Consider the following 55489-nt stretch of genomic DNA (forward strand, 5'->3'; position numbering starts at 1 on the left):
CTACTTCGACGACCCAACCCGCCTGGGACACCTCCCCGAGGGCGGATTCGGTTTCCTGCGTTCCGGCCTGCTCGACACCCACACCGGCGCCTACGGGCGGGAGGGCCGGGCCGTGCGCCTGGCCGCCGACACCGGTCACGACCGCGTCTACGCGCTCCAGGAGAACAGCGCGCTGGTCGTCGACCACCCGGGAACGCCCCGCGAGACCATGACCGTCCTCGGTCCGAACGGCGTGGGCGTCCTCGACCTGCGCGACGCCCGCGCCCGCGTGACACCCGCCGGATGGAACCTGACGGGAACCAGGTACACCCACCTCTCCGACGGCGACCGCTACGACGCGCGCCTCTGGAGTGTCCGGCCCGCCCCCGCGAAGCGCCGCCTGCTCCCGTCGGGCACGGCCCCCGTACCCGACGGCACCGACGTCTTCCACTCGGTGGACAACCCCGCCGGCGTCCCGTACTCGTTCCTGGACACCGCCCGCGCCCTCGCCGCCCACCGCGTCCAACGGACCGCGACCGCCTCCACCTTCGAGAGCGGCCCCCGCTTCACCGTCACCTTCGCCAGGCGGCCCGGTTTCTCCGCCTGGACGAGCGACGGCACCAGCGCGCAGACCCTGATCGGCCTGCGCATCGACATCACCGCGGGCTGACCCCGCAGCACGGCGGACAGGGCCGGTCGCTCCCCCCGGGGGGCGGCCGGCCCCCGCCGGCCCGTGCGCGCACTAGGCTCGGTGCCGGCGCAACCCAAGATCGGAAAGGACCCGTCATGGCCTCCGGCACGCTCGCCGACGACATCCGCCTCAAGCTGGGCACCCTCAGCCCGGCCGAACGGAAGGTCGCCCGGGTGCTTCTGGCCGCCTACCCCGCCGCCGGCTTCGAGACCGTCGCCACCCTCGCCGAACGGGCCGCCGTCAGCGCCCCCACGGTTCTGCGCTTCGTCGCCCGCCTCGGCTACCACGGCTTCCCCGAGTTCCAGGCGGCCCTGCGCGCCGAACTCGACCAGCGCAACGCCTCACCCCTGTCGCTGTACGAGGAGACCGACGACCCCGGCGGCGACGACTCGGCCGCGAGTCTCATGGCCCGGGCAGGGAAGGTGTTCTCCACCGCGGTGACGCAGACCCTGGCGGAGACCCCGCCGCACGACCTCCAGCGCGCCGTCGCGCTGCTGTCCGACCGCAAACGCCGCATCACCCTGGCCGGCGGACGCTTCACCCACTTCTTCGCCCAGTACCTCGGCCTCCACCTGATGCAACTGCGCGAGGACGTCCACTTCCTGCCCGACCGCGACGTCGAACGCACCGCCGTCCTCTCCCGCCTCGCCCGCCGCGACGTGCTCGTCGTCTTCGACCACCGCCGCTACGAGGAGGACAAGACGGCGTTCGCCCAGCTCGCCGAGGAACGCGGTGGAAAGGTGATCGTCTTCACCGACACCTGGCTCTCCCCCACCAGCGCCCACGCCGAGGTGGTCCTCCCGAGCCAGGTCACCAGCCTCTCCCCCTACGACAGCCTCGTGCCCACCCTCGCCGTCGTCGAGACGGTGATCGCCGGCCTCGTGACGGCCCTCGGCGACGAAGGACACCTCCACATGCAGCACAACGAGGACGTCGCCCGCCGTGTCGGCCTGCTCTGACCGGCACGCCCGGCGGCCCGCCCCCGCCCCACCGGCGGGGCCGGCGGCGGACCCCGAGGCGGGCAGCGCGATCAGCCGCGAGCCCCCGTCGTCAGCAGGGTGACCGTTCCCGTGGCGGCGCACTGCCCGCCCGACGCCACGACGAATTGTGCGGCACCCCGTTCCGCCGCCACGTCGACGACCGCTCCCCGACTCGGCACAGGGCCGTGCAGCCGGACGGCGAGACCGACCACGGCCGCGGCCGTCACCCCCCGGTACAGCAGCGCCGCCTGCCGTCCGGCCTCCAGCACGGCCAGCAGCGGCAGCACGTCGGGACGCCCGGGAAGCAGCACGGGGTGACCGGGGTCGCGGGGGACGATCACCAGGCGGCCCTGCGGGGCACGGGCGAGCAGGACGTCGGCTTCGACCGCTGCCCCCACCGCGGCCGGCGGAGGGGGCAGCAGCCCCGCCGGAAGCGGGTCGCCCGGTGCCGGGCCGGGGCGGGGAGGGCGGCCCACGTCCATGGTGCAGGTCCCGAACCGTGTCCGCGCGTGGAGGAACTCGGCCGTCAGGCGGTATCCGGCGAGGCTGCCGCCCCGCAGCTGGAGATCGCTGACGGTGACGCGCACGGCCACGTCGGTGGCACCGTCGCGCTCGACCGGCTGGGTCCGCGGGTCCAGGCCGAGGCACACCGCGAGGGGGCGGAGGGGGACAGCGGCCTCGGGCAGGTGCCGCAGGCGCACGGCGGCAGCGAGCTGGCGGGTCGACTCGGCCATGATGACCGGGTGGTGCGTCACGGCGAGTCGGCGCTCGTTGAGCGCGTGCCATCGCGGCCACTGACAGCGCGCTTCGAAGAACCGGCTGCCGCCCCGGCGCAGTGACGCGACCAGCAGTGCGGACATGGAGTCCACGCCGGCCTCGGCGCACGTCGGCGGATCACCGGGCGGCGGCTGTGCCGCGGAGCCGGGATCCCCCTGCCCGTTCGGCGGATCCGAAGCCGGCGTCGGCTGCGTCGTCACCGTGCTGCGCATCAGCGTCTCCTCGGCCGGAACGGGGCGGGACGCCGCCGGCGTCGCCGAACGGTCGGCGCCGAGCGGCCACCCGTACTTCGTGCCCGGACGGTCCGGCGGATGCGGACGCCGCCGGCGGACCACGGGCGCACCCCCTGTCCCTGCCCCGGCCGTCCCGCGTGATCGTCGCGGGACGGCCCCCGTATCCGCCGTCCCGGCCCGCGTGTCGGCGACGTGCAGGCCCTCCCCGCTCTCGCCGAGCCTGCGTTCCCGACTCATGCGGTCAGCAGTCGGGCGAGCCACGCGGTGCGGGTTCGGCGGGCGGTGGCCGAGATGCGCGCCTGTGGGTACAGGGCGTCGAAGCCGTGGAAGCCGCCCGCCCAGACGTGGAGTTCGGCCTGTCCGCCGGCCGCCCAGATGCGGGCGGCGTAGTCGGTGTCCTCGTCGCGGAATACCTCGGCGGAGCCGGTGTCGACATAGGTGGTCGGCAGGCCGGAGAGGTCGTCGGCGAGCGCGGGCGAGACGTACGCGGGCACCTCGTCGTCGGTGAGGTCGCCGAGGACGGCACGCCAGCCGAACTCGTTCATCTCGCGGGTCCAGACACCGGGCCCCTCGGCGTACTGACGGCTGGAGGTGCTGGTGTTGCGGTGGTCGAGCATGGGGCAGATCAGCATCTGCGCGGCGATCGCGGGGGTGCCGAGGTCGCGGGCCAGCAGGGTGACGCCGGCGGCGAGGCCGCCGCCCGCGCTGGCGCCGGCGACGACGATCCGGGCGGGGTCTATGCCCAGTTCCTCCGCGTGTTCGGCGACCCAGAGCAGGCCCTGGTAGCAGTCGTCGACCAGGGCGGTGCCGGTGGCCTCGGGCGCGAGCCGGTAGTCCACCGAGACCACGACCGCACCGAACTCGTCGAGCCACTCCAGGGGGATGTCGATCTGCGCGAAGCGGTCGCCCATGACCATTCCGCCGCCGTGCATCCAGTAGACGCACGGCGCGGCGCCGCTGTTGCCACCGGTGTTCGCGGGGCTGAACACCGACAGGGGGATCGGGACACCGTCCTCGGCCTGCACGGTGACCTCACGCCGGTCGACCTGCCGGTGGGCGAGCAGGGAGTCGACGGGTGCCGAGGGGAACCGGCGCAGTTGCGCGAGTGTTTCCGCGTCGAGCCGGGACATGAGGGGCGTGTCGGCGAGGAGTTCGCGCAATTCGGGGTCGAGGGCGGGTCGGGCCGTGGTCATGGTCATGGTCGCGGGCCTTTCACGGGTCTGGGGCGGACGGCCGGACGGGGACGGGGTACGTCTCGGCGGCCGTCGGGAAGCTGCGGGCGGGCGGGGATCGTTCCGGCGGTCAGAAGGCGGCCCTGCCGCGGACCGGGACGTGGTCGGTGTACTCGGCCTCCTTGGCCAGCAGTCCGTCGATCCGCGCCACGATGGCCTGTGCGGCCTCGCCGGCGAAGATCCGGTGGTGTTCCTCCTCGCTGGTCCAGCCCTCGGCGACGTGGACGACGTCGGGGTCGGACGCGGAACGGGAGACGAGGTACACGACGCAGTGTTCGCTGTCGCCGGGGCTGCCCTCGTTCAGGCCGGTCAGCAGCAGGTCGACCAGTCGATCGCCCATTCCGGGCCTGGCGGTCAGGGTGGCGCTGAAGCCGTACTCGGCAATCATGGGGACCTTCTTCTGCCTCGATGGATTCGGGTGATCCCATTCAATCGGCCTGACCTGCACAAACGTTAGACAGATGCTCGCCGGCACTTGCACGATCCTCTCGGCTTTGGGAGTCCGGAGGCCGCATGGTGCTGCAATGGACGCATGCACCTCGATGAGCTCCGCACCCTGCTGGCCCGGCATGCCCGCCCCGACTGGACCACCGCGATCGACGGCGTCCTCATCTCGAAGGTCGACCGGCCGGATCCGCCGGCACCCTCGATGTCCGGGACGGTGCTCGCCGTCATCGCCCAGGGCGCCAAACGCCTCGCGCTGGGCGACCGCGTCTACGAGTACGGCGCCGGTCAGTACCTGGTCGCATCCGTCGATCTGCCCGTCACCGGGCAGTTCACCCGGGCCCGCCCCGAGCAGCCGGCCCTGGGCTTCGGTCTCACGCTGGAACCGTCCGCCGTCGCCGAACTGCTGCTGCAGGCCGGTCCCGGCGACACTCCCCGCCCCGGCGGGGGCACTCCGTCGGGGATCGCGGTCAGCGACGCTCCGGCCGCGCTGCTCGACGCGGTGGTGCGCCTGCTGCGCCTGCTCGACGAACCCCGCGACCGGGCCGTACTGGCCCCGCTGGTCAAACGCGAGATCCTGTGGCGGCTGATCACCGGCGAGCAGGGCGCGGCCGTGCGCCAGCTCGGTCTCGCCGACAGCGGTCTCAGCCATGTCTCCCGGGCCGTGCGCTGGATCCGCGAGCACTACGCGCAGCCCTTCCGGGTCGAAGACGTGGCACGCCTGTCCGGAATGAGCGTCTCCGCCTTCTACCGCAACTTCCAGGCGGTGACCGCGATGAGCCCCATCCAGTTCCAGAAACAGATCCGGCTCCAGGAGGCGCGGCTGCTGCTGGCCACCCACCCGGGTGACGTCACCGGGGTCGGGCACCGCGTCGGCTACGACAACCCCTCGCAGTTCAGCCGCGAGTACCGCCGCCAGTTCGGCGCACCCCCGAGCCGGGACGCGGCCCGCATGCGCGACACCGCACGCACCCCTGCGAACGTCCTGCCCTGAGCGAGGCCGAGCCCGACCTGACCGAGCCCGGGGCCTCCTCAGGCCGCCACGGCGGGCAGCCTTCCGGCGCCGACGGCGTCGACGAGTGCCTGGTGGTCCCGTTCGTTCTGGTCGGCGTAGCGCTCGGCGAACGTCACCAGGGCCCGGCCGAAGGAGTCGCCGCCGCCCAGATACGCGGCGATGGCGATGCGGTCACCGGACCTGGCGTGCGCGCGGGCGAGCGTCGCGCCGCACAGGGCGCCGAACGTCCGCATCCCCCGCGGCACCATGTCCTCGGCCACGGCGACCCCCTTCCAGTCCCGCAACTGCCGTACGTAGAAGTCCCGCTGACGGCCGTCGATCCCCTCGACCCGCTCCCAGCCCAGGAAGATGTCGCTGGTGGCCTGCATCAGCCGCTGCCCGGAGACGACCCGCTCCCCCTGCGTCGGAAACCCGGTGTCCCCGACGTGGGGTGCCAGCACCGATTCGTCGGCCTCCTTGGCCTGGAGGAACAGCGGGTCCTCGTCGTCCCGCCCCAGCAGCAGCACGATCCAGCACCGGGTGCCCACACTGCCGACCCCGACGACCTTGCGCGCCGTGTCGGCCACCCGGTACTGCTCCAGCAGGAACCGCCGGTCCGACGGCAGGGTCCTGCCGTAACGCTCGATCAGGCGGCCGATCTGCTCCTCCAGCCGGCCGCGGTGGTCGTCCTGCAGCAGGTCCTCGAGCGGGGTGACGAGCGGAGGATCGGGGGTGACACGGCGCCTGCCGTCGACGACACGCGTGAGCGTGGCGAAAGCCTGGAGGGTGTCGCGCGAACGGGCCTTGGCCACGGCCTGCCCCCAGCGTTCGCGGCCCCGCGCGGACAGGTCCGCGCCGAACCGGGCCCGTACCCAGTCCACGTCGAACCGGGCGTACCACGCGGCCAGGTTGCCGATCCCGGCGAAGGACCGCATGCTCTCGCGGTAGGACCGCACGGTGGCCCGTACGATCGCGGCCCGCTCCTTGGTGCTGAAGCCGTTCGAGCGGCCGGCGATGGCAAGGCTGGCGGCCAGGCGCTTGACGTCCCATTCCCAGGGGCCCGGCAACGTCTCGTCGAAGTCGTTGATGTCGAACATCAGGCGGCGCTCGGGCGACGCCAGCAGCCGGAAGTTCAGCATGTGCGCGTCGCCGCACAGTTGGGTCCGGATCCCCGTCGTCGGCGTGCCCGCGAGGTCCGAGGCCATGATGGCGGCGGCCCCCCCGGTAGAACCGGAACGGGGACTCGGACATCCTTCCGTAGCGGACGGGCACGAGGTCGGGCAGCCGCGTGGCCGACTGCCGCCCGATGATCTCCAACAGGTCGGGCCGTTTCCGTTCGGGCTCGAACTCCGCGTGGCCGGAGCGGGGTACGGTGGCCCGCGCCGTCCTGCCGAGCGCGGCTCGCTCCTGCGGGGTGCGGTGCACCGCGTGTGCGTCCAGGTGGCTCTCGGTCGTGGCAGTGACTCCAGTGCGAGGTCGCCTCCGGGCAGGGCGGTTGCGAGGCGCTCTGCCGCGCGGGGGAACGGCCGGTCCCGGCAAACCGCCGGGACGGGTTCTCGGAGCGGACTCCGCGCCCACCGTGCCGAGGGATCGGCGCCGCGCGGCACGGCCGGCTCACGGGGCTCTCGCACTCAACGTATCCCCGGCGGGGGAACCCGGCGGGGGAACGCGGCGAGCCGGGTCACAGGGCGGCGGCCCGGCCCGCGGACCCGGTGGACGGGCCGGCGTGGTCGTCGTCCAGGAACTCGCGGATCGCGAAGCCCACCAGCGTGATCACCGCCGTCCACACCACGACCGCCGTGGTCGGGTAGCTCCAGGTGAACAGGACGACGGCCGCGATCACCAGGATGGCCACCCCGATCCAGCGCTTGAAACGGTGGACGAACCGCCCGACCGCACCGAGACGCAGCCCCGCCGAGGTCGCCGTGCCGCGCAGGGCTCCGATGCTCCTGCGGCAGCCGGTCCGGGCGAGGACGGCGATCCGGGACGGCCCGGCCAGGAAGGCGCCCGCGGCGGTGAAGAGGGCGACCGCGGCGAGCGCCCGCACGCCGGCCCGCAGGAATCTGACCAGCGCGTCGTACACGGACCCCGCGGCGGCCTGGGACACACCGGGTGGCAGACGGTCGAGGTAGACGTCCCGGGTCACGGTGAGGGCGATGCCGAGAACCAGCATGGCCACGAACACCGCCAGCCCGGTCCCGATCAGCGCGTGCCGGCGGTTGAACGCCACGTACACCCCGGCGGCGGCGACCAGCAGGGCGATGAGGGGCAGCCAGCTGCCGAGGATCTCCAGCACGCGCACATAGGCCCTGACCTCGCCGATGTCCTGCGAAGCGAACACCACGAAGTCGGTGTGGACGTCCGGGATCTTCGCGGCGGGCGAGAAGCCGGCGTCGACCAGCTGGTCCTTGACCTCGGCGACGATCGGCCCCAGGTCGACGACGACCTGGTCGTTCTTGAGCTCGACCGGTCCGTCGGCCTGTCCTGTCAGGGCTTTGTCGAGTGCCGAGTGCGCCCTGCGGTTGGCGTTCACCCAGACGGTCTCGAAGGCGCTGCTGGTGACCACCCGCTCCACGGTGCTGCCGACCAGCTGTTCGAGCCCGTTCTCGATCGGGCCGTCCAGATCGCCCAGCAGCTGGGCCACCCGCGGCGGGACCCCCTGCTGCCCGGCCGCGTCCGTGAGCTGTTCGACCAGCGCGTCCACGTCGACCTGCGCCAGCACCACGTCGGTGACCCGGTCGGTGACCGCCTTCTGCACATCGGGATCGCTCGCCAGCGGCCCGACGGTGGCGACGTAACGGTCCGTGTCCTGCACGATGCTGTTCGCCCACACCGTCACGACGGACAGCAGCGCCAGCAGGGCCGCGACGAGGATCAGCAGGGCCGAGCCGAAGGAGCGCAGCGGATGGTGCCGGTGGGGCCCCGCGGGCCCGGCGGCTTCCAGTGCCCTGACCCGGCGGCGCAGCTCGCCGAGCTCACCGTGCTCCCCTGCCGAGAGCCGTTCGCCACCGTTGTCGCTCATGGTCACCAGCAGATCCGTCCGTCACCGAGCGTGCGACCTGGGCGAACCAGGCGGGTGAACGGCGTACCGAGGTGCGGGGCCGGTCGGGTGCTGCTGCAATGGGGGCGGGGGCGGGCGACGCGGGGGGAGTGAGCCGCACACCTCGGAGATGACGCCATGAGCGACGATTTCGAAGAAGTGGGACCCATCGACTACGTGGTCGTCGAGTTCCCCGGGAACCGCATGACCGGCGAGGGTTTCCCTCTCCTGGTCGACCTGGTGGACCGCGGCATCATCCGGATCCTGGACCTGACGTTCGTCAGGAAGGACGACGACGGATCCGTGACCGGGATGGAGATCGCCGACCTCACCGGCGACGGCGAACTCGACCTGGCCGTCTTCGAGGGCGCGTCCTCGGGGCTACTGGGCCAGGACGACATCGAGGAGGCGGCCACCGCGCTGGAACCCGGCTGTTCCGCCGGCATCCTGGTCTACGAGAACGTGTGGGCCGCGCCCTTCGCCGCCGCCCTGCGCCGCGGCGGAGCCAGGTTGGTCGCCTCCGGGCGCGTCCCCGTCCAGGCCCTCGTCGCCGCCCTCGACGAGACCGAAGCCGCTCACTGACCGGCGACCGAGGTCCCTGACGCAGAAGGGAACCAGTCATGCCAGGACTCATCCGCGGGGTCGCCCGCACCGCCGTCGTCGCCGGAACGGCGACCGCCGTGTCGAACCGTGTGACACGACGTCAGCAGGGGCGCTGGGCGACACAGCAGGGATACGGGACGACGCCCCAGCAGCAGGCCCACGCCGAACCGTCGGCGGAACCGCCGGCGACCGACATGACGAGCAAGATCGAACAGTTGAAGCAGCTCGGCGACCTCAAGGCCCAGGGGGTGCTCACGGAGAGCGAGTTCGAGGAGCAGAAGCGCAGGCTCCTGGCGTCGTGAGGCGGACCTCGCACTCGGTGCCCTCGCAGCAGCGCGGCGTGACGCGTGGTCGTGGACCCTCCAGCCGGTCGGTGCACCGGGTGCGAAAGCCGGGGCTCACCGGCACGAAGCCGCCCCGGCGGCCGGCCCTCCTCCCTCCCGCCTGCGGGCCGCCGCCGGGAGGGTGAGCCTTCCGTCGCGGACTTCGGCGATCCGGTCGGCGGAGGCGAGGTGGGCGGGGTCGTGGGTGACCAGGACGGTGGCGGTGGCCCGCTGGTGGGTGAGGCGGGTGATCAGGTCGATGACGGCGGCGCCGCGTTCGTGGTCGAGGGCGCTGGTGGGTTCGTCGACCAGCAGGACGGTGGGGTCGTTCATGAGGGCGCGGGCGATGTTGACGCGTTGGCGCTGGCCGCCGGAGAGCTGGTGGGGGCGTCGACGGGCCTGGTCGGCCAGGCCGACCGCGTCCAGGAGTTCCATGGCCCGGTCCCGGACGGTGCGGGGCTTGCGGCCGTCGATCCGGGCGACGACCTGGAGTTGTTCGACGGCGGTGAGCGAGGCGATCAGGTGGGGCTGCTGGAAGACGATGCCGATCCTGCGGCGGCGCAGGTGGGCGAGTTCGCCGCGGCTCAGGCCGGTGGTGGGGGTGCCGTCGATGGTGACGGTGCCGGCGTCGGGCGTGATGAGGGTGGCGGCGACGGCCAGGAGGCTGGACTTGCCGGAGCCGGAAGGGCCGACCACGGCGGTCAGGCTGCCCCGGGGGACCTCCAGGCCGACCCGGTCGAGAGCGGTCAGCCGGGTGTCGCCGTCGGCGTAGGTGAGGGTGATGTCGGTCAGGTCGAGGCTCATCGGGCGCTCCCCAGGGCGGTCAGCGGGTCGACGGAGGTGATGCGCTGGACGGACAGCGCGGCCCCGAGCGCGCCGAGGAGGATCATCACGGCGGCCGGGAGGAGGACGGTGGCGGGGCTGAGGAGGAACGGCACGGCCGATCCGGCGACCAGAGCACCCAGTGCGGCGGCGAGGCCGGTGCCGAGCAGGGTGCCGCCTGCGAGCAGGACGACGGCCTGGCCGAGGGCGTCCTTGAGGAGGCCGGCGGTCGAGGCGCCCAGGGCCTTGAGGACGGCGACGTCGCCGCTGCGCTGGATCGTCCACACGGTGAAGAAGGCGCCGATGACGAGGGCGGAGATGGCGAACAGGAAGCCGCGCATCAGCTGCAGGGAACCGTTCTCGGAGGGGTAGGAGCCGATCGCGGACAGTGAGTCGTCGAGGGAGACGGTCCTGGTGCCGGCCTGCTCGTCCGTGGCCGCCACATCGGCCCGGGAGTCGGTGCTCAGGGCGATGACGGTGGCGGTCGGGCCGGCACCGTCTCCGGTGGGCGGCGCGGTCCGCCGCCAGGTGTCCAGGCTGGTCCAGATCACCGGGGTGTGGCTGAAGTGGGCGTCGCCCTGCACGGCGGCCACCCTCAGCTCCCGGCCGGCCAGGGTGAGCGGTTCGCCGGCCTCGACGCCGAGGTCGTCGGCGGCCGCGGTGGACAGCACCACCGACTCGTCGTCGATCCTGCCGCTCGCCGGGGCGAGGCGGGAGCCGCGCTCGACGCCGAATGCGGAAACCCCGGTGCTCCTGTCTCCGGCGGTGGCCTTGGTGAGGGTGATCCCCAACAGTTCGGCGCTCTCGACTCCGGGCGCCTCGGACCACTGCCGCCACTGCTGCTCGGTGACGGTGGAGTCGGAGTACGACAGGTCCTGCCCGCCGGCGGGAGCCCGGAAGGCGATCCTGTCCGCGGGCAGGGACGTGATCGCGGAGGTGTTCTGCCGGCCCAGACCGGCGGTCAGCCCGGACAGCAGTCCGACCAGCAGGGTGATCAGTACGATGACGGTCCCCATCAGGGCGAAGCGCCCCTTGGCGAACTTGAGGTCTCTCCAGGCGACGAACACGGCCTTTGTCGGTCCTTTCCCACGGCGGAAGCGGTACGTCTCCACCGTCGCAGTCGGCTCCCTGCGCGCGCGTCCGGCGCAGGACCCCACTTCACGGGCCGGAAGACGGCATGCGGTTTGTACCTTTCGATGGAGGCCCCCGGAAGCTCGTCTTCGTAGCCTGGGAGGCACTGTGAACATCGCTGCCCCCACCCCCACCCCCACCCCGACCACCCGGGCGCTGGCCTGGTGCCTGCACCTGCTGATCGTCTGCCTGCTCGCCCTGGCCGCCGGCCGGGCCCTCACCGCCGGCCGGCCTCATGCCGGGGTGATCGTCGTCGCGGCCGCGGCATGCGGCCTGGTGTACGCCGCCGGACCGCTCCTGCCCCGCGTCCGCTCCTCCCGGCCCGCCGCCGCCTGGTGGCTGGCCACCGTGGGCACGGTGTGGCTGGTACTGCTGGCCCTGTCCCCCGACGCCGTGTGGGTGGCGTTCCCGCTGTACTTCCTCCAGCTTCACCTGCTGCCGCGCCGCGCCGGGCTCGCCGCCGTGGCCGCCACCGCGGCGGCGGCCGTCACCGGCTTCGCCGCCCATCAGCGCTCCTTCAGCCCCGCCACGGCCATCGGTCCCGCGCTCGGCGCCGCCGTCGCCGTCGCGGTGGTGTGGGGGTACCAGGCCCTGTACCGGGAGAGCGAACAGCGCAGGCGCCTGATCGAGGAGCTCACCGCCACCCGCGCCGACCTGGCCCGCGTCCAGCACACCGCCGGGGTGCTGGCCGAACGCGAACGCCTGGCCCGCGAGATCCACGACACCCTCGCGCAGGGCTTCTCCAGCATCCAGCTCCTGCTCCGCGCCGCCGAACGGGCTCTCCCCCACGCACCGGAGAACGCGGCCCACTACGTCGACCAGGCACGGCAGGCGGCCGTCGACAACCTCGCCGAGGCCCGCCGCTTCGTCGCCGCCCTCAGCCCGCCCGCCCTGGAGAGCGCCACCCTGGCCGGCGCCCTGGAACGCCTGTGCGCCACCACCGGCACCCGGCACCGGCTCACCGCACGCTTCCACCTCACCGGCACCCCGGTACCGCTTGCGACCGCGCACGAGGTCGCGCTGCTGCGCATCGCCCAGTCCGCCCTGGCGAACACCGTCCGGCACGCCGAGGCCACCGCCGTCGACGTCACGCTCGGCTACGCCGACGACGAGACCGTCCTTGACGTCGTCGACGACGGACGCGGCTTCGACCCCGCCCCTCCGCCCGAACCCGACCCCGAGGGTGGCGGGTTCGGCCTGGCCGCCATGCGCGCCCGCGCCCAGGCACTCGGAGGCACGCTCACCGTCGACTCCGCCCCCGGCCACGGCACCGCCCTGGCCGCCCGGTTGCCCCTCGTCCCACCTTCCGAACCCGAGGCCCGTCCGTGACCGACCACCCCATCCGCCTGCTCGTGGCCGACGACCACCCCGTGGTCCGGGCCGGGCTGCGCGCCGTACTGCAGACCGAGGACGGCATCGACGTGGTGGCCGAGGCCGCCACCGCCGAGGAGGCCGTCGCGCGCGCCGCCCGGGGCGACATCGACGTGGTCCTCATGGACCTCCAGTTCGGCAGGGGAATGAACGGCGCCGAGGCCACCGCCCGGATCACCGCCTTGGCGGACGGCCCCCGCGTACTGATCGTCACCACCTACGACACCGACGCCGACACCCTCCCCGCGATCGAGGCCGGTGCCACCGGCTACCTCCTCAAGGACGCCCCGCCCGAGGACCTGGCCGCCGCCGTGCGCACCGCCGCGGCGGGACGCACCATCCTGGCGCCCAGCGTTGCGGACCGGCTGATGCACCGGCTGCGTGCCCCCGGCACCGCCTTGACCCGGCGCGAGACGGAAGTCCTCACCCTGGTCGCCGGGGGCCTGTCCAACCAGGCCATCGGCGCCCGCCTCCACCTGACCGAAGGAACCGTCAAGTCCCACCTGGCCCGTGTCTACGCCAAGCTCGACGTCGACTCCCGCACCGCCGCCGTCGCCGTCGCCACGGAACTCGGTCTGATCCGCCGTTGACGGGGCACTCGCCCCGGCCCTCCGCCTGTCAGTGGCCGGCCGCGGTCGTCTGGCGGGCGGCCGGGGGCGCGTCGCGTCGGCCGTCGGTGCCGAGCGCGTGCAGGATCTCCTCCACGCTCTGTCTGGCGTCGCCGAAGAGCATGCCGCTGTTCTCGCGGAAGAAGAGGGGGTTCTGCACGCCCGCGTAGCCGGAGGCCATGGAGCGCTTGAAGACGATGACCTGCTCGGCCTCCCAGACCCGCAGCACCGGCATGCCGGCGATCGGGCTGCTCGGGTCGTCGGTGGCGGCGGGATTGACGGTGTCGTTGGCGCCGATCACCAGGACGACCGAGGTCTCGGTGAAGTCGTCGTTGATCTCGTCCATCTCCAGGACGATGTCGTACGGCACCTTCGCCTCGGCCAGCAGCACGTTCATGTGACCGGGCAGGCGCCCGGCGACGGGGTGGACGCCGAAGCGGACCTCGACACCCTGCTCGCGCAGCCGCCGCGTCAGTTCCGCGACCGGGTGCTGGGCCTGCGCGACGGCCATGCCGTATCCGGGCGTGATGATCACCGATCGGGCCTGGGCCAGCATCTGGGCCGCCTCCACGGCCCGCACCTCGCGGTGCTCGCCGTGATCCTGCTCGCCGCCGGACGGCGCCTCGATGCCGAAGCCACCCGCGATGACGGAGAGGAACGACCGGTTCATCGCCTTGCACATGATGTACGACAGGTAGGCACCGGAGGAGCCCACCAGTGCGCCCGTGACGATGAGCAGGTTGTTGTCGAGCAGGAAGCCGGCCGCGGCCGCCGCCCAGCCCGAGTAGCTGTTCAGCATGGAGACGACGACCGGCATGTCGCCGCCGCCGATCGAGGCGACCAGGTGCCAGCCGAGCGCCAGCGCCAGTACGGTCACCGCGATCATCAGGGGCAGGTTCGGGCTGATCGTGAACCAGACGGTCAGCCCGACGAACGCCATGAGCGCGCCGATGTTCAGCGCGTTCTTGCCCGGCAGCATCAGGGGAGCGGACCTGATGCGCGCCGACAGCTTCAGGAACGCGACGATCGAGCCGGTGAACGTGACCGCGCCGATGAAGACCCCGATGAGCACCTCGGCGTGGTGGATGCCCAGCAGGTCGGCACCGACACGGGTCTGCGCCGCGCCGTGGGACTCCACTTCCAGGTAGCTGTTCCAGCCCACCAGCACCGCGGCCAGGCCGACGAAGCTGTGAAGGACGGCGATCAGTTCGGGCATCTGTGTCATCTCGACGCGGCGGGCCCGCCACAGGCCGGTCGCCGCGCCGAGTGCCATCGCCAGCACGATCAGCGCGACCGCTCCGGCGGTGATGCTCTGCGCCGCCACGACCACGGTGGCGACCAGGGCGAGGGCCATCCCGGCGATGCCGTAGACGACGCCGGCGCGGGAGGTGCGGTGCTGGGACAGGCCGGCCAGGCTGAGGATGAACAGCAGGGCGGCGACCAGGTCGGCAGCGTGTGAAGCCGTCAGGGAGGTCATCTCGGCTCAGCCTTTCGAGAACATGGACAGCATGCGGCGGGTGACGGCGAAACCTCCGAAGATGTTGACGCTCGTCAGCAGGATCGCCACGAAGGACAGTGTGGTGACGATCCGGCTCTCGTGCCCGATCTGCAGCAGGGCGCCGATCACGACGATCCCGGAGATCGCGTTGGTCACCGACATCAGCGGGGTGTGCAGCGCATGGTGCACCTTGCCGATGACGTAGTAGCCGATGACCACCGCCAGCGCGAACACGGTGAAATTGCCGGCGAGTTGCGCGGGAGCGAAGGCCACCAGCAGGAACAGCGCGAGCATCCCGAGCCCGATCAGGCCGAAGCGCCGCGCGGGCGTCAGTCTCGGCTGCTTCGGTTCGGGCGCTTCGGGTGCGGCCGCGGGCTGCGCGGCGGGCGCGGCCGAGACCGCGACGGGCGGCGGCGGCCAGGTGACGTCACCGGCGCGCACCACGGTCACCGCCCGCTGCACGACGTCGTCGAAGTCGATCGACAACTGCCCGTCCTTGCCGGGGGTGAGCAGCTTCATCAGGTTCACCAGGTTGGTGCCGAACATCTGCGAAGCCTGGGCCGGGAGCCGGGAGGCCAGGTCGGTGTAGCCGATGATGGTGACGCCGTTGTCGGTCACCACCGTCCGCCCCGGCACGGTGCCCTCGACGTTGCCGCCCATCGCGGCGGCCATGTCGACGATGACGCTGCCCGGCTTCATGACGGCCACGTCCTCGGCCGTCAGCAGGCGCGGTGCCGGCCGGCCGGGGATCAGCGCGGTGGTGATCACGATGTCCACGTCCTTGGCCTGCTCGTGGTAGAGCTCGGCGGCGGCGCGGTCGTAGTCGGCGGAGGTCGCCTTGGCGTAGCCGTCGGTGCTCGCCTCCTGGGCGGCTTCCACCTGCAGGTACTCGCCGCCCAGCGACTTCACCTGGTCCGTGACCTCCGGCCGCGGGTCGGTGGCGCGCACGATCGCGCCGAGGCTGGAGGCGGCGCCGATCGCCGCGAGTCCGGCCACGCCTGCGCCGGCCACCAGCACCTTCGCCGGCGGCACCTTGCCCGCCGCGGTGACCTGGCCGGTGAAGAACCGTCCGAAGACGTGCGCGGCCTCGACGACCGCGCGGTAGCCGGCGATGTTGGCCATCGAGGACAGCACGTCCATCGACTGGGCCCGCGAGATGCGCGGCACCGCGTCCAGCGCCAGGGCGGTCACCCCGGCGTCGGCGAGCGCCTGGAGCAGCTCGGGGTTCTGCGCCGGGCTCAGCAGGGCGACCACGGTGGTGCCTCTTCGCAACCGGCGGATCTCCGTCTCGGAGGGGGCGTTCACCTTGAGGACGACATCCGCGTCCCAGGCCCCGCCGATCCCCGCGCCGGCGTCGGCGTACGCCTGGTCGCCGAAGCCGGAGGCCTCACCGGCCCCGGACTCGACGACGACCTCGTAGCCGAGGCCCAGCAGCAGTCGCACCGTTGCCGGGGTCGCCGCGATCCGCGTCTCCCCGGAGACGGACTCGGCGACTACGCCGATACGCCGGGGAGGATGCTGTGAGCGTTCTTGAGCAGACATGTCCTGTATCTCTCGTCAGAAGAGGGTGCGGAAGGGAAATCTGCGCTCGGGACGGTTGGGAACGTCCTCCCCCGTGATCGCTGGAACCTACCCGTCAGACGGGTACGGGCCAACGCGAACGGACGGTGACGTGCTTCACCTTGCGCCGACGGCCGAGGACGGACGGAGCGGGACGCGACCCCGCGGGGACCGGCGGAGACCCCGACGGCAGCACGATCGCCGGCCGCGCGGGCGCCGCGCTCCGTGTACACAGCGACCGGCGTGCCGGGGCGTACTCCCCGTCAGTGCAGCCTGGCGGCCAGGTTCTCCACCGCGGAGTGCAGTTCGCGACAGGTGCGGGCCTCGGTGCCGTGCCGGACCGCCGCCCGCTCGGGACGGCGGTCGGCTTGCGCGCAGAACGCGGCGTACGTGTCCGGGAGGGAGCTCACGGCTCCGGTGATGACCGACAGACCGGGCTCCGGCATCGGATCCCTCTCGTTCCTTCCTTGTGGTGGCGCGCAGTCCGAGCCGGGAAGGATCCCGCCGCAGAGAAGCCCTTCGAGGAAGCCGGGCCACTGCCCCGGGGCGGGGCCGGCCGTCCGGGCGGGCAGCCGGGGCCGGCTCCTCCCCCGCGGCAGCGGTGGCCGACGTGTCGTGCTGTACCTGTCGGTGGCGTCTCTCAGGCCGCGGTGGAGGGCTCCCGCGCCTCCGGGGCGATCCCTCCCGCCCCGTCCTTCCCCGTTCCCGGCGCGGACCGGCGGATCTGCGGCAGCATGACCATCACGGCGGCGCTCGCCACGGTCCACACCACGCCGAACCACAGCAGCGGCGCCGTCCCGACCCGGTCCGCGACCGGAGCCGCCCACCAGTAGCCCACGGTCATGGAGAGCACGGTCGCCACACCGTCGTACGCGCTGACGCGGGACATCGCGTCGGAGGGCACATCTGCCTGGAGGCTGCTCGTCCAGAGGATGTGCAGCAGCGCGAATCCGGCGCCGGACAGCAGCGAGCCCGCGACCAGTACGTACACGGGCGCGCGCAGGGCGAGGAGGCCGGCGAAGGCGCCCAGGCCGAACGTGCAGAAGACGGAGGCGAGCAGCGGCCTTCGGAAGCGCAGCCGCATTCCGGCGAATCCGCCCAGGAGGGAACCGACGCCTTGCGCGGCCATGACGGTGCCCCACTGGGCGGCGCCGTTCTCCTTGCCGCCGACGAAGGTGATGCCCAGCACCATCACGGGTCCCAGGACGAAAGTGGACGCCAGCGACGTGTAGGCGAGCAGGGACCACAGCCAGGTGCGGGAGCTGAACTCGCGCCATCCGTAACGCAATTGCTGCCAGAAGCTCTCGTCTTCGCGAGCGGGGTCCCTGGGGGACGACGAGGTGCGCACTCCGGCCAGGAACAGGGCGCTGACCAGGAAGGTGGCCGCGTCGATGGCGATGACCCAGGCCGGCTCGGTCCAGGCCACGAGCGCGCCGGCGACGGCGGGTCCGAGCAGCGAGCCGATCGAGTTGAGTGTGGAGCCCAGGGCGTTGGCCTCCTGGAGTCGCTTGCCGGAGACGACCTCCGGGACGAACCCGTGGAAGGCAGGGTGGAAGAACGCGGCGGCGACGGAGAGCGCCGCGGCGAAGGCGACGAAACCGATCAGTGGCATGCCGACGGTCAACAGGACGACCACGACGGTGATTTCGATGGCGGCGCGGACGAGGTCGCTCCCGATCATGGTGATCCGGCGGCCCCACCGGTCCGCGAGCACACCGCCCGCCAGGAGGAACACCATGAGGGGCGCGGTCTGCGCGCCCAGCACCAGGCCGACTCCGCTCGCCCCACCGCCGTGTTCCAGCACGGCGAAGGACAGGGCGATGGGCATCATGCTGCTGCCCAGGACCGAGGCGGCCTGCGCGCAGAACAGCCGCCGCAGGTTCCGCTCGCGCAGCAGGTCCAGAGGCAGTCGAGCCGCCAGGCCGTCGGTCATCGCGTGTCCCCCGTCGGGCCCGTTACCGGGCCGCGTGCGTGACTCACCCGTCCGCTCCTCTCTCGACCTGCCCGGCGCGACCTGCGCCTTCGCCGTGCTCCGTACATGCCCGGCACAACGCCGGACAGAATATGTGAGTCCGATCAAACGGTCAGTGGTCCTCGGGAATCTTCACAACGCCGTCCTCCCTCCGTACCGGGCACGGCGGTTGGGGCGGCTTCGACGCTGCCCTCGACGCCGGCCGAAGCCCCTCGTCGAGGCGGTCGTGCCGCGGCACCGCAAAACTCCGGATGGAGTGAAGGGGGTGCGTTATGTTCCTGCCATGGCAGATGTGGACACCTCGGCAGCGCGGCGGGGCCCGGACGGACCCGACGGTCTCACGGCGGCACTCGCACAGGCATGGCACGACGTGCTCGGTTCCCTCCCGCAGGAGGACTCGGACTTCTACGAGGCCGGAGGCACCTCGATCGACGCGGCCCGGATCGCCTCGCAGGCCGCCGCTTTCGCGCCGGACGCCGAGGACCTGGACGTCACGCTGATGACCGCGCTCCTCGACGAGGCGCGCTTCGGGGACGTGCTGCGGCTGGGACTGGAGTCGATCGACGGCACACGTGCCGGGTCTGTCTGACCGGGCGACGGCGGCACGGTCGCGACCGGACCGTCCGGTCAGCACCGACCGGCTGCCAGGTCTTCCAGCAGGTCGGTCGCGAACCGTTCGCACCACTGCGCACCGAAACACCGGCGGTCGTAGGTCAGGACCAACTGCGGCCGCCCACCGGACAGATCGAGCTCCAGGTCCAGCTGGGACGGGCGTACCACCGGCGCGGCGGTGCCCTCGTCCTCGCCCTGGTCGTCGTCGAGGTCGAAGGGGGCGAAGGAGACCCCCGCCACGGAGCTCTTCCAGGAGTCCGCGGTCACGCTCACGCTCAGCGGGGCCAGATCGTCGCGCGCCACACCCATCCCGTTCGTGAGCAGATCGACGATCTCCTCGAACTCCACTCCCTGGTGGGCCATTCCCTCGCGCAGCCCGCGCCGCACCTGGGCGAGCACCCCCAGGCCACCGTGCGGTGCCGAGGGGCCGACGCGAACGAGCACCGCCTGCGCGAGCGGGCCCACCGCATCGGAGTCCATGCGGTTCGCGGACATGGTGCCCAGGACCAGGTCCTCGGCCCCGGACCGCTCCAGCACCTGACGGGCCGCCGCGGCGGTGACGTACACCGTGGGTGTGCAGCGCGCGGCGCGCGCGTTCGTCCGGAGCAGGCCGGACAGGGCGGGGTCGAGGGGGACGCGCAGCTCGGCGCCGTCGGGCAGCCAGCCCGGCTCCGGCCGCCTCTCGCCGATCCACGGCGTGGGGAAGCCGGACAGCTCCGTACGCCAGAAGTCCCAGTCGGCGGACCTGCGGTGTTCGCGTGCCGCCAGGAGTTCGGAGTACCGGTGTGCCGGCGCGGGCGGCTCGGCCGGCCCGCGCAGGTAGGCCTCCTGAAGGTCCGTCACCACCTGGTGCAGGGAGAACAGGTCCATCACGAGCCGGTGGAAGGTGAGGAGCAGGACCCCGCTGCCGTCGCCGAGCAGCGTCAGGTCGGCGCGAGCCAGGGACTCGCCCAGGAAGGGGAAGATCTCCGCATGGGCCGCGGCCGCCGCCCGACGTACTTCGGCGAGGTGCTCGACCTGGTCCGCACACAGGTCCGGACGGTGCCGGACGCGCACCTCGTGGTGCGGAGCCGGGCCGAGGGTCAGCGTGTCACCGTCCGCACGGAAGCCCGTGTCGAGCAGCTCATGGCGCCGGAATACGGTCTCGACCGCGTGGGAAAGCCTTTTCTCGTCGAGCATTCCGTCAAGGCGCAGCGCAATGCCGGTGTGCAGCAGCGCGCTTCCTCGAACTACGCACTCCACTTCCCAGAGCCGTTGCTGCTGACGGCTCAATTCCCTGGCGTACGTGCTTCCACTCCCCTGGTCCATGCGTTCCCTCGCCCGAAGGTGCGACGAGTGCCGCACGGGAAGTCGTGACCCCGTGCGGCACTTGTCGGTGGTTTTACTTCGCCGCGGCCTGACGGCGGAGCTGCTCGAGGTTGATGAGCGCGAGGCTTACAGAGTTGACCTTCATCATGTCAACTTCCCATCTACTCAGAGGGTTCCTCAACCACCGGTCGGTGGCAGGGGGAATGGTTCCAGCCGAAGTGATCTCTCGTCAATAAGCCCAGGGCTTCGGGAGTTTGGGTTTCACACGGTCACCACTCCGTCGATGTACGCCCCGTCTTGTTTTCCTGACGAGACATCATGAAATGCTGTCCTCGCTCAGTCGTGCCACGAAGTGCATGAATACGTCGCCCACCCGGGCCGCCCTTCCGGCATCGTGGTAGCGATTCTCGTACCACAACGAGCCGGTGAGGGCCCCGTCCGTCATCTCCAGGTCGGCGAAGAGGGTGGTGGCGCACGCCAGGGCCTGCTCGGGGCCGGCGAAGACCGGGACCGGGTGGTCGGGGTACAGGCCCTGCGGGGTCATGGTGAGCCCGTGCGGCAACGGCGGTGTCCGGTTCGGCTCTTCCGGCAACCAGCCGGTCACTCCGCTCAGTCGCAGTTCCAGGTGGGCCAGGGCGCTGCGGTGGTAGGCCCCGTCGGCGTGCGGGCGGTCCACCACGCGGGAGGCGACCTCGCTGAACGGCACGTCGGTGTACTCCGTGGCTCGCTGGATCCTGCCGTGGACGTCCCTGACGAACGCCGGCAGGGACCGGAACTCCGTGTCGACCGGCACCGGGACGACCGTACTGAACAGCCCGAGCGTCTCGCGGGCGCTCGCGGAGGTGCGCCCGTGCGTGTACACGGAGCACACCAGGCGGTCCCGTTCGTACTCGGTGGCGACGGCGTGGCTGAGGGCCGCCAGCAGGACGGTGTGGAGCGTGACGCGCTCGGCGCGCGAGCGCCGCAGCAACCACCGGGTCCGCTCGGCCGTCAGCGTCAGCGGCACGGAGGCGAACTCCGCCTCGGGGACGACCGCCCCGGCGTCGCCCGGCAGCGGGTCCGCCGTGCCGTACGCCCGCAGTTCGCCGGCGAGGGCGGCTGCCCGTGCGCGCACGGCGGAGCGCGCCTCGGGCGTGTGCTCCCGTCCGATCAGCCCGGTGTAGCTCTCCGGGGCACGACAGTGCTCGACGGTGCCGTGGTCCGGTACGACGCGCTCGCGGTAGCCGTGGGCGAGGAGGTCCCGGAAGAGGAGGTGGGAGGTGCCGTCGAAGATCAGGTGGTGGAACTGCGCGACGAGGACGTGCTCCTCCTCGCCCGTGCGCACCAGGGTCGTGCGCGTCATGCGGTCTGTCAGGTCAAGGGGCCGGGAGAGGACCCGCGTCACCTCCGCGGCACGCTCCTGCGGCGCGGCCCGTACGGTGTCGAGCGGCCCCGGTCCGGGCCGCAGCGCCTGTCCGGGCCAGGCCGCGGAGGGGCCCGGTCCGGCATCCGCCACCAGGTGCAGGCGCAGCGCCTCGTGCCGGGTGGCGATCTCGGCCAGCGTGTCCCGCAGTGCTCCCGTGTCGAGCGGACCCCGGAACAGCAGGGTCTCGGACGACTCGATCGGAGTGGAGTCTCCGGTGTAGCTTCGCGTCCACTCCCAGCACCAGTTTTGCCGGGAGAACAGGGGCAGGGGGGTGGGGCCGGCCGAGGCAGGGCGGGTCTGGGCCTGGTGGATCATGGAGGAGCGCTCTCTTCCAGAGTGCGTACGGTCGTGACGTAGCGGCGGCTGCTTCCTGAGGGGCCGAGCAGCTCCGGCAGGGCGCGTACGGCGGGCACGGGGTGCTTGTCGATGAACCGGGTGAGGTTCAGCGTGTGCTGTTCCCAGCGGTCGGCGCGTTCATGGGTGAGGTGCACGCCCGGCGCGCCGGGAGAGAGGCGCATTCCGGCCCCCGACGACCACAGGCGCAGGCCGAGTTCCAGGTCCTCGCACCCCCATGTCGTGCCGAAGGTCTCGTCGAAGCCCCCGGATCGCCGCCACAGACCGTACGGCATCGAGGTGTTGGCTCCGATGCAGGTCAACCACGGTGCCACGGAATCCAGTTCGCCTTCGGCCATGCCGGCCACCACGGCCTCCAGGGCGTTCACCACCGTGCGCCCGAACCGGCCGCCGGTCGCCACCGCGTACGGGTCCGGCAGGAGTTCGTCGAGGTCGGTGGCCAGCAGGCGGCGTGCGGCGGGCAGTTCGCGGACCGGACCGTGGACGCAGGCGGGCGGTCCGCCGGTGTGCTCGGCGACGTGGGCTGCCAGGGCCGGCGGCGGGAGCAGGACGTCGTCGTCCAGGAAGAGCAGCAGGCGGCCGCGGGCCGCGGCCGCCCCCGCGTTGCGTGCGGCCGCGCGGCCCACCCGGGGTCCCGGCACGGCGTGCAGGGGCAGCCGTGCGGCGGCGGACGCCACGACGTCGGCGGTGCCGTCGGTGCAGCCGTCGTCGACGACCACGATCTCGTAGGGCTCCGGGCACACCTGACGGGCCAGGCAGGCGAGGACGAGCCGCAGACTGTCCGCCTTGTCGCGGGTGGGGATGACCACACTGGCGGTCGGCCGGGTCATGCCGGGCTCCCCCCGCCCAGCAGGTCCGCCCCGCCGAGCAGGCTCGTGCCGTGGGTGGCGAGCAGGACGGCACCGGCGAGGGAGGAGTGGGGGCCGTGGACGGCCGGCCCGACCTCCGGGAGCGGCCGGCCCGGTCGGACCGTCGCGGACAGGTGCTGCGCGACGCGGTGCGGCAGGGGCGCGAGCGCGGCTCCGAGACCGCCGCCGATGCGTACGTGCGCGGGCTGGACGAGCTCCACGAGGGCCCGCAGCGCGCGGGCGATGGCGTCGGCCGCGTGGTCGACAGTGCGCTCCGCCCAGGGTTCGGCGCGGTCCACGCCCGCCACCAGCTCGGAGGTCGTCGTGGGAAGCCCGCGGCCCGCGGAAGCGTGGGCGGCCAGCGCCTCGGCCGAGACCGCGGCCTGCAGGCAGCCGCGCGTGCCGCACCGGCAACGCGGGCCTTCCGGATCGACCACCAGGTGGCCCAGCTCGCCCGCCGTGCCCCAGGCACCGGTCAGCAGTCTGCCGCCACTGACCAGCCCGCCGCCGACGCCCGTGCCGATGCCCAGGTAGACCAGGTCACGACTGCCCGCCGAACGGGCCTCGGCCAGGCCGGCGAGTGTCGCGTCGTCGCCGAACAGGACCTCGGCGCCGGTGCCCGCGAAGGGCGCGCGCAGTGAACGGCCCACCCAGTCGGGCCGGTTGGGCCAGCTCACGACACACCCGTCGGCGCCGACATTGGGCGCCGTCGCCACGCCTATGCGCACGGGTGCTTCTCCCCACGCGCCGACCGCCTTGGCCACCGAGGCCTCCAGCAGCTCCGCATCGTCCTCCACGGCTCCGCCGACGGGCCACAGCACGGCGTCCTCGTACACGGCCGCACCGGAGGCGACCGCGCGCAGGGCGAGCTTGGTGCCTCCGATGTCCACGGCGAGGATGCCGCCCGCAGTACCGGCGTCCGTGGGCGGGGGCGTGCCGGTCACGACGGCTTCCGGGCGGCGAGGATCACGAACGGGGCGTGCTCGGTATCGAGACTCGTCTCCATCCGCAGCCCCACCGCCTCCAGGCCGGCCCGCAGCTCCTGCGTCGTCCACCAGTGGAGGTGTCCGTCGACGAGCCAGCGGGTGACCGTCGTACGGCTCGTCTCGTCGGTGAGGGCGAGCGGGTCGGGCACGAAGGCGTCGGCCACCACGAGCAGCCCCTTCGGTCCCAGCAGGGCGGCGAGTGAACCGAGTTGAGCGGCCGGGCCGTGGATCCCGCCGAGGACCACGCAGGCGCCGTACTCCGCGTCGGCCGACGGCAGGGCACTGCCGTCACCGATCTCCAGGACCGCACCGTCGACGCCGGCCCCGGCGAGCAGCTCCTCGACGGTCTCGCGCAGGGCCGTGCCCGGCGCCGGGGGCCCGGCCGGAGCGGCCGGCGACGGCGCTCCGGCGACTGCCGTGTCGCCGCGCACCCGGGCCGCCAGTGCCCGGCCGGCGGACGCGACGTCCGGGGCGGGCGCCCAGGTCCCCGGCGCACCCGCCGAGGCGGTGTCCGTGACCAACAGCCCCAGCGCGCAGGCGGTGTCCAGGACGGGCGACAGCACGTCCGCGCGCAGCCCCGCGGTCCGGGCCAGGTCGGCCGCGGTGCCGCCGTCGGCCAGGAGCGGGGGCAGGCCGAGTTCGGTGAGGGCCGTCGCCAGGGTGGACGCGGCCGCGGTTTCGGGGCGGGCGCCGCGCCCGAGGCGGTACACGGGGGCCGCCTGTGCCTTGCCGATGGCGGACCGGCGCAGCCGGAAGCGCGGTTGGAAGCTGTCGGGCACCTTGTACGCGGCCAGTTCGGCCCGGGCGTACGCCTGCACCCGTGGCGGGGCGGCCAGCTCGGCGTCGGCGGGCACGTACTCGACGGTGAGTCCCTGGTCGTCCGAGTCGTCCGGGCCGGTCACCGTGACCGAGACGTCGGCGATCCCCGGGGCCGCTCGCAGCACCGACTCGACCTCCATCGTGGAGACCCAGCGCGCCCCCCGGCGTACCACTCCGAGCCGGGCTCTGCCCAGGATGCGGTGGACGCCGCGCTCGTCGCGATCGGCCAGATCGTGCAGGCGGTGGGCCGAGCCGTCCTCCAGGACGACCGCGAGTTCTCCCTGCGCCGCGCCCTGGTGGGGCAGCGGTGTGCCGTCGGGGTCCAGCAGGTCGACGCGGACGCCGGGCATCGGACGGCCGACGGCTCCCGACTGCAGTCCCGGCTCCCCCCACAGCACGGCACCCGTCTCGCTGGAGCCGAAGTTGCGCGAGACGCCGACGCCCAGGGTGCGGGTCCACAGCGCGTCCAGCTCGGCGTCCACGTATCCGGCGCCGGCCATCACCCGGCGCAGCGCGGGGTAGGGCGCGTCGTCGACCAGGGCCCGGCGGCGCGCCAGGACACGGGCCAGGCCGGGCACGGTGACCAGGACCGTCGCCCGCTCGCGCAGCCGGGTGTGCACCGCGCCGACGGCACGCGGCGGCACCGGGTCCACGTGCGCCCCGGCCACCAGCGCCCCGGCCAGCCATCCGAGCGCGTAGGCGTGGCTCAGCGGCAGCGGCAGCAGTACGCGGTCGTCGGGCCGCGCCAGACCGGCGCGCTGGTAGCGCACGCCCTCGTCGAGCACGGAACGCGGCGACCGGGCCACGACCTTGGGCGTACCGGTCGACCCGGAGGAGACGAGCAGAACCGTGCCCGGGGCGTGGGTGCCGGTGCCGGGGGCTGCGTCGGCAGTGGTGGTCCCGTCCTCGGCGAACGCCCCGTCGGGCCTGTCGTCCTCCGTCCGCAACACCGCCCGGTCCGCCTGGTCGGGGTCCGCCACCAGCGTGCGGCGGGCCCCGGCGGTCCTCAGCAGCCTGCGGGTCTCCGCCGATGGCGAGTCCGCCGGCAGCAGCAGGGGGCAGGCGCCGACCGCGGTGAGCGCGAGCAGGCCCAGTACCCATTCCGGCTGGTTGGGCCCCTGGAGTCCGACGGCCTCCGCGGGCCGCACGCCCTGTGCGCGCAGCCGCTCGGCCAGCTCGGTCACCCGTACGACGGCCGTACGGCGGGTCAGGTCGCCCAGCGCGCGTGCGTCCGGGTCCAGATCCGCCCGGGAGAAGGCCTCCCACAGGTCCGCGGCGGTCACTTCTCCGTGCCCTCCGCCGCCGTCTCCAGCCGCCGCACCAGTGCCTGCGCGGCGAGTTCGTAGCCGTGCGTGCCGAAGCCCGCGATGACGCCGACGGCGAGCGGGGAGACGACCGAGTTGTGCCGGAAGGACTCGCGGGCCCAGACGTTGGAGATGTGCACCTCGGCCCAGGGCGCCGGGTAGTCGGCGAGGGCGTCGCGCAGGCTCCAGCCGGCGATCATCAGCGCGCCGGGATTGACGATCGCGGCGACGGTGTCGCGGTGCTTGTGCAGCGCGCGGATCACCTCGCCCTCGCCGTCGTGCTGTTCGCTGCGCAGCCCGTACCCGGCGCGGGCCAGCAGCTCGGCCACCGTCTCCTCCACCTCCGCGAGGGTGGTGGTGCCGTAGATGCCGGGTTCGCGGGTGCCGAGCGTGCCCAGGTTGGGGCCGTTGAGCAGCAGCAGGTCACGGGAGGTCGGGGCGGTGGTCACGCGGGGGTCCCTTCACGGCGGTGCAGCAGGGCGGCCAGTTCGGCGCACGACCCGGCCACCAGGTCGGGCCGGTGGGCGAGCAGTTCCTCCCGGTCGCCCTGGCCCCACAGGCAGGCGGCGGTACGGGTGCCCGCCGCACGGCCGGCCCGGAGGTCCAGCGCGGAGTCGCCGACCATGACGGCACCCTCCGCACTGGCTCCGATCTTCTCCAGGGCGAGCAGGACGATGTCCGGGGCCGGTTTGCCGTGGACCACCTCGTCGCTGCCGCACACCGCGTCCACCAGGTCCAGCAGACCGGTCGCCGCCAGGGCCTCGACGGCACGGTCATGGGTCTTGCCGGTGGCCACGGCGGTCGGGACGCCCGCCGCGCGCAGTCCGGTGAGCAGTTCCGCGGCGCCGGGACACGCCTCGATCTCGTGGACCAGCTTGCGGCTCTCGACGACGAACGGCTCGTACATCCCGACGGGCAGGCCCATGATCGCCAGGGTGTCGGGCATGTGCCGCCCGAGGTGGGTCAGGTACTCCTCGAAGGGGGCCTCGCCGTCGCCGACCACGAGGTCGTACGCGCGCTGGAAAGCCCTGCGCATCACGTGGATGCTGTCGATGAGGACGCCGTCCAGGTCCAGGACGACGGCCGGCGGCCGGGGATCACTCACCGTTCGTTCCCTTCCGGACGGATTCGGCGGCGGTGCGCAGGCTCGCCGTCAGATGCGCGACGTCGTCGTCCGTCATGGTCGCGCCGAGTCCGACGGTGACGGACCGGCCCAGCACGGCCTCGCTGGCGCGCAGGCGCGCGGTGGCGTCCCAGGCGGTTCCCCAGGCGGTGCGGCCGGCGCGAACGGAGGGGTTCTGCTGGACCAGCCGGCCCGAGTAGAGCGTGGCCGCGGGGATACCGGCCGCGGTGAGCACGGTGACGAACCGGCGGGCGGCCATGCGGTTGTCCAGCAGAACCGTGAGATCGCCGCCGCTGCCCTCTTCGTCCGGCAGCCGCCGCCATTCGAGCTCGAGGTCGGCGAGGTCCGCGCGGACGGTCCGGGCGATGTCGCGCAGCCGTCGCAGCATCGGCGTGAGCCGTTCCAGCTGTACGGCGAGCAGGGCGCCGGCGATCTCGGTCATCCGCAGGTTGACGCCGAGGAAGGCCTCGCCGGCGGCGCCGCGCTCGCCGCTGCGCGAGGTGGTGAACTGCCCGCCCTGGTCCTGGTAGCGGACCACGCGGTCGTGGACGTCGGGGTCCGTCGTGACGACGGCGCCGCCCTCACCGGCGGTGATGTTCTTCTCCAACTGGAAGCTGAAGGCGCCCGCGTCGCCGATCGACCCCACCGGGCGCCCCCGGTAGCTGACACCGCAGGCCTGGGCGGCGTCCTCCAGGACCCGGATGCCGTGCTTGCGGGCGACGGCCAGGATGGGGTCCATGTCGGCGGCGGCGTTGTTGAGGTGGACGGGCATGACCGCGAAGGTCCGCTCGGTGACGAGGTGTTCCCACGCCGTGGGGTCGAGGGTGAGCGAGTCGTCGATGTCGGCGAAGACGGGGATGCCGCGCGCGGCCACGACGGCGTTGACGCAGCCGATGAAGGTGGCCGACGGCACGATGACCTCGCCGCCCTCGGGTATGCCCAGGCCGATCAGTGCGCAGGTCAGGGCGGCGGTGCCGGAGGAGACGCCGACCGCGTGGGGTGCCTGGTGAAGGGCGGCGAACCGCTCCTCGAACCGCTCGACGCGGTGCTGGAGCGCGGGACCGTAGTAACGGAAGAGGGAGCGGCTCTCCAGGACGTCGAGCGCGGCGGCCTTCTCCTCCTCGCCCCACAGGGCCAGGCCGCGCAGCGGTTCGTAGCGCAGTGCCGTGGGCTCGGACGGGGATGCAGTCATGAATTCGTCTCCGGTGCTGTCCAGCGGGCGGACGTGGCGCGGTAGCAGGCTTCGACGACGGCCAGGGCCTCGCGGGCCTCGCGCAGGGCCCGGCCCGTGGCATCGGCCCGGGCCAGTTCGGCGGCCAGCGCGTCGAGCTGCTGGTCGTACTCGTCGCCGACGCAGGCCTGCGGCAGCGGCACGTGGCGCTCTCCGCCTTCCTGGCGGAGCGTGAGCGTGGGTTCGGTCACGCGTCGGGGGCTGAAGCCGAACGTAGTGGTCAGCTCGGCGGTGCCGGCGGTGCCGTGCAGCACCAGCCGGGTCCGGTCGACCGCCTCGTGCGACGCCCAGGCGAAGCGCAGGTGCAGGCCGTAGCGCTCGGTGGCCAGCAGGGCGGTGAGCTGATCCTCGACGTCGGCGTTCTCGAGGGCGGTCGCGCCGGCGTGCCAGTGCGCGCCCCAGCCCTCGCGGGTGAGGAAGTCGCGGGAGGCGAGGGCGGTGGCGTGACGCACGGCGGAGGCGCCCCACAGGTGGTGCAGTACGTCGATGACGTGCCAGCCCAGGTCGACCAGGACCCCGCCGCCGGACGTCTCCCGGCGGGCGAACCAGTCGCTGCCGGGAATGCCCCGGGAGCGGATCCAGCTCAGCTCGGCGAGGCGGGGCGTGCCGAGCGCCCCGTCGGCGACGAGGCGGGCCAGCTCCCCCACGTCCGCGCGGTGGCGGGCGGCGGTGGACAGCAGGAGCCGCCCCCCGCCGTCGCGGGCCGCGTCTTCCAGGAGCCGCAGGTGGCCTGGCTCGGTCCCGGTGGGCTTCTCCAGGAAGACGGCGAGGCCCTGGCGCAGGAAGTGGCCCGCGACGGCGCCGTGGGTGTGGTTCGGGGTGAGGACGAAGACGAGGTCGGCCTCGTGCGGGCCGAGTTCCTGGTGACCGCCGTGCACCCGCGCCCCGCCCACCAGGGCGGCGGTCCGCTCGACGGCCTCGGGCCGCGGCTCCACCACGGCGACGACGTCGAAGTCCGGGTGCTTGGCCAGCCGCGGCAGCCATACCTCGCGGGCCACCCAGCCGAGCCCGACGACGGCGACCCTCATCAAGCGGGACGCTTCTTCCCCGCCAGCTCGGACAGCACCTTGGCCACGGCCTCGGCGACGTCGGCGCAGTCGGCGTCCGTACCGAGCAGTACCCGGTGGTGCAGCCAGAAGCCGTGCGCGCCCAGGTGTTCGCTGACCGGGTTGCGCTCGGCGAGCTCGGCCGTGTCGGGGAGTCCGCTGCCGCGCAGCGCCTCGTGGGCCTGCGTCCGGTAGACCGGGGGGTAGTTGACGAAGGCGGGAACACCCTCGGCGACCAGCGCCCTGACCACCAGGTCGCGATCGGTTGCGGGGTGCGCCTCGGGGTCGAGGACGGCCATCGCCATGTAGTGCGGGTTGAGGTCACAGCGCGGGTCGCGGCCCTGCGGGACCACGCCGGGTATCTCGCGCAGCAGCGCGGAAAGCGTCTTCCAGCGGCTCTCGCGGCGCGCGTTCTGCTCGGCGAGCCGCGAGAGCTGGGCGCGCAGCACCGCGCCGGCGAACTCCGTCATGCGGTAGTTGGACGACGGGGTGCGGTGCTCGTAGTGCGTGTCGCCGATGGGTCGGCCGCAGCTGTGCCGGGCGAACGCCTCGTCGTACCACTCCTCGGACGGCAGGAGCAGTGCTCCGCCCTCCCCCGCCGTCATCAGTTTGCCGTTCTGGAAGCTGAACGCGGCGAGCGTGCCGAAGTCACCGATGCGCCGGCCGGACCAGACGGCGCCGTGCGCGTGCGCGGCGTCCTGGAAGACGACGACGTCGTGCCGGGCCGCCCAGGCGCCGATGGCGTCCATGTCGGCGACGTGCCCGGCCATGTGCACGGGGATGACGACGCGCGTCCGCGGGGTGCGGACGGCCTCCAGGGCCTGCGGGTCGAGGCAGTACGTCACGGGGTCCACGTCGACCGGGACCGGGATGCCGCCCGCCCGCTGGACGGCGATGGAGGTGGAGATGAAGGTGAAGGCGGGCACGATCACCTCGTCGCCCGGCTTCAGGCCCAGCAGCTCCAGGCCGAGTTCCAGGGCGTGGGTGCCGTTGGTGACGGCGAGCGTCGTGCCGCCGTGGTACTCGCCGAACTCCGCCTCGAACGAGGTGACCTCGGAACCGCCGACTCGCCACCACTGGCCCTGGTCGACCGCGCGGATCAGCGCCGCGCGCTCGGTGTCGTCGTGGTACGGCCAGGCCGGAAAGTCGTGGCGGCGGACCGGATTCCCACCGTCGAGTGCCAGAGCCACAGTGCGTCCCTCTCAGTCGGTCGGTCGGTGTCAGTCGGTGGCGGGGAGGCCGGTGGCCGACGACCAGGAGGACGCCAGCGCGTCCAGGTCGCCGGCCGAGTGCGCCACCACGTAGTCTTCCATGATCATCCAGTCCAGCCGGCTGCCGGCGTAGAACTCGATGGCCTGCTGCGGGGTCTCGACGATCGGCTGACCGTTGTCGTTGAACGACGTGTTGAGCACCACCGGAACTCCGGTCAACCGGTGGAAGTGCGCGATCAGCCCGTGGTACGCGCCGTTGTCCTCGGCTGTCACGGTCTGCACCCGCGCGGTGCCGTCGACGTGCACGACGGCCGGGACCTCACCCTGCTTCTCGGGCCGCACCGGGGCCACGATGAGCATGTACGGCGATTCGATGTCCAGGTCGAAGTAGTCGGCCGCGTGCTCACGCAGCACCGCCGGGGCGAAGGGCCGGAAGGCCTCGCGGTGCTTGACGCGGGCGTTGATGATGTCCTTCATCTCGGCGCGCCGGGGGTCGGCCAGGATGCTGCGGTGGCCGAGCGCGCGCGGCCCGAACTCCGAGCCGCCGGTGAACCAGCCCAGCAGCTTGCCCTGCGCGAGCAGTTCGGCCCCGATCCGGGCCGGCTCGTCCACTTTGCGGTAGGGCAGTCCGCAGGCGTCGAGCGCGGCGCGCACCTCGGAGTCGTCGTAGGTGCGGCCGAGGTAGGCGTGGCGCTGGGCGGTGCGGGCGGGTTCCTTGCGGGGCTGCCCGGCGATGACGTGGTAGCCGTAGTAGGCGTTGCCGACCGCACATCCGCCGTCGCCCGCGGCGGGCTGCACGAAGACGTTCTCGAAGGGGGTCTCACGCAGCAGCCGACCGTTGGCCACGCAGTTCAGCGCGACGCCGCCGGCCAGGCACAGGTCGGTGAGCCCGGTGTCCGCGTGGAGCTGCCGGGCCACGTGCAGGAGGGTCTCCTCCAGCGTGTCCTGGGCGGCGTAGGCCAGATCGGCGGCGCGGGCGAAGCGTTCGTCGCCCTTGTAGCCGTCGAGAGCGTGCTCGATGAAGTCGAGCAGTCCGCCGTTCTTGAGGTGCAGTTCGTAACGGCCGTCGGGCAGCAGGGTGAGGTACTCGCGGAACTCCTTGCGGTAGCGCGGGGTTCCGTAGGGCGCCAGGCCCATCGTCTTGCCGTCCTCGGACAGGTACCAGTGGCGGCCCTCGTACTCGTTCTCGTAGAGAACGAAGCCGATGGCCTTGCTGACGGCCTTGTACATGTAGCCGAGGGAGTGGTCGCTGTCACCGGCCTGGTAGACCCGAAGGGCGCTGAGGCCGTCGGTGGACCAGTTGGTGCCGAGCACCTTGGACAGCTCGGTGATGGCGGTGCCCTCACCGACGGCGGTGGTGAGGGTCTCCACGCCGCGGTCGTCGATCAGGCTGCCGGCTCCGTCGACCACCAGGATGGCGGCCCGCTCGAAGGGCGAGGGGAAGAAAGCGCTGGCCGCGTGCGCCATGTGATGACGTATCAGGTGAATGCGCTTGCGGAAGGGAAAATACGCGGGCGCCAGCAGCGTGTCGTCGGCGACGACGACGTCGACGTCCGCGAGGCGCGCCTGCGCCATGTCGAGGCAGTACCGCCACGACTGGTTCAGCAGTGAGTTGACTCCGACCGAGTACTTGACCCGGCGTACCCGCTCCTCCTCGATCCCGGCGGCGATGACGCCGTCCGAGACGAGGCACGCGGCGAAGTCGTGGTTGGACCCGCCCAGGCCGAGCGTCAGCATCCCCGTGTTTCCCCTCTTCGAGCTCGCACGATTCCTTGTGTCACGGCCGCACGGCGTGGATCAGGTGGTTCAGTGTGTCCTCCGCGTCCGCCGTCGGCGGCTTCAGCACGCTGGGCTCCAGGCCCATCTCCCTCAGGTAGCAGCAGAGTTCGGCCACCCGGCCGTGCACGTCCTGGACGTCGATGAACACGTTGCGCAGCAGGGGGCGCAGGGCTGCGTCGACACCTCGCAGGATCTCCAGTTCGGAGCCCACCGCGTCGATCTTCAGCAGATCGACGGGACGGTCGGTGCCGATGTGGTGGGAGAGCCGGTCGACGGCGACGGTGATCTCGCGTCCCTGGAACATCCGCTCCACCACCCGCGTCGGGAAGCTCTTGCCCAGGAGTTCTCTCAACCGGCCCTGATCCTGCGGGTACAGCGTCGAACTGCTGGGGAGCAGCGGGTAGTAGCGGAAGGACACACCCGCCGCCGCCTCGCTGCCCAGGGCCGTCTCGTGCACGGACACGTCCTCGAGGCCGAACTCCGCCACGTTGGCGCGCAGGGCCGCGACGAGTTCGGGCAGCGGTTCGAAGGCCACGACGGACGCCTTGGGTCGCCGCTGCTTCACGAAGAGCGTGAAGAGCCCGATGTTCGCCCCGACGTCGATGACGAACGGCTCGTCGGGAAGGGGAATACCGGCGTAGGTTCCGCCTTCGAACATCTCGCGGTACAGAAAGCGCGCGTCCAGCGCGCTGACGGCGTGCACGGAGAATCCCTCAGCGACTTCCGTCAGCTTGGGGGGTGTCATGTGCCGGGGCCCGGGTGCTCAGCCGAGGCGTTCGACGACGTAGTCGGCCAGCCGGTCCTCGGACGTGAGCGTGTCCTCGGTGAGGTCCTCGTCCTCGAATGTCACACCGAAGCGCTCTTCGAGGAGGAGCAGGAACTCCAGCGCGTCCAGCGAGGTGAAACCGTAGGCTTCAAGAAAGTTGCTGCTGTTCTCATTCACCGTACGACCACTGGAGGCGGCAAACTCCTTGGCGATTTGGTGGATCTCCTGGAGCACTTCGTCGCGGTTCACAGACAGCCTTTCATTCGTTCGGACGAGTGACAATCTAGCCGGTGGCTCAGACGCTGTCCATCCTGATTGGACCTCAGAACACGTTCACAAAAGTCTAGTTGGCCTCTGCAAGCAGGCGATCCAGCCAGCGGTGGTGATGCTGCAACGCCAACTCGTTGCGTCCGAACACGAAGTGTGTATTCGCTCCGGAGGACAAAGCCGCCTGTACGTCGAATCCGGTGCGATAGTCCTCGTCCGCCACGCCCCTTTCGACGAGTTCGCTGAACTCCGCCGTGTAGCGCCGGTCCTCCTCGGTGACCGGGGCCACGCGCGTCAGGACGGTCTGCACGGTGCTGCTCCGGTCCACACCCGGGCCGGGCATGATCTGGGAGACGACGCCATGCCCTTCCCAGGACCCGGCGATCGACACGTTGGGGAAGACGGTGTAGACGGTGCCGCAGTGCGGGGCGGGGTCCCAGTCCTCGACCGGGACGTCCCGCAGCGTCCTGAGCGACTTGACCGGGTACAGGATCCGCTGGTGGGGCCCGAAGGAGTCCACCACCATCAGGTTGGAGGTGGACGTCGGGGCGAACGTCGTGCGGTGCAGCGCCTGGATGTGGTAGCTCTCCAGGTAGCCGTCGAAGGCCACCTTCCAGCCGGGGCCCGCCAGTTCGCGCTGTTCGTAGAGGTGCCACTTGTCGAGTTCGAGCCGCTCCAGCTCGCCCGCGTAGTCCCCGAGCCAGGCGCCCAGGTCGATCGTGGTACCCGGGGTGAGAGACACCCACACGAAGCCGAGGCTCTCCACGACGGGCAGCGGGCGCAGTCCCAGCTCGGCGGTGTCGACGTCCCCGAAGGTGCCGGGCTTGTGCACGGCGACGAGGCCGCCCTGGTCGTCGTAGACCCAGGCGTGGTACGGACAGCGGAAACGGTGCCGGGTGCCGGTTCCGGCCGGGCACAGCTGGGCCCCGCGGTGGCGGCAGACGTTGAGGAACGCCCGTACCGTGCCGTCCTGTCCACGGGTGAGCAGGACGGGGGTGCCCAGGGCGTCCAGGGCCTTGTAGGAGCCGGCGCCGGGGAGCTCGACGGAGAGCGCGAGGGCGAGCGGGACTCGTTTGAAGACGACGTCGATCTCCCGCCGCCACCGGTCGGGGTCGAGGTACTCCGTGACGGGGACCCGCATCACGTCCTGGGCCTGGTCCGTCGTGCCGGCCTCCAGGTGTGCCAGGGCCCGCTGCGCGAGAGCCACGGCCTGGGCATGGTCGATCACTGCTCCGACCTCGCTTTCCGTTCGGGTGCGTGCAGTGCGAAGAACCGCTCGTAGAGGAGTACCTGGCTGTCCAGCATGTGGCGGCCGTGCACCACGGGCCGTCCGCTGTCACGGGCGGCCTCGAGCAGGGCGGTCTCGGCCGGCTTCATGATGATGTCGGCGACCGTGCAGGTCCGCGGCAGCCGTGCGGGGTCGAAGGGCAGCGGGTCGCTCGGGCGCATCCCCAGCGGGGTCGCGTTCACCGCGATGTCCACGCCGTCGCCGTCGAAGTCGGTCTGAGCGCCGGCCGTGGTGCGACCCGGCCAGCGCGCGTCCAGCCGGGCGAGCACGTCCTCCCGGCGGGCCGCATCGGGGTCGTACAGCCGCAGCCGGGCGATGCCGGCGGTGAGCAGGGCCGCGGCGACGGCCCGTCCGGCGCCGCCGGCCCCGGCCAGGGCGACGGTGGCGCCGGCGGGGTCGTGGCCGTTCTCGCGCAGGCCGTGGACGAACCCGGCGCCGTCGAAGTTGTCGGCCAGCCAGGTCCCGTCGGGGTTCCTGCGCAGCGCGTTGGCGCTGCCCGCCGCCTCGGCGGCCGGGCCCAGCAGGTCGGCGTACCGGCACACCTCGACCTTGTGGGGCACGGTGACGAGGATGCCGTCGAGGTTGCGCATGTGGCGCAGTCCGCGCATGACCTCCTCGAGGCCGTCGGGGCGGACGTGCACGGGGACCAGCACCGCGTCCCGCCCGGTCCGCGCGAACAGGTCGTTCAGCAGACCGGGGGCACGCACCTGGGCCACCGGGTCGCCCAGAACCACGTAAAGCCGGGTCGTGCCCGATACGGCGCTCGGGCCGGGCGGGGCGTCGGGCATGGCGCTCCTCAGGCCGGGGTGGGGACGGGGCCCGAGGGCAGGTCCGCCAGGACGGAGGAGACCAGGTGCTCGTCGACCCCGGTCACCAGCTCGACTCCCCGCGGACCGTCCAGGACGAACGTCAGCCCGGCGTCGGTGTCCCACCCCTTCTTCTTGTCGCGCCGCATCAGCTCCACCAGGGTGGTCACGGAGACGCCGGACGGCCGCCAGGTGGGCAGTCCGTAGCTCTCCACCATCTCCCTGTGCTCGGTCACCCGGTCCTGACCGACGCGGCCCAGCCGGCCCGCGAGCAGTCCCGCGAACACGGTGCCGACCGCGACCGCCTCGCCGTGCCGCCAGGTGTATTCGGTGGCGCGCTCGATGGCGTGCCCGAGGGTGTGGCCGTAGTTGAGGATGTGGCGCGGCCCCTGGTCCCGCTCGTCGCGGGCGACGACCGACGCCTTCAGCCTGACGCTCGCCACGATCTGCTCGGTCAGCTCGAGCCCCCGCAGATCACCGGCGCCGATGAACGCGCAGCGGGCGATCTCGCCGTAACCGCTGAGCAATTCCCGGCTGGGGAGGGTGCGGAGGAAGTCCGTGTCGCACAGCACGGCACCGGGCTGCCAGTAGGCGCCGACCAGGTTCTTGCCCTCGGGCAGGTTCACCGCCGTCTTGCCCCCAACGCTCGCGTCGACCTGGGCGAGCAGGGTGGTCGGCAGGTGCACGACCTTGATGCCGCGGTGGTAGAGGGCGGCGGCCAGGCCGACGGTGTCCGTCGTCGTGCCGCCGCCACAGGCGATCACGGCGTCGGACCGGGTCAGTCCCGCGTCCACGAAGGCCCGGCAGTACGACTCGACCGACGCCAGCGTCTTGTGCCGCTCGCCGTCAGCCACCGGCACGACGGTGAACGGCACGCCGGGATCGGGGAGTTCCCCCTCCGGTACGGCGCTCACGACGGCGACGCGGCTGACGCCCAGCTCCTCCAGGACGGCGGGCAGCAGTCGGCGGACGCCGGATCCCACATGGACGGCATAGCCATGGTCTTTCAGTGTGACGTCGATGCGGTGGGTACGGACCCCCGTGCCCCCGTCGCGCGCCCGAGAACGGATTGCGCTCATGCCCTCAGTGCCCCCGTGACTGTCCGGCCCTCACCGACGGCATGCTAGTTAACGCGGGGATCAAGGTCCACCCCTCACCAGTGGAAACCACCGGCTCCACACACGTCGCGGGCGCTTTGGGCCCGTCCGGCCTCAACTGACATCTATGGTCTTACGGTTGACGAACGGTTAGGGTCGACAGGTCGAGCGACCTGGCCGCCAATCGCAAGCCGACCGCACTACGGGGACTTTCATGCGCCTTAAGGAAAAGTTTCGTGCCGCTCTTACCGCGTTGGCGGCGGAAAGCGGTCGACTCCCGTTCCTGATGAACGACATGGTCATCGAGGAACAGCTTTGCCAAATGCGTTGTTCCTACTGCCTCACCGAGGAGTACAACCTCCTCATGAACGTGCCCGACGCGCGGCTGCGGCTCACCACCGATCGCCGGCAGGACTGGCACGAGATACTGGACATGTACCACGAGCACGTGGACGCGCCCATTCTCCGGCTCTCCGGCGGCGAGTTCTTCTGGCTGAAGGGGTCCACCGAGTTCGTCCAGGAGGCAAGCCGCCGCTACGAGACCGTCCAGGTCATCACCAACGGCGTGTTCCTCAACGAGCGGCGCATCGAGGCCCTCGCCGCGATGGGCAACGTCCAGCTGAACATCTCCCTGGACGGGCACACGCTGGAGCTGAACCGGCACCGTCTGCCCCCCAAGCAGGCGAAGCTGCACGACGTCATCATGCGCGCTCTGCACGCGGCGGCCGGGGCCGGGCTGCGCATCGACATCCAGTCGGTGCTCACCGACGCCAACTACGCAGGCCAGCTGGAGTTCGCCCGGTACCTGCGCGACGAGGTGGCGGGCAGCACCACGCTGTACTTCTTCCCCGTGCGCGGCGACACCGCCGAGCGCATGGGCCCGCCGCCCGGCAACCACCTGATGCCTCTGGTGGAGCACTACGACGAGTTCGCGGACGTCCTGCCGCCGCGCGCCTACGTCGAGCACATGGCCGAACAGCTCAAGACGAACGTGCGCACCCTGGGCTGTTTCGTCACGGCGACCATGGCCCAGCTCTTCGGCCAGGGCGACGTCTCCGCGTGCCCGCACGCCTGGGTCAAGCCGATGGGCAACCTGGCGCAGGACCGGAAGCTGCTGCTCGACCAGTACGGCTCGCACCAGCACTACGACCTGTTCATGCACGACCGGCCGCGGTTCGGCTTCTGCAAGACCTGCGCCACGCCGTCGGACGTCATCAACCTCTTCTTCCTGGACCGGATCACGGAAGAGGAGATCGGCGCGACGCACCTGTACTCGGGGGAGCGCTCACGCGCCCGGTTGCGGGAGCTGAAGGAGACATTCCGGCCGGTCGTCTCCGCCGCCCCCGAGACCGGCGAGGGCGTCGCTCAGAGCGTCAGCTCCTGATCGCACTCGGCAGCGGCGTACAGCGCCGCGACGAGCTCCTGCACTTCCAGTGCCTGGGCCGGGGCGACCGTGCGGCTGCGGGCCCGGCCCGCCACCGTGTCGAGGAAGCCGCGGATCGCCGCCAGCTCGGGCCGGCGGTCCTCGGCCGTGACCGTGCCCGCGGCACTGCGCACCTCGCCGCGCCTGAGATCCAGCACGACGCTCTCGCCGTCGGCGGCGGCCTCCAGGGTGAGGCCCATGATCCGGCTGCGGCGATCGATGCGCAGCGTGGCGTGACCGGCCGGGAACTCCAGGTCGGCGACCACCCGCTCCTCCACACCGGCCGCGTCCACCCGGCAGGACACCGGACGGGGCCTGCCGAAGACGGTGATCAACAGGTCCAGGGCGTGTGCGCCGAGGTCGACCAGCGCCCCGCCGCCGGCCCGCGCCGCGTCGCCGTACCAGTTCGTCACCGGCCGCCACAGCCGCTGGCCGGCCGTGGTGAAGGTCAGGGTGATCTCGCAGGGGCCCTCGGGCAGTGCTTCGCGGAACGCCGGCAGCAACTCGTGGAAGCGGTACGGCAGGTTGACCGCGAGCCGGTCGGCACCCGCCGTCCGGGCCAGGTGGCGTGCCTCGGACACGTCGGCGGCCAGCGGCTTCTCGCACAGGACGTGGGCTCCGGCCGCGAGTGCCGCCAGCACGGGCTCGGTGTGGGCGTCGTTGGGGGTGCACACCGCCACCACGTCCGGCCTGCCGACCGTGAGGAACTCCTCCAGGCTGGTGGTGACCAGGACGCCGTCGGCCGCCGCGCCGAGCACCGCGCGCGCACTGTCGGCGTCGGTGTCGCAGGCGGCGACGAGGGTGTAGTCCTCGTGGTCGGTGACGACGGGCAGGTGGTAACGCTGGAAGACGCGACCGCAGCCGACCACTCCGTATCGCAGGGTCATCGGCCCGCTCCCGCCGCGAGGAGGGCCTCGGCGCCGCACACGCGCTCCACCCGCTCGCCGAAGTCCTGGAAGGACTCGCCGAGGTGCTCGGCGTCGTATTCGGCCACCAGGTCCCGCAGGTCGGCGGTGAGCCGCGCGGCGAGGTCCGGCGGGTCGGTCTCGGCGAGGACGAGTCCGTGGTTCATGAAGGCGAGGAACAGCTCCGGCAGCCCGTTGCGCCAGGCCCGCAGCCGGCTCAGGAAGGCGCGCGGGTTGTGCTCCGTGCCCCGTAGCCGGCGGGCGCCCAGGGCGATCTTCTGGGCGATGAACGGCAGGACGTTCTCCTTGCGGTCGCTGATCTCCTCGCCGACCTCGCTCCAGGCGCTCCACAGGGCCTCGACACGGGGGTCCGGCACCCGGTAGTCACGGCGGGCCGTGCGCAGGATCTCGTAGGCGTCGCCCTCCAGGCCTTCGATGTCGGCCAGCGGGAGCGGCTCCTCGATCTTGTCGTACATCTCGGTGCCGCGCAGCGCGATCGCGCGGTTGATCAGGAAGAACGGGTTGTCGGCCTCGTGGATCCGAGCGGCGACGATGAACTCGAGGTTCTCCCAGAGTTCGTCGATGGTGGTCTTGGGCTCGATCATGATCCAGCCCGGGTCCAGGCCCAGGCCCTTGCGTTTGAACATGCGGGCCGCATCCAGGTTGTAGGCCACCGTGGTGCCCTTCTTGAAGCGCCGCAGCATGCCGGGCGACCCGGACTCGATGCCCAGCAGCGCGGACGAGAGTCCCGCCCGGTGCAGCAGGTCGAGAGCCTCGTGGTCGATCAACCCTGAGTCGACCCGGAACTCGCAGTGGAACTGGAACTTCAGACCACGGCTGAGGACCGTCTCGGCGAACTCGACCGCGTGCGCGAAGCCGTCGCCGAACGCCCCGCCGAAGTTGTCGTCGTTGAACCAGATGAAACGGGTCCCGAACTCCCTTTGCAGGTAATCGATCTCGTCGACGACGTCACCGGGCGGCCGCATCCGCCAGAAGCCGTCGACCGCTCCGGGCTGGCGCGGCGCGTAGCAGAAGGTGCACTTGGCGTGGCAGCCACGGCTGGTGAACGTGGAGGCCACCGGCGTCGCGATGCCCGCGGCCTTGTGGTACTCCAGCACGTCACGGGCCGGCCAGACGAGGTTGCCGAGGTCGGGCAGCACCGGCATGCCGCTGCTGCGCACCCGGTCGCCGTCGCGGTAGAACAGCCCGGGGGTCTCCCGCCAGTCCGTCCCGGCGGTCAGCCGGTCCATGATGCCGACGACCGTCAACTCGCCTTCACCGAAGGTGACGCAGTCGGCCTCGGGCACCTGCTCGGCGATGAGTTTCGCGTTGTAGGTGCAGAAGGCCCCACCGATGGCGATGAAGACGTCCGGATCGGCGATCCGCGCGCACCGGATGAGCCGGATGGCATCGATGATGTGCAGGTCGTACATGATGCTGATGCCGACGAAGCGGGGGCGCTCCCGGCGGATGAGGTCGATGATGGTCGCGTCGCTGGGCGTACGGCCGTGCAGATTCAGCGATGTGACGGAGTGTCCGGCGTTGCGCAGATATCCAGTGATGCACGCCAGACCCAGGTTCTCCCGAACTTTCTCATAGAAAATTCGCAATGCCGGGTCGAGTTGGACATATTCCTCGTCGGTGACGGTCACGTTCTGGTTGTTCAAGCTGAGTGCTCCCGTGGCTATCTCACGTGGAGTCAACAGCACGACGTCCGACATCTGACCCTAACCCTTCCCCGTGGTCCGTAAAGAGAACGATGCAATAGAGGAGTTATCGCCACGTCCGGAGCATCGCCGACGTGTCGTGCCGTACGAGTGTCACTTCTGCGGTTCCCGTCACCGAGACCGACGCGGGGTGCGTCGCGCCGACCACCGTATCCGCCATGCGCACTTCATGGCGGGATTCCATCTGTTCGGGCCAACTCAGCACTGCGGGAGGCAGCTCGGGATCCGACACCTCCAACCGCCTCAGCGGGACGCGCAGGCCGACGCCGACCGCTTTCAGCGCGGACTCCTTGCGCGTCCAGTAGCGCAGGAAGGCCGCGGTCCGTTCGGCGGGCGGGCGGGCGTGCAGGGCGGCCAGTTCCCTGTCGGTCAGGACACGGGGGGCGACCTTTTCCACATCCGTTCCGGTGCCGTCCTCGACGTCGAGCCCGACATCCGCGCCGTGACAGACGGCGAGCCCGATCACGTCACCGCTGTGCGAGACGGAGAAGCGGACGTCCGGGTGGGCGCCCCCGGCCGGGACGTCGAGCGTGACCTTGCCGTGCGGTCCGCCGCAGCGCGGGCACACGCGTCGCAGGGGCACGTCCGCCGGCGGCAGACCGAGCAGTTCGCCGAGCACCACCCTGCTGACCGCACAACCGGCCAGGAAACGGCGCCTGTTGTCGTGGTCGACCGTCGTCTCGTAGCGGCCGATTTCCACGGGGTCGAGCAGTCCCACCAGACCCGGGTGGGCGTCGGCCAGGCGTGCCCACCACACGTGCACGGGGCGGGACGCGCGGTCCGCCGCCGTCACGCGGTGGCCTTCAGCCGCACTTCCCCGACGAGCCGGAATCCCATGTGCGGCACCTTGAGGATCTGGGCGCCCGAGCCGACCTCCCGGAACCGGGCCCGCAACGCCTCGATCACGTCCTTCGGGTCCTCGCCGGTCAGCCGCAACAGGTCGGGCCGGGAGACGATGACGGCCCGGCGCTCGGCGAGCGCGCGCAGCGCCTTGGCCTCGGCCTCGGCCAACTGCACGGACGCGGACGGCGTGGTGAGGACTCCGGTCTCGTCCAGGTCGAGGACCTGGGCGGACGCGGGGGCGGCGACGTCCCGCAGGTAGGTCAGGAACGACACGAGGCGCTCGACGCCGAGCGGCGCGGCCATGACGAAGCCGGCGCCCGAACGGACCGCCGCCAGCGTGCCCCTGGCGGTCGGCGCCGGCTGCACGAGGACGGCGTAGGCGCCTGCGCGGGTGGTCTCGCGCAGTTCGAGCGGAGCCGAGCCGTCCGCCTCGGCGGCCACGAAGGCGACGAGGAGGTCGTCGGCGACGTGCTCGGCCATCCCCCGCGGGTCTTGCGCCTCGGGCTCCTTCAACGGCAGTCCGGCGCGCTCACAGGCCTCCCGCAAGCGGGCGGCTTCCGGCGCGGCAAGTCCCCGGGTGAGTACGTACATGCTGTTCGAGCCTCTCGTCGCGTGCTGACCACGGAGTGGATCAGGGACCTGTCGCGTGCTCTTCCTGTCGTTCTCTTTCCCATAGTTCCATGATCGGCCCTTGGTCTACACTCCTGCGCATGCCAGAGCGCCCCTCCCCCGCTCCCCTGATGAGGCGCACATCGCGCGCACTCACGGGGGACGACCGGCCGATTCGGCTGCCGCACACCGAGTTCGACGGTGCCGAGGTGCGGTTCCTCGGCGAACTGGTCGATCCGGCCGTCTTCCCCGAGGCGGCCGCGAAACCGTGGTCCGCGTGCGACGGCACCCGGCCGTACCGCTCCTGGCCTTCTCCGGAACGCGAGTTGATCGCCGGCTGGCACGCGGCGGGCCTGGTGGTCGCCGCTCCGCCGCCCCGCGCGCAACCGTCACGCGCCCTGATCTGCCTCTCTCCGCACCCGGACGACGCCCAACTGGCCCTGGGCGCACTGCTCGCCCGGTTCGGCGGCCGGGTGGTGGACGTGTTCTCGCACGAGACCTGGACGCGCCGCCCCTACTACCGGAGCCGTCCCGCGCTGGCCTCGCGCCTGCTGCTGGAGGAGGAGCGGGTGGCGTGCGGGGTGCTCGGCGTGGAGCTGACGGTGCTCGGCCAGGTGGACGCCGCCGACCGGGCCGCCTGGCGGGAGGGCTACTTCCTGGAGCCGCACGCCGTGGACACGGCCCGCGCGGCGGAGCCCGAGCTGTTCGAACGCGTCACCGCCGAACTGGCCGCCGAGGTGGCGGGCGACCACCTGGTGCTCGTTCCGCTGGCCGTGGGCGGGCATGTCGACCACGTCCTCACCCGGCAGGCCGCGCTGGAGCTGATCGCCGGCAAGACGCTGGAGCGCGAAAGGGTGGCGTTCTACGAGGACATGCCGTACTCGTTGTTCGCGGACGCCCCGGCTGAGGCCGGTCGGCTCACGGTCGGCCCCGGACCGACCGGGCCGGTCCCGCTGCTGGTCCCGGCGTCGGAGGCGGCGGTGCGCACCAAGCAGGAGAGCCTGTGGCCCTATCGGCTCCAGGTGCTGGAGGCGGTCTCGAAACGCATCGTCCGCCATGGTCGGCAGTTCGGCACGCCGGGGTGGGCGGAACGCCTGTGGGTGCTGCCGGAATCCGCCGAGGCGTTCGGGGAGTTGGCGGCCACGGCGGCGGCGGAAGCCGCCGTGGCCGGGTGAGGGCGTCGCCACATGCGACTGCACACACGGGAATGGGGCACCGGCGACCGCATCGCCGTCCTCGTCCACGGTCTCATGGCCGACCACCGCACCTGGCGGCAGCTGGTCCCGGTCCTGACCGGGCGCGGGTACCGCGTGCTCGCCGTCGACCTGCGCGGGCACGGGAGCAGCGGCCGGGGAGCGTACGCGCCGCACCTTTTCGCTCAGGACCTGCTGGAAACGCTGCCCCACGGCCCCGAGCTGGCGCTGGGCCATTCGCTCGGAGCACTGGCCCTGGCGCTCGCGGTGCCGGAGCTGCAGCCGGAACGCGCCGTCTATTCGGAGCCGGCCTGGCGGCTCGGCGGCCCGGACGGCACTCTCGACCCGGCCGTCTTCACCCTCTTCAAACGGGCGCCCCAGATGCTGATCAGGAGTCTGCGCCCGGGGTGGGAGGAGCGGGAGGTGGCGGCCGAGCTGGCGGCACTGGACGCCTGGGACGAGATGTCGGCGCTCGCCCTCTCCGCGTACCGTGCCGCCGATCACATGCCGGAGAAACCGTTCGTCCGTTCCCTCGTCCAGGCGGCGGAGCCGAGCACGCTGGTGGACGCGGAGATGCGGGCGGAGCTGACGCGACGGGGGTTCGAGGTGCGGACCGTGCCGGACGCCACGCATGCGATCCACCGGGACGACTTCGACGCGTTCCTCGGGTCGCTGTCGGGGTGGCTGTGAGGGGTACGGGTCAGTGCACCGCGCGCAGCATACGCGTCACGTTGATCCTCGTGGGCGAGAGACCCGCCTCGACACTCTGCATCATCCGTTCGCCGTTCAGGCGGCCGTAGGCGAGCAGGTCGATGTTGGCCAGGCTGTATTCCGGCCAGGTGTGGATGCTCAGGTGCGAGGCGGAAAGCAGGAGGATGGCGGTGACGGCGCCGTTCGGGAAAACGTGGGAGGCCTCACCGAGCACCGTGGCGTTCCCCTTGTCCGCGGCCGTGCGCAGGACCTGGAGGATGCGCTGTTCGTCGGTCAGGATGCTGTGGTCGCTCACCCACACGTCGACCGCGTACGAGCACAGGTCGTCGACGTTTATTCCCTCGGAGGCGGGACTGCTGGAGTTGGTCATGGGGAACCGGGGGGCCACTGGTCGCTCGCCCCCGTCTCCTTTCAGATAGGTACGTGCTGGTCCGCGCGGCCGGGGCGGAGGGCCGACGAGGCCGCTCCACCGACGCCCGGCGCGGCGCAGCGTAGCATCCGGGTGCCCCGGGACCCGCCGACACCCTCCGTCAAGGGGGTGGCGGGAGGTCACGTCGGATCGGCCGGGAACCGCGGACGGCGATGGACAACGAAGGAGCGGAGTTCTTGGAGCGGCAGGGCGTATCGAACCGGGATTTTCTGGCACTCGACTGCATTTCGGCAACCTTCGGCGTCACGGCGGCCTGGCTCGGCCACGATCCGAGCGTTCTGGGAGAGCACTGGGGGTACCACCGCAGGACGGGCACCGTCGACGCCGAATGGCCCGTGGAACAGCTCGGGATCCACCGTCGGACGCCCGAGGAGACCCTGTACGACTGGTACGGCCTGGTCGCCGACCACGTTCACCACGCCGACCCGGTGCGGGCCGAGGAATACATCCGGGCTCAACTGGTGGACGGGAATCCGGTGATCGCCTGGGTGGACACTTTCCACGTCCCCCACAGCTCGTTCCATCGCCAACAGCACCACTCGCACCGGATCGTGATCCGCCCCGGGGAGGGTGACGACAAGGCCGTGGCCGGTTCGTTGCGGATCGTCGACCGCTATCAGGGCTCCCTCTTCGACGGTTTCATGGACAGCGGCACCCTGCTCACCGCCATGTCGTCGGACGCGCTCGGAGAAGCACGAAGAGGCGACCCCGACTGGCGCAACCGCACGGTGGTCGTCAAAGCCGGTACGCCGGATTCCGGACGAGCCCGGGAGACGACGACTCAGGCACGACAGCAGCGGTTCCACTCCGCCGTCGCCCGGAGCGCGCGCTCCTGCGCCGGCACGGACCTGGTGATCGCGTGCGCCGACGAACTGCGCACCACCCCCGACGCCTTCACCTCGCTCAGCCCCGTGGGAACGATCGAGGTCAGCGCCTGGTTCGGTGAACTGGCCAGCCAGCGCGCCCTGAACGCGCGCTTTCTGCGGGCCGCCGCCGAGAGCTGCGCGCTTCCGTCCCTGCACGATCGGGCCGCCGACGCGGAGGCTCTCTCCAAGCGCTGGGAAATGACCCGCAACTATTTCTTCCTGCGCTTCCGGAAGGGATCCACGGCGGTACAGCGCATCGCGGATCTCATCACCGAGACAGCGACCCTGGAAAAGGAATGGCAAGCGAGAACACGGGAATCCCTCGCCACGTCGGGTCGACAGCCGACGGGCCGCACACCGGACGAGCCTGAACCCCTCGGTCCGACCGGAGCGGTTCCGTGAAAAACGCGCCTCGACGCCGTCGGAGCATCCCCGCCCATCGAGTGCTCGCGGACGTCGCGGACGCCGTCAGGCTTCGGGAGGGGCCGCCCGGAGTCCCCCCCGCCTTCGAGGACCGGTCCTGAAGCGAGAGAAAGTACATGCGTAAGCCCGACATCATCGAGGAGCAGTCCGTGAACGGCCTTTCCTACAGCGACTTCGAAACCGCGCTCCGGCAGTCACTGCCGTTCCTCGACGAGGGAACACCCGTCGACGCCAACGCGAGCCTGACGGAACTGGGCCTCGATTCGCTGACCTTGCTCAATCTGGTGGCAGAGATCGAGGACAGGTTCTCCGTGGAACTGCCGGACGAGATGCTGGTCATGGAGACCTTCGCGACGCCGTCCACCTTGTGGAACGGTCTGTTGAAGCTACCCCGCGCATGAGAATCGGCGCCGTGTCGCCGGACGGGGGCCGGTCCCTTCCGTATGGCGACGGGCCTCGGACGAGGGTGGGCGTGCCCCTTTCGCATGGTGAGAGAGGGCGTGCTGAGTAGGAGAACCCCTGTGCGCCGGCGCGCGAGCCGGCAAGCTCCGCGGCATGACGAGTGGCAGAAGGGCTCTGACGCCCTGCATCTCTTCCTGGTCTGGGCGACGATGGCTGCCGCGATGCCGGTGCTGAGCTTTGAACTGCCGGTGACGGCCTGGGGCGGGGGGGGCCGGGGCGACGGTGCCGGTCTTCGCGTTGTCCGTGCCGCTGACGGTGGGCCTGCTGGCCATGGCGGGGACACCGGCGAGGACCGTGGTGCCGCTGTGCGGTTCCGTGCCGCAACGGCTCGGCTGGGCGACCCTGGTTTTCGTCCTCGGCACACCCGGCGTTCTGACGGGCCTGGCCGCCCACGGTGAGGACGTCGACCTGGGAGGTGCCGGTACCCGGATCGCGTCGACAGGGGCGCCGTACGCGGTCGCCGCGGCGTTCTTCGTACCGAACCGGTGGGTACGGCTGGGGGCGGTGGCCGCCTTGGCCGCCGGAGTGGCCTGCGCAGGCTTCGTCGGCCCGGCGCAGTCGCGGCAGCGCCAGCACGCGGCGGAGGTCGCGCGGTACCGGGAGCATCCGGAACTGCTGTACGTGATCGCCACCCCGCCCGGCATGCGAGCAGCCCGTGCCGAGGTCGGCCCCGCCTCCTTCAGCGTCGAGTACCACTCCGTCCGGCAGGACGCGTACGTGGCACTCACGGTGCGCTCGCCGCTCACGCCGGAACTCCGCTGCCCCGAGCTCGTGGACAAGGACCTGACCTGCGCAGTGGACGGGCACGACGAGATGCTCACGGCCCACGGCTCTCGCCGCTGCGCTTCCGTCGGAAAATACCTGGTCAAGACGGCCCGATCCCGTCAAAAAGATGTACAATGAAAGTACCGGGAGCACTTCGCACACCGGCCTTCATGCGGGTGTCGTTTCCGGCGATCACGAAAAACCGGGCTGCCGACGGGCAGCCCGGGGGCAGGTCCGCATCATGACCACCACCCTCGACCGGGCCGCGCCGCGCGACTTCGCCGCAGAGCCCCCGGCACGCTTGTCGCTCACCCCGAAGACCACCCTCGCCGGCCAGCTCGACGGCGCCTGGTGGCCCTATTCGCGCAATCTCGAGGCGGAGCTTCCGCCGCTCGCGGCCGCACTCGACGAAGTCTGGGGACGCATCACACGCGTCACCGTGAACCCCACCCGCTGGCCCGTCATACCGCGCAAGGTGCCTGTGGCCGGGCACGCCGTGCATGTGGGCTGGTTCACCGAACAGCACCCCGACAAGCTGATCCTGCTCTCCTACACTGCAGGCCGCTGGGACCTGCTGGTGATTCCGCCCGAGACGGAGCCCGCCGCCGCGGCCCGCTTGATGGCCGCCGCGGCGATCCCCGGGAGCGTCCTCACCGCCGGAGTCCTGATGGCCGACGAAGCCGCGATCGAGCGCGGCATTCGCGACGCCCTGCGCCGGGAAGCCAGTTGGGAAAGCGAGGGCGGGGCCTGTATGTCCCCCTTCGGGAGCCTCACAGGCCGACGCGCCCTCCCGCTGCCCGGAAACACCTGGAGGTGAGTTTCATGGAAACCCTCGTCCTCATCGCGGCGATCATCCTTGCGATCGGCATCGGGGCACTCCTGATCCACCTGCTCAACGCACAGCACGACGCCCGGATCGCGGCCCACCGCTACAGCGACCCCCTGTCGCGACCTCCCCGTCAGCCGGACGACACCAGTCGTCGGACCCTCCGTACGCACGCCGGCCGGTGAAGAAGCACTTCCGGCCGGGGGGCAGCGGGTGGGGCGTACAGCGCCGCACGGGCCGACTTCTCGCCCGCCGTGAAAAGGGCACGTCGAGCCCGAGGTCTGGGTGATCGACCAGGTCCTCCGACGGAAGTGCCGGGCAGTTCTGGATGTGTGGCCCTCCCTGTTCGCCGACGTTGACCGTGTGCACGTGACATGCGCACAATCCGTGGGCCGCGACGCTCGCCGGCGAACAGGGAGGGCCACCGTGTCCGGAGACCGCGGTCACCGCGACACCCTTGACGCGATCGCGCGAAATCCTGCGGCCCCGGCCGAGGTTCTGACCAGACTGCTGTGCTGGGAGGCGAAAGCGGCGTGGGACGCGATCGCCTGGCGCCCTCTGCCGGACGAGGTGGTCGACGCCGTCGTCACGCATCCCGACCACAGGCTGCGCGCGGTGTTCACCGGGAACGGCGCGGTGACGGCGGAGCAACGCGCACGGCTCGTGGACGATCCCGATCCACGTGTCCGCCACCATCTGGCCATCGGACCCGAATGGTTCCGCAACCCTGCGCAGCCGCTGCCCCTGGCCGCTCAGCAGCGTCTGCTCGCTGATCCGGAACTGCCGGTCTGCCGAAGCGCGGCCTTCTCCCGCCACACCGCACCGAGCCTGGTCGCCGGGCTCGCCGACCACCAGGACGCGGTCCTCCGGCAGGCAGCCTGCCGCGAGTGGGCCCTGCTTTCCGAGGACACGCGAAGCCGTCTGCTCCGCGACGCCGATGACGGCGTCCGCCAGGCGGCCATGATGAGGGCCTGCCGCGATGACGCGGGCTGCACGGACCTCCTTCTCGGCGGGGAGATCAGCGACCTCGGCAGGCGGGAGGTGATCCGGCACGGCGCGATGAGAACGGCGACCGCCGAACAGCTCGCGGCAAGCCCCGCGGTGGAGGACCGCCGGGAGCTTGCGGCCAACCTCAACGTTCCCCTCGACATCGTCAGGACGTTGGCGAACGACGACGCGCACAGCGTCCGGCTGGCGGTCTCGGTACGACCCGAGCTGACGGAGGCCGAACGTACCGCCATCGACGTCACCATCAGCCCGCTGGATCGTTTTGTTCCCGTCGAATGGGTTCGTCTCTGCACCGATCCCGACGTCCTTCGGCGATGCGCCGAGTCGGCCAACATCCTGCTGCGGCGCAGCGCCGCCTGCAGCCGGCACCTGCCCGCCGACGCCGTCGACCTGCTCTCCGGGGACGCCGACCATCCGGTGCGGCTCCTGCTGTGCGAGAACCAGCCGACCGTCGACGGGGAGGTGGTGCTGCAGACGTATCTGGACTGCGATGTCCTCACGAAGGGCGATCTGCTGCACCACCCGAATTTCCCGCGTGCGGGCGGTGGACGACGCTTCGCCGACGACCCGGATCCGGAGAAACGACGGCTGGTGGGGCTCGACCCCGAAGCACCCGTCGACATCGTGGTCCGGTTGCTCGCCGACCCCGACGAGCGTGTACGTGCCATGGCAGCCGAACACCCCGCGCTGCCCGTCGACCTCATCCTCCAGAGCTGCGGGAACGCGGGGACCTCCTCCCCCGCCCTCAGAAACCCTAGCCTTCCCGCGGAAGTCATGCACCGGTACCTCGATGATGCGGGCATCCCGCGCTGACCGCAGGAGCATTCGCCGCCACAGGGCTGCGGCCGCGGGCGACGACGAAACGGCGGTACCCGGAGCACTCGAGGCCGGGGCCACGGCGGGCATGCCGTTCAGCGGCGGTGTGCGCGGCCGGTCTCCCCCAGGTGCTTCAACAGGGCCCCTTGTCCTGTCCCGTTCCGCATACCGGGCCGGGGTCCTCGTAGATGGAGACGAAGAAGACGATGAGGGCCATGAAGAAGATCGCGATGCCGATGCGCCAGAGCAGTTCGCGGCGGTTCCGCGTTCCCCCGCCGTGCCCGTCGTCGCCGCCCTCGTCGCTGCCGCTGTCGCTGTCGCTGCTCATGGTCCCCTCCCCGACGAATACGGCGAGAGGCATACCCCAGCACGTTCGCGGCAATCGGGTTGGCGGCCATCGCGTCGGCGGGCCACCTTCCGGGGCGCGGGACGGCCGACCCCGAGCGGCGGTGGCCGGCGCCGGCCGCCCGCCGCGCCCTCCGAAGCAGTCGTTCAGTAGGGTCTGCGCATGGCGCACAGCGTTCGTCCCCGCCGCTTCGGTCACCCCTCGCAGGCGACGGAACCGGCTGTGCTGACCTCCCTGCACGACCTCTCGGAAGCGACACGATGAATCGACGTACCCGCCTGGCACTCGCGCTGGCGCTGGGCGGACTGCTGTGCGGATGCGCTTCGGCTCCGGACACGGGCTCCCCGGCGGCCGGGGAAAAGCCTTTCTGGCGGGCGGAGTTCGACGGGGCGGCGGCCACCCGTCCGTCGGAAAGGTCGTGGAACACCGACATCGGAAACCGGGACGCCGAGGGGTGGGGCAACAACGAACTGCAGTACTACACGGACGACGTGGCCAACTCCGCCCTCGACGGCGCGGGTCACCTCTCGATCTCGGCGCGGCCGGCGCCCACCGACTCCGAACTCCCCTGCTATACACAAGAGTTCTGCACCTGGACGTCGGCCCGTCTGACCACCGAGGGGAAGGTCGCGCTCACTCACGGACGCGCGGAGGTCCGCGCGAAGCTGCCCACCGGAACAGGACTGCTGCCGGCGATCTGGATGCTGGGCGACAACGGCGTCGAATGGCCCGGGCAGGGTGAGATCGACATCTGCGAGGTGGTGGGCGGGGAACCACGAACGGTGTACGGCACCGCGCACGGGCCGACCTACTTCAACGAGAACGGGATCGGCGGCTCCACCACGCTCCCGGCCGACGCGTCGCGGGCGTTCCACACGTACGCCGTCGACAAGCAGCCGCGCCGCATCACCTGGTCCGTCGACGGGAAGCCGTATTTCACCCTGACTCCGTCGAAGCTGCCCGCACCACGCGACTGGGTCTTCGAACAGGACGTGCACCTGCTGCTCAACGTCGCCGTCGGAGGCGACTGGCCAGGCCCTCCGGACACCTCGACGCCCTCTCCGGCGACGATGACGGTCGACTACGTGCGCTTCTACGGCACCGGCCGGATGTGACCGCCCCCGGCGCCACGCCTCGTGTGCCCGTCGGCCGCCGCCCGCTGCGCATCGCCTCTTCAGCCCTGCGCGCCGCTGCCCGCCTGCGTGCTCTGCCACTGTGTGAGAAGTCGCCGGGTGGAGGCCGCGGTCGGATCGGCGGGACCGAGGGCTCGTTCCATGGCGGCGACGATCGTGGTCATGTCGTCGACGGCCGCGCCGTTGTCGGGGCCGGTGCGGTCGTAGCGCAGGATGGTGAGGGAACTGCGGGCGATCAGGACGAGGTTGTGGTCGGCGCCCAGATGCTCGGTGCCGGTGGCGATGGCGTCCTCGTACGCCGCTTCGGCCTCGTCCGTGCGGCCGTCCTGACCGAGCCACTCGGCGAGGCAGTGACGGGCGGCCAGGGTGTCGGGGTGGCCGGGACCGAGAACCGGCGTGATGTCGTCGACGAGGCGACGTATCGCGGTGAGGCGATCGGGCAGGTTCCCCGTCTCGCCGCGCACCTGCAGGCTCAGCAACCGGGTCGACAGGGTCTCGGGGTGGTCCGGCCCCAGCACACGGGTGAGGTCCGGGAGGACGGATCGCAGGCGGGACAGCGTGAGATCGGGCCGGCCCTGCGGCAGACACGCCACCGCCGACAGGACACGGGCACGCAGAACGGCCGGATCGTCGCCGCCCAGGCGTAACTGCGCCAGGGCCACCGGGAACGGGACCTCGCGATGCGCCGGTCGTACGAGCACCGTGACGGCGCACAGCGCCACGAGCAGGTGCACCCACAGCATCCCGCCGATCGGCACGAAGAGGGCGCCCACACCGGCAAGGAGCAGTCCCCCCAAGGGCCAACGCCATGATTTCGATATTCGCCGCATCCGAGCATCATTGCGCCCCGCCTGCACCGGAAGGAAGCCTTCGAAGCGCTCATGTGGCCCAGGAAAAAGCGTAGTTGGCGCACGGGTGTGATCGGGTGGCCCGCAGCGGCCGGAGGTGGTGGCCCTGCCGGCTGACACCCGGCACTCCCTGCACGCGGTCGACGCGCCGGTGACCATGGGGCCGGCCGCGCGGTCCGCCGAGTCGCGGTCGACCGGTCGCGCATATCGGCGGAACCGGACGGGCGCCCGCTTCGCCGACGAGGGCGGGGCGGGCGCACCGCACTCTCGACCGGTACGCCGAGGCCGCCGTGCCCCGGAGAAGGGCAGGCAGCCGACTCAGGCGCATGTCACTGCGTGACGAGTCGAGTGCCCCTGCGCCAGACGGCACGGATGTCGAGGGTGCGGTCGATGTCGGTGGTGGGGTCCCCGTCCACCAGCAGCAGGTCGGCGCGCAGTCCCTCGGCGATCCGTCCGCGGTCGTTCAGGGAGAAGCGCCGCGCCGGGGTGGCGGTCGCCGCGCGCAGTGCGTCGAGCGGTGACAGCCCGGCCTGGACCAGGTAGCGCATTTCGTGGTGGACACTGGCGCCGTGGGCGACGCCGCCGAGGAAGGGGACGGGCACGGAGGCGTCGCTGCCGACCAGGAGATCGACACCGGCGTCGTGCAGCGCCTTGACGGTGGCGAGGACGTCCTCCAGCTTTCCCTGGGGATAGCGGTCGAAGCTGGCGCGCAGTGTCGTCAGCCAGGCCTCGTCCAGCCGGGAGGCGACCCGGTGGTCGTCCGCCAGGGCCGCCCCGGTGATGCCCGTCATGGAGGCGTTGAGGACCACGCAGGGGACGACGAAGGCGCCGGAGTCGGCGATGAGACCGATGATCTCGTCGGTGTGGGGCCGGTCCATGAAGACGTGGACGAGGCCGTCGATCCCTGCCTCGATCGCCATGCGGGTGGCGTCCAGGGTGAGAGCGTGGGCGACGGTGAGCATTCCGTGCCGTTGCGCCTCGGCGACGCCCGCGTTCAGTGTGGCCTGGTCCAGACAGGGCAGGCCGGGGTGGCCCTCGACCGTACCGTCGTCGACCATGAACTTGATGTAGTCGGAGCCCGACTCCACGAGTTTCGGGATGAACCCGGCCGCCTCCTCGGGGGTGGTGGCGAAGGGCATGACCAAGTCCCCCAGGTCGTCGCGGGCGGGCCCGCCGTCGCCTCCGGGGCGCTTGCCCTCGGGGAAGAGTTCGCTGGGGTGCCCGCCGGGCGGGGTGATGCCGAAGCCCGCCGAACGGACGTCGGCCACCGCGTCGTCGTTCTCGATGTGCGCCCGGCGCGCCTTGGTCAGGGCGCCCTGCATCTCCAGTTCGGTCGTCACCCCGAACCTCAGGGCGAAGGCCAGAGCCTGTTCCGAGGTGTGCGTATGGGCGTCGAACAGGCCGGGCAGCAGTGTGCCGCCCCGTGCGTCGACGACATCCGCCTCGACAGGCACCGCTCCCCCGACGGCCACGACGGTCGGACCCTCGATCAGGACGGTGGTCTCGTCCCGAACCCGCTCTCCGTCGAAGACACGTGCGTGGGTGATGGCGGTGATGGTCATCGATGAGCCTCGCTTCCGTAGGCGGAGACAGGTGTCCGCCACTCGCTCATTTATATGCGCAAGAGCATGCATTTGCAAGGTGCCCTACATATTCCTGTGTCGGTACAGTTGTTTCATGACGAACCACGGGCATCACGACCACCCGAACGACGACGCGGTACTCGACGCCATCGGACCGGCCTTCTCCCGACTCAGGCGCCGCACTCCCTCCTCCGGCAAGGACCTCTCCCGCAACCTGGTGCTCAACGTCGTGTCCGAGCGCCCGGGCGAGACGACCGTGGGCGCGGTCGCCGAGGAGCTGGGCATGGACCAGTCGGTGGCCAGCCGCATGGTGTCCGACTGCATCAAGCAGGGATACCTGCTGCGGGAGGCGTCGCAGCAGGACGGCAGGCGCATCGTCCTGCGACTGACACCTGCCGGCGAGGACCTGCGCGCCCGCTTCGCCGGGGAGCAGCGCCAGGGGTTCGAACGCATCACCGCGGACTGGCCCGCCGAGGAACGGCTCCAGTTCGCCCGCCTGTTGGTCAAGTACGCGGAAGCCGCCACCGCTCTGCGCAAGCGGGAACAGGGCTGACGGCCCGCACGTGGACAGCCCTGGAGGCGGGCGGGGAAGGAGGTGACGAACGCCAAGGGGGGTTGCGCAGCCGTCGAACGGATGGTCGGCGCCACGGATGACACGGGCGCGCGCCAGAGCGACAGCCACGCCCGCCATCTGCAGATCCGCGCCACGGGGCGCCGGAATCCCGCCCGGTCGGCCGTGCCGAGGTCCCCGCGGTCGAGGCCGGGAGGGCCTGGGGGGAACGGGTGATCGTGCACCGTCCGTCCGGCCGATGGCCGACCCCTGACAAGATGGCGGCATGGAACATGTGCTGGGAATCGGTGGGTACTTCATGCGGGCCGCCGACCCGCCGGCCCTGAGTGCCTGGTATCGCGACTGCCTCGGCCTGGACACGGACGAGAACGGCCTGTGGCGTCAGGGAGCCGGGCCGACGGTGTTCGCCACGTTCGCGTCCGAGACCGACTGCTTCGGGTCCCGCGCTCAGCGCACCATGCTCAACTTCCGGGTCCGCGACCTGGATGCGATGCTCGCGCAACTGCGCGCCGGGGGAGCGGACGTCGACGAAGAAACGCAGGACATGGAGGGCGTCGGCCGATTCGGCTGGGTCACCGACCCCGAGGGCAACCGGGTCGAGTTGTGGCAGCCCGCATGATCGCGTCTCCACGCAGCCGGTGACGTGGCGGTCGACCACCAGGCCGTCGAAGACGGCGCTACCCGGCACCAGGGACTCCGCAGGGCTGGTGGCCCTGCGGAGCCCGTGGGGACGACCGGTCTTCACCCGGCCGGAACCGCCGGGAACGGCCCACCGCACCGGTGGGCGCCTTCAGGTGCGGCCGTGGGGCCTCCCGGCCGAGAAGGCGGGAGCCCGGGAGCGGGAGCCGGCGCGGTCAGACGTGTCCGAAGAAGATGCTGCCCGGCGCTTCGGGGTCGTTGGAGAGGAAGTGCTCGCGCATCGCGCGGATGAACTCGTAGCGCGAGATGGCGCCGTCCCCGTCGGTGTCGAGCCGGGTGAACAGGTCCATCGCGTGCGGCGAGTCGTCCTTCCACACGTCCCGCAGGAAGCGGGTGAACTCCTCCTTGGTGATCTCGTTGTCGCCGTCGATGTCGATGACGTCGAAGATCGCGTGGCCGCCGCCCTCGGTGACGTTGAGCCGGCTGGTGTCGATGACGGCGAGCCGGTTGGCCGTGACGAACTGGTCCCTGGTGAGCCGGTCCCCGTCCACGCCGGCGTGGCGCAGCAGCTCCAGCCAGTAGATCTGGCAGAAGGTCTGCAGTGCGCGGGCCCGGCGGTCGTTCTTGTCGAGCCGGTAGGCCTGGAGGTAGCGGTCGGCCAGCTTCTGGTAGTCCGTCCAGTCCAGGTAGCCGTCGTGGTCGGCGTCCATGGTGTCGAAGGTGCGCTCGAGCTTGACGGTCATGACGTCCTGCGCCGCAGCGGTCATGAGGAAAACCCTTCCGTGATCTTGTCTTGCGGGTTCTCCAGGATGAGGGTGAAGATGCCTGATGAAAGAACATTGCGGGCATATGGC

Annotated in this window: 55 protein-coding genes and 1 pseudogene (1 of these 56 cut by a window edge); 20 read left to right on the forward strand and 36 right to left on the reverse strand. The window is 71.7% G+C overall.

Annotated elements, in window-relative coordinates; genetic code table 11:
- Together AB0N31_RS03435 and AB0N31_RS03440 are read left to right on the forward strand one after the other, a co-directional pair.
- Nucleotides 1-649, forward strand: partial view of a cyanophycinase gene (locus AB0N31_RS03435; protein WP_366056656.1) — the 3' portion only. 647 nt of this gene lie to the left of the window's left edge; only the last 649 of its 1296 coding nucleotides appear in the window; its start codon lies off the left edge, out of view; it ends in the stop codon at nucleotides 647-649.
- Nucleotides 650-765: 116 nt separating this feature from the next.
- The gene (locus tag AB0N31_RS03440) at nucleotides 766-1629 is read left to right on the forward strand and encodes a MurR/RpiR family transcriptional regulator (protein ID WP_366056657.1); all 864 of its coding nucleotides are present in this window, start codon (nucleotides 766-768) and stop codon (nucleotides 1627-1629) included.
- A 71-nt stretch (nucleotides 1630-1700) separates the two neighbouring features.
- On the opposite strand, the gene AB0N31_RS03445 is transcribed toward AB0N31_RS03440, so the two are convergent.
- From AB0N31_RS03445 to AB0N31_RS03455, 3 genes are all read right to left on the reverse strand, one after another.
- Nucleotides 1701-2639, reverse strand: coding sequence for a hypothetical protein (locus AB0N31_RS03445; protein WP_366056658.1), 939 nt, complete (start codon nucleotides 2637-2639; stop codon nucleotides 1701-1703).
- Nucleotides 2640-2893: 254 nt separating this feature from the next.
- Complete coding sequence (locus tag AB0N31_RS03450) at nucleotides 2894-3853, reverse strand: alpha/beta hydrolase (RefSeq protein ID WP_366056835.1); 960 nt, start codon at nucleotides 3851-3853, stop codon at nucleotides 2894-2896.
- A gap of 109 nt (nucleotides 3854-3962) precedes the next feature.
- Nucleotides 3963-4280 (reverse strand): antibiotic biosynthesis monooxygenase, encoded by a 318-nt coding sequence (locus AB0N31_RS03455; protein ID WP_366056659.1) that lies wholly within the window; start codon nucleotides 4278-4280, stop codon nucleotides 3963-3965.
- A gap of 144 nt (nucleotides 4281-4424) precedes the next feature.
- On the opposite strand from AB0N31_RS03455, the gene AB0N31_RS03460 reads away from it, so the two are divergent.
- Complete coding sequence (locus AB0N31_RS03460; RefSeq protein ID WP_366056660.1) at nucleotides 4425-5330, forward strand: AraC family transcriptional regulator; 906 nt, start codon at nucleotides 4425-4427, stop codon at nucleotides 5328-5330.
- 38 nt (nucleotides 5331-5368) lie between these two features.
- On the opposite strand, the pseudogene AB0N31_RS03465 reads toward AB0N31_RS03460, so the two are convergent.
- Both AB0N31_RS03465 and AB0N31_RS03470 read right to left on the reverse strand, forming a co-directional pair.
- Nucleotides 5369-6770 (reverse strand): annotated as a pseudogene (locus tag AB0N31_RS03465) (DUF2252 domain-containing protein).
- A 241-nt stretch (nucleotides 6771-7011) separates the two neighbouring features.
- Nucleotides 7012-8352: a hypothetical protein gene (locus AB0N31_RS03470; RefSeq protein WP_366056661.1), complete on the reverse strand. Its 1341-nt coding sequence runs from the start codon at nucleotides 8350-8352 to the stop codon at nucleotides 7012-7014.
- Nucleotides 8353-8508: 156 nt separating this feature from the next.
- Between AB0N31_RS03470 and AB0N31_RS03475 the strand changes: the two genes are divergently transcribed.
- Both AB0N31_RS03475 and AB0N31_RS03480 read left to right on the forward strand, forming a co-directional pair.
- Nucleotides 8509-8952: a DUF6325 family protein gene (locus AB0N31_RS03475; protein ID WP_366056662.1), complete on the forward strand. Its 444-nt coding sequence runs from the start codon at nucleotides 8509-8511 to the stop codon at nucleotides 8950-8952.
- A 38-nt stretch (nucleotides 8953-8990) separates the two neighbouring features.
- Nucleotides 8991-9275: an SHOCT domain-containing protein gene (locus AB0N31_RS03480; protein WP_366056663.1), complete on the forward strand. Its 285-nt coding sequence runs from the start codon at nucleotides 8991-8993 to the stop codon at nucleotides 9273-9275.
- A 96-nt stretch (nucleotides 9276-9371) separates the two neighbouring features.
- Here AB0N31_RS03480 and AB0N31_RS03485 read toward each other — a convergent pair whose 3' ends face one another.
- Both AB0N31_RS03485 and AB0N31_RS03490 read right to left on the reverse strand, forming a co-directional pair.
- Entirely contained in the window at nucleotides 9372-10100 is a 729-nt protein-coding gene (locus AB0N31_RS03485; RefSeq protein WP_366056664.1) for an ABC transporter ATP-binding protein, read from the reverse strand.
- A complete protein-coding gene (locus tag AB0N31_RS03490) occupies nucleotides 10097-11185 on the reverse strand; it encodes an ABC transporter permease (protein WP_366056665.1) in 1089 nt (362 codons plus the stop codon). Before AB0N31_RS03490 ends, AB0N31_RS03485 begins: the two co-directional genes overlap by 4 nt.
- Before the next feature lie 172 nt (nucleotides 11186-11357).
- On the opposite strand from AB0N31_RS03490, the gene AB0N31_RS03495 reads away from it, so the two are divergent.
- Both AB0N31_RS03495 and AB0N31_RS03500 read left to right on the forward strand, forming a co-directional pair.
- On the forward strand, nucleotides 11358-12578 hold the full coding sequence (locus AB0N31_RS03495) for a sensor histidine kinase (RefSeq protein ID WP_366056666.1): 1221 nt from the start codon (nucleotides 11358-11360) through the stop codon (nucleotides 12576-12578).
- The gene (locus tag AB0N31_RS03500) at nucleotides 12575-13210 is read left to right on the forward strand and encodes a response regulator transcription factor (protein ID WP_366056667.1); all 636 of its coding nucleotides are present in this window, start codon (nucleotides 12575-12577) and stop codon (nucleotides 13208-13210) included. Before AB0N31_RS03495 ends, AB0N31_RS03500 begins: the two co-directional genes overlap by 4 nt.
- A gap of 28 nt (nucleotides 13211-13238) precedes the next feature.
- On the opposite strand, the gene pntB is transcribed toward AB0N31_RS03500, so the two are convergent.
- From pntB to AB0N31_RS03520, 4 genes are all read right to left on the reverse strand, one after another.
- Complete coding sequence (gene pntB / locus AB0N31_RS03505) at nucleotides 13239-14705, reverse strand: Re/Si-specific NAD(P)(+) transhydrogenase subunit beta (RefSeq protein ID WP_366056668.1); 1467 nt, start codon at nucleotides 14703-14705, stop codon at nucleotides 13239-13241.
- A 6-nt stretch (nucleotides 14706-14711) separates the two neighbouring features.
- Nucleotides 14712-16268, reverse strand: coding sequence for a Re/Si-specific NAD(P)(+) transhydrogenase subunit alpha (locus AB0N31_RS03510; RefSeq protein WP_366056669.1), 1557 nt, complete (start codon nucleotides 16266-16268; stop codon nucleotides 14712-14714).
- 281 nt (nucleotides 16269-16549) lie between these two features.
- Entirely contained in the window at nucleotides 16550-16732 is a 183-nt protein-coding gene (locus tag AB0N31_RS03515; protein ID WP_366056670.1) for a hypothetical protein, read from the reverse strand.
- Nucleotides 16733-16926: 194 nt separating this feature from the next.
- Nucleotides 16927-18219, reverse strand: a complete 1293-nt coding sequence (locus tag AB0N31_RS03520; RefSeq protein ID WP_366056671.1) for an MFS transporter — start codon at nucleotides 18217-18219, stop codon at nucleotides 16927-16929.
- 322 nt (nucleotides 18220-18541) lie between these two features.
- Between AB0N31_RS03520 and AB0N31_RS03525 the strand changes: the two genes are divergently transcribed.
- Nucleotides 18542-18847, forward strand: a complete 306-nt coding sequence (locus tag AB0N31_RS03525) for a phosphopantetheine-binding protein (RefSeq protein WP_366056672.1) — start codon at nucleotides 18542-18544, stop codon at nucleotides 18845-18847.
- Nucleotides 18848-18885: 38 nt separating this feature from the next.
- Here AB0N31_RS03525 and AB0N31_RS03530 read toward each other — a convergent pair whose 3' ends face one another.
- The 16 genes from AB0N31_RS03530 to AB0N31_RS03605 form a co-directional block, all read right to left on the reverse strand.
- Nucleotides 18886-20178, reverse strand: a complete 1293-nt coding sequence (locus AB0N31_RS03530; RefSeq protein ID WP_366056673.1) for a condensation domain-containing protein — start codon at nucleotides 20176-20178, stop codon at nucleotides 18886-18888.
- Between the two features lie 316 nt (nucleotides 20179-20494).
- On the reverse strand, nucleotides 20495-21898 hold the full coding sequence (locus AB0N31_RS03535) for a condensation domain-containing protein (protein WP_366056675.1): 1404 nt from the start codon (nucleotides 21896-21898) through the stop codon (nucleotides 20495-20497).
- Entirely contained in the window at nucleotides 21895-22767 is an 873-nt protein-coding gene (locus AB0N31_RS03540; protein ID WP_366056676.1) for a glycosyltransferase family 2 protein, read from the reverse strand. Before AB0N31_RS03540 ends, AB0N31_RS03535 begins: the two co-directional genes overlap by 4 nt.
- Nucleotides 22764-23729 carry an ROK family protein gene (locus tag AB0N31_RS03545; RefSeq protein ID WP_366056677.1) on the reverse strand — a complete coding sequence of 322 codons (966 nt, stop codon included), beginning with the start codon at nucleotides 23727-23729 and terminating at the stop codon, nucleotides 22764-22766. The genes AB0N31_RS03540 and AB0N31_RS03545 overlap by 4 nt, the downstream gene beginning before the upstream one ends.
- Nucleotides 23726-25873, reverse strand: a complete 2148-nt coding sequence (locus tag AB0N31_RS03550) for a class I adenylate-forming enzyme family protein (protein WP_366056678.1) — start codon at nucleotides 25871-25873, stop codon at nucleotides 23726-23728. The genes AB0N31_RS03545 and AB0N31_RS03550 overlap by 4 nt, the downstream gene beginning before the upstream one ends.
- Nucleotides 25870-26343, reverse strand: a complete 474-nt coding sequence (locus AB0N31_RS03555) for a type II 3-dehydroquinate dehydratase (RefSeq protein ID WP_366056679.1) — start codon at nucleotides 26341-26343, stop codon at nucleotides 25870-25872. Before AB0N31_RS03555 ends, AB0N31_RS03550 begins: the two co-directional genes overlap by 4 nt.
- Complete coding sequence (locus AB0N31_RS03560; RefSeq protein WP_366056680.1) at nucleotides 26340-26999, reverse strand: HAD-IA family hydrolase; 660 nt, start codon at nucleotides 26997-26999, stop codon at nucleotides 26340-26342. Before AB0N31_RS03560 ends, AB0N31_RS03555 begins: the two co-directional genes overlap by 4 nt.
- Nucleotides 26992-28209: a DegT/DnrJ/EryC1/StrS family aminotransferase gene (locus AB0N31_RS03565; protein WP_366056681.1), complete on the reverse strand. Its 1218-nt coding sequence runs from the start codon at nucleotides 28207-28209 to the stop codon at nucleotides 26992-26994. Before AB0N31_RS03565 ends, AB0N31_RS03560 begins: the two co-directional genes overlap by 8 nt.
- The gene (locus tag AB0N31_RS03570; RefSeq protein WP_366056682.1) at nucleotides 28206-29276 is read right to left on the reverse strand and encodes a Gfo/Idh/MocA family oxidoreductase; all 1071 of its coding nucleotides are present in this window, start codon (nucleotides 29274-29276) and stop codon (nucleotides 28206-28208) included. Before AB0N31_RS03570 ends, AB0N31_RS03565 begins: the two co-directional genes overlap by 4 nt.
- Nucleotides 29276-30484 (reverse strand): DegT/DnrJ/EryC1/StrS family aminotransferase, encoded by a 1209-nt coding sequence (locus tag AB0N31_RS03575; protein ID WP_366056683.1) that lies wholly within the window; start codon nucleotides 30482-30484, stop codon nucleotides 29276-29278. Before AB0N31_RS03575 ends, AB0N31_RS03570 begins: the two co-directional genes overlap by 1 nt.
- 30 nt (nucleotides 30485-30514) lie before the next feature.
- On the reverse strand, nucleotides 30515-32242 hold the full coding sequence (locus tag AB0N31_RS03580) for a carbamoyltransferase C-terminal domain-containing protein (protein WP_366056684.1): 1728 nt from the start codon (nucleotides 32240-32242) through the stop codon (nucleotides 30515-30517).
- A 40-nt stretch (nucleotides 32243-32282) separates the two neighbouring features.
- Nucleotides 32283-32987 carry an FkbM family methyltransferase gene (locus AB0N31_RS03585; protein WP_366056685.1) on the reverse strand — a complete coding sequence of 235 codons (705 nt, stop codon included), beginning with the start codon at nucleotides 32985-32987 and terminating at the stop codon, nucleotides 32283-32285.
- A 60-nt stretch (nucleotides 32988-33047) separates the two neighbouring features.
- Nucleotides 33048-33299 carry a phosphopantetheine-binding protein gene (locus tag AB0N31_RS03590; RefSeq protein WP_020129798.1) on the reverse strand — a complete coding sequence of 84 codons (252 nt, stop codon included), beginning with the start codon at nucleotides 33297-33299 and terminating at the stop codon, nucleotides 33048-33050.
- Nucleotides 33300-33393: 94 nt separating this feature from the next.
- Nucleotides 33394-34545 (reverse strand): aromatic ring-hydroxylating dioxygenase subunit alpha, encoded by a 1152-nt coding sequence (locus AB0N31_RS03595; RefSeq protein ID WP_366056686.1) that lies wholly within the window; start codon nucleotides 34543-34545, stop codon nucleotides 33394-33396.
- Nucleotides 34542-35393: a shikimate dehydrogenase gene (locus AB0N31_RS03600; RefSeq protein WP_366056687.1), complete on the reverse strand. Its 852-nt coding sequence runs from the start codon at nucleotides 35391-35393 to the stop codon at nucleotides 34542-34544. The genes AB0N31_RS03595 and AB0N31_RS03600 overlap by 4 nt, the downstream gene beginning before the upstream one ends.
- 8 nt (nucleotides 35394-35401) lie before the next feature.
- The gene (locus AB0N31_RS03605; RefSeq protein WP_366056688.1) at nucleotides 35402-36490 is read right to left on the reverse strand and encodes a 3-dehydroquinate synthase family protein; all 1089 of its coding nucleotides are present in this window, start codon (nucleotides 36488-36490) and stop codon (nucleotides 35402-35404) included.
- 304 nt (nucleotides 36491-36794) lie between these two features.
- Here AB0N31_RS03605 and AB0N31_RS03610 point away from each other — a divergent pair, with 304 nt between their 5' ends.
- Nucleotides 36795-37892, forward strand: a complete 1098-nt coding sequence (locus AB0N31_RS03610; protein ID WP_366056689.1) for a radical SAM protein — start codon at nucleotides 36795-36797, stop codon at nucleotides 37890-37892.
- Here the strand turns inward: AB0N31_RS03610 and AB0N31_RS03615 are convergent.
- The 4 genes from AB0N31_RS03615 to AB0N31_RS03630 all read right to left on the reverse strand — a co-directional run bounded on the left by AB0N31_RS03615 (nucleotide 37874) and on the right by AB0N31_RS03630 (nucleotide 41997).
- Nucleotides 37874-38818, reverse strand: coding sequence for a Gfo/Idh/MocA family oxidoreductase (locus AB0N31_RS03615; protein WP_366056690.1), 945 nt, complete (start codon nucleotides 38816-38818; stop codon nucleotides 37874-37876). The genes AB0N31_RS03610 and AB0N31_RS03615 overlap by 19 nt on opposite strands.
- Nucleotides 38815-40503 (reverse strand): radical SAM protein, encoded by a 1689-nt coding sequence (locus AB0N31_RS03620; protein WP_366056691.1) that lies wholly within the window; start codon nucleotides 40501-40503, stop codon nucleotides 38815-38817. The genes AB0N31_RS03615 and AB0N31_RS03620 overlap by 4 nt, the downstream gene beginning before the upstream one ends.
- Nucleotides 40504-40609: 106 nt before the next feature.
- Nucleotides 40610-41356, reverse strand: a complete 747-nt coding sequence (locus AB0N31_RS03625) for a 4'-phosphopantetheinyl transferase superfamily protein (RefSeq protein WP_366056692.1) — start codon at nucleotides 41354-41356, stop codon at nucleotides 40610-40612.
- The gene (locus tag AB0N31_RS03630) at nucleotides 41353-41997 is read right to left on the reverse strand and encodes a hypothetical protein (RefSeq protein ID WP_366056693.1); all 645 of its coding nucleotides are present in this window, start codon (nucleotides 41995-41997) and stop codon (nucleotides 41353-41355) included. Before AB0N31_RS03630 ends, AB0N31_RS03625 begins: the two co-directional genes overlap by 4 nt.
- Nucleotides 41998-42116: 119 nt before the next feature.
- Between AB0N31_RS03630 and AB0N31_RS03635 the strand changes: the two genes are divergently transcribed.
- Together AB0N31_RS03635 and AB0N31_RS03640 are read left to right on the forward strand one after the other, a co-directional pair.
- Nucleotides 42117-43190 carry a PIG-L family deacetylase gene (locus tag AB0N31_RS03635; RefSeq protein ID WP_366056694.1) on the forward strand — a complete coding sequence of 358 codons (1074 nt, stop codon included), beginning with the start codon at nucleotides 42117-42119 and terminating at the stop codon, nucleotides 43188-43190.
- A gap of 12 nt (nucleotides 43191-43202) precedes the next feature.
- Complete coding sequence (locus AB0N31_RS03640; protein WP_366056695.1) at nucleotides 43203-43898, forward strand: alpha/beta hydrolase; 696 nt, start codon at nucleotides 43203-43205, stop codon at nucleotides 43896-43898.
- A 10-nt stretch (nucleotides 43899-43908) separates the two neighbouring features.
- On the opposite strand, the gene speD is transcribed toward AB0N31_RS03640, so the two are convergent.
- Nucleotides 43909-44289, reverse strand: coding sequence for an adenosylmethionine decarboxylase (gene speD / locus AB0N31_RS03645; RefSeq protein WP_366056696.1), 381 nt, complete (start codon nucleotides 44287-44289; stop codon nucleotides 43909-43911).
- 236 nt (nucleotides 44290-44525) lie between these two features.
- On the opposite strand from speD, the gene AB0N31_RS03650 reads away from it, so the two are divergent.
- From AB0N31_RS03650 to AB0N31_RS03675, 6 genes are all read left to right on the forward strand, one after another.
- Nucleotides 44526-45617, forward strand: coding sequence for a BtrH N-terminal domain-containing protein (locus tag AB0N31_RS03650; protein ID WP_366056697.1), 1092 nt, complete (start codon nucleotides 44526-44528; stop codon nucleotides 45615-45617).
- 137 nt (nucleotides 45618-45754) lie between these two features.
- Nucleotides 45755-46039, forward strand: coding sequence for a phosphopantetheine-binding protein (locus AB0N31_RS03655; protein WP_366056698.1), 285 nt, complete (start codon nucleotides 45755-45757; stop codon nucleotides 46037-46039).
- Nucleotides 46040-46322: 283 nt separating this feature from the next.
- Nucleotides 46323-47003, forward strand: a complete 681-nt coding sequence (locus AB0N31_RS03660) for a hypothetical protein (protein ID WP_366056699.1) — start codon at nucleotides 46323-46325, stop codon at nucleotides 47001-47003.
- A 103-nt stretch (nucleotides 47004-47106) separates the two neighbouring features.
- The gene (locus tag AB0N31_RS03665; protein WP_366056700.1) at nucleotides 47107-47682 is read left to right on the forward strand and encodes a DUF5994 family protein; all 576 of its coding nucleotides are present in this window, start codon (nucleotides 47107-47109) and stop codon (nucleotides 47680-47682) included.
- Between the two features lie 5 nt (nucleotides 47683-47687).
- A complete protein-coding gene (locus AB0N31_RS03670) occupies nucleotides 47688-47876 on the forward strand; it encodes a hypothetical protein (protein WP_366056701.1) in 189 nt (62 codons plus the stop codon).
- A gap of 241 nt (nucleotides 47877-48117) precedes the next feature.
- Nucleotides 48118-49512 carry a hypothetical protein gene (locus AB0N31_RS03675; protein ID WP_366056702.1) on the forward strand — a complete coding sequence of 465 codons (1395 nt, stop codon included), beginning with the start codon at nucleotides 48118-48120 and terminating at the stop codon, nucleotides 49510-49512.
- A gap of 136 nt (nucleotides 49513-49648) precedes the next feature.
- On the opposite strand, the gene AB0N31_RS03680 is transcribed toward AB0N31_RS03675, so the two are convergent.
- Nucleotides 49649-49843: a hypothetical protein gene (locus AB0N31_RS03680; RefSeq protein ID WP_366056703.1), complete on the reverse strand. Its 195-nt coding sequence runs from the start codon at nucleotides 49841-49843 to the stop codon at nucleotides 49649-49651.
- Nucleotides 49844-50121: 278 nt separating this feature from the next.
- Between AB0N31_RS03680 and AB0N31_RS03685 the strand changes: the two genes are divergently transcribed.
- The gene (locus AB0N31_RS03685) at nucleotides 50122-50976 is read left to right on the forward strand and encodes a glycoside hydrolase family 16 protein (RefSeq protein ID WP_366056704.1); all 855 of its coding nucleotides are present in this window, start codon (nucleotides 50122-50124) and stop codon (nucleotides 50974-50976) included.
- Nucleotides 50977-51035: 59 nt separating this feature from the next.
- Here the strand turns inward: AB0N31_RS03685 and AB0N31_RS03690 are convergent, their stop codons facing one another.
- Together AB0N31_RS03690 and AB0N31_RS03695 are read right to left on the reverse strand one after the other, a co-directional pair.
- Nucleotides 51036-51791 (reverse strand): tetratricopeptide repeat protein, encoded by a 756-nt coding sequence (locus AB0N31_RS03690; protein ID WP_366056705.1) that lies wholly within the window; start codon nucleotides 51789-51791, stop codon nucleotides 51036-51038.
- Nucleotides 51792-52171: 380 nt separating this feature from the next.
- A complete protein-coding gene (locus AB0N31_RS03695) occupies nucleotides 52172-53404 on the reverse strand; it encodes an amidohydrolase family protein (protein WP_366056706.1) in 1233 nt (410 codons plus the stop codon).
- A 115-nt stretch (nucleotides 53405-53519) separates the two neighbouring features.
- Here AB0N31_RS03695 and AB0N31_RS03700 point away from each other — a divergent pair, with 115 nt between their 5' ends.
- The gene (locus AB0N31_RS03700; protein ID WP_366056707.1) at nucleotides 53520-53978 is read left to right on the forward strand and encodes a MarR family winged helix-turn-helix transcriptional regulator; all 459 of its coding nucleotides are present in this window, start codon (nucleotides 53520-53522) and stop codon (nucleotides 53976-53978) included.
- A 283-nt stretch (nucleotides 53979-54261) separates the two neighbouring features.
- Nucleotides 54262-54615, forward strand: a complete 354-nt coding sequence (locus tag AB0N31_RS03705) for a VOC family protein (RefSeq protein WP_366056708.1) — start codon at nucleotides 54262-54264, stop codon at nucleotides 54613-54615.
- A 235-nt stretch (nucleotides 54616-54850) separates the two neighbouring features.
- Here the strand turns inward: AB0N31_RS03705 and AB0N31_RS03710 are convergent, their stop codons facing one another.
- The gene (locus AB0N31_RS03710; RefSeq protein ID WP_366056709.1) at nucleotides 54851-55402 is read right to left on the reverse strand and encodes an EF-hand domain-containing protein; all 552 of its coding nucleotides are present in this window, start codon (nucleotides 55400-55402) and stop codon (nucleotides 54851-54853) included.
- Nucleotides 55403-55489 lie beyond the last annotated feature (87 nt).

The sequence above is a fragment of the Streptomyces sp. NPDC051051 genome, from assembly GCF_040682975.1.
Taxonomy (GTDB): Bacteria; Actinomycetota; Actinomycetes; order Streptomycetales; family Streptomycetaceae; genus Streptomyces.

Coding starts and splice junctions, on each gene's coding strand:
- AB0N31_RS03695 (WP_366056706.1), bottom strand. CDS start 53,404: ATGACCATCACCGCCATCACCCACGCACGTGTCTTCGACGGAGAGCGG.
- AB0N31_RS03455 (WP_366056659.1), bottom strand. CDS start 4,280: ATGATTGCCGAGTACGGCTTCAGCGCCACCCTGACCGCCAGGCCCGGA.
- AB0N31_RS03480 (WP_366056663.1), top strand. CDS start 8,991: ATGCCAGGACTCATCCGCGGGGTCGCCCGCACCGCCGTCGTCGCCGGA.
- AB0N31_RS03600 (WP_366056687.1), bottom strand. CDS start 35,393: ATGCCCGACGCCCCGCCCGGCCCGAGCGCCGTATCGGGCACGACCCGG.
- AB0N31_RS03470 (WP_366056661.1), bottom strand. CDS start 8,352: ATGAGCGACAACGGTGGCGAACGGCTCTCGGCAGGGGAGCACGGTGAG.
- AB0N31_RS03670 (WP_366056701.1), top strand. CDS start 47,688: ATGGAAACCCTCGTCCTCATCGCGGCGATCATCCTTGCGATCGGCATC.
- AB0N31_RS03640 (WP_366056695.1), top strand. CDS start 43,203: ATGCGACTGCACACACGGGAATGGGGCACCGGCGACCGCATCGCCGTC.
- AB0N31_RS03460 (WP_366056660.1), top strand. CDS start 4,425: ATGCACCTCGATGAGCTCCGCACCCTGCTGGCCCGGCATGCCCGCCCC.
- AB0N31_RS03540 (WP_366056676.1), bottom strand. CDS start 22,767: ATGACCCGGCCGACCGCCAGTGTGGTCATCCCCACCCGCGACAAGGCG.
- AB0N31_RS03605 (WP_366056688.1), bottom strand. CDS start 36,490: ATGAGCGCAATCCGTTCTCGGGCGCGCGACGGGGGCACGGGGGTCCGT.
- AB0N31_RS03680 (WP_366056703.1), bottom strand. CDS start 49,843: ATGAGCAGCGACAGCGACAGCGGCAGCGACGAGGGCGGCGACGACGGG.
- AB0N31_RS03535 (WP_366056675.1), bottom strand. CDS start 21,898: ATGATCCACCAGGCCCAGACCCGCCCTGCCTCGGCCGGCCCCACCCCC.
- AB0N31_RS03440 (WP_366056657.1), top strand. CDS start 766: ATGGCCTCCGGCACGCTCGCCGACGACATCCGCCTCAAGCTGGGCACC.
- AB0N31_RS03710 (WP_366056709.1), bottom strand. CDS start 55,402: ATGACCGCTGCGGCGCAGGACGTCATGACCGTCAAGCTCGAGCGCACC.
- AB0N31_RS03525 (WP_366056672.1), top strand. CDS start 18,542: ATGGCAGATGTGGACACCTCGGCAGCGCGGCGGGGCCCGGACGGACCC.
- AB0N31_RS03665 (WP_366056700.1), top strand. CDS start 47,107: ATGACCACCACCCTCGACCGGGCCGCGCCGCGCGACTTCGCCGCAGAG.
- AB0N31_RS03485 (WP_366056664.1), bottom strand. CDS start 10,100: ATGAGCCTCGACCTGACCGACATCACCCTCACCTACGCCGACGGCGAC.
- AB0N31_RS03510 (WP_366056669.1), bottom strand. CDS start 16,268: ATGTCTGCTCAAGAACGCTCACAGCATCCTCCCCGGCGTATCGGCGTA.
- AB0N31_RS03520 (WP_366056671.1), bottom strand. CDS start 18,219: ATGACCGACGGCCTGGCGGCTCGACTGCCTCTGGACCTGCTGCGCGAG.
- AB0N31_RS03700 (WP_366056707.1), top strand. CDS start 53,520: ATGACGAACCACGGGCATCACGACCACCCGAACGACGACGCGGTACTC.
- AB0N31_RS03450 (WP_366056835.1), bottom strand. CDS start 3,853: ATGACCACGGCCCGACCCGCCCTCGACCCCGAATTGCGCGAACTCCTC.
- AB0N31_RS03685 (WP_366056704.1), top strand. CDS start 50,122: ATGAATCGACGTACCCGCCTGGCACTCGCGCTGGCGCTGGGCGGACTG.
- AB0N31_RS03565 (WP_366056681.1), bottom strand. CDS start 28,209: ATGACTGCATCCCCGTCCGAGCCCACGGCACTGCGCTACGAACCGCTG.
- AB0N31_RS03705 (WP_366056708.1), top strand. CDS start 54,262: ATGGAACATGTGCTGGGAATCGGTGGGTACTTCATGCGGGCCGCCGAC.
- AB0N31_RS03630 (WP_366056693.1), bottom strand. CDS start 41,997: ATGTACGTACTCACCCGGGGACTTGCCGCGCCGGAAGCCGCCCGCTTG.
- AB0N31_RS03615 (WP_366056690.1), bottom strand. CDS start 38,818: ATGACCCTGCGATACGGAGTGGTCGGCTGCGGTCGCGTCTTCCAGCGT.
- AB0N31_RS03530 (WP_366056673.1), bottom strand. CDS start 20,178: ATGGACCAGGGGAGTGGAAGCACGTACGCCAGGGAATTGAGCCGTCAG.
- AB0N31_RS03570 (WP_366056682.1), bottom strand. CDS start 29,276: ATGAGGGTCGCCGTCGTCGGGCTCGGCTGGGTGGCCCGCGAGGTATGG.
- AB0N31_RS03635 (WP_366056694.1), top strand. CDS start 42,117: ATGCCAGAGCGCCCCTCCCCCGCTCCCCTGATGAGGCGCACATCGCGC.
- AB0N31_RS03655 (WP_366056698.1), top strand. CDS start 45,755: ATGCGTAAGCCCGACATCATCGAGGAGCAGTCCGTGAACGGCCTTTCC.
- pntB (WP_366056668.1), bottom strand. CDS start 14,705: ATGACCTCCCTGACGGCTTCACACGCTGCCGACCTGGTCGCCGCCCTG.
- AB0N31_RS03610 (WP_366056689.1), top strand. CDS start 36,795: ATGAACGACATGGTCATCGAGGAACAGCTTTGCCAAATGCGTTGTTCC.
- speD (WP_366056696.1), bottom strand. CDS start 44,289: ATGACCAACTCCAGCAGTCCCGCCTCCGAGGGAATAAACGTCGACGAC.
- AB0N31_RS03475 (WP_366056662.1), top strand. CDS start 8,509: ATGAGCGACGATTTCGAAGAAGTGGGACCCATCGACTACGTGGTCGTC.
- AB0N31_RS03445 (WP_366056658.1), bottom strand. CDS start 2,639: ATGCGCAGCACGGTGACGACGCAGCCGACGCCGGCTTCGGATCCGCCG.
- AB0N31_RS03580 (WP_366056684.1), bottom strand. CDS start 32,242: ATGCTGACGCTCGGCCTGGGCGGGTCCAACCACGACTTCGCCGCGTGC.
- AB0N31_RS03515 (WP_366056670.1), bottom strand. CDS start 16,732: ATGCCGGAGCCCGGTCTGTCGGTCATCACCGGAGCCGTGAGCTCCCTC.